Below are 55635 nucleotides of genomic sequence, written 5' to 3'. Positions count from 1 at the left end.
CCAGTGGCATGATCGCTGGCGCATCCGTACGCCCGCCGGCAGACCGCCGGGACGGGCGCGTGTCCGCGAGGGGTTGATCCGCATGATTCTCACGGTGACTCCGAACACCGCCGTCGACCTCACCTACCGCGTGCCCCGCCTGGAGCGGCACGGTTCGCACCGGGTCACCGAGGTGATCGCACGGCCCGGCGGCAAGGGGCTGAACGTCGCGCGCGTACTGGCGGCCCTCGGGCACGACACCGTGGTGACGGGCTTCGCGGGCGGCCGTACGGGCGAGGAGCTGCGCGGGCTGCTGGCGGACGCCGTCGCCGCCGACGCGCCCGCCCCGGCGGACGCAAACGCCGGGTCGGACCGCGGCACGGTGACGGACGCGCTGATCCCCTCGGGCGCGGCCACCCGCCGCACCGTCGCCGTGGTCGACGAGGAGAGCGGCGACACCACACAGCTCAACGAACCCGGCCCGCTGATCACCCCCGCCGAGTGGGACGGCTTCCTCGCCACCTGCCGCACCCTGCTCGCCGACGCCGACGCGGTCGCCCTGTGCGGCAGCCTGCCGCCCGGCGTGCCGGTGGGCGCGTACGCGACGCTCGTACGGGAGGCGCGTGCCGCCGGAGTGCCGGTGCTGCTGGACACCAGCGGCGAACCGCTGCGCCGAGGCCTCGCCGCGCGGCCCGACCTGGTGAAGCCCAACGCACGGGAACTGGCCGGGATCACCGGCACCAGCGACCCGCTGCGCGCCGCCCACGAGGCACGGCGGCGCGGAGCACACACGGTGGCCGTCTCACTGGGCCCGGACGGCATGCTGCTGGTCGGCCCGGAACACGTCTGGCAGGCGGTACCGCCCACACTCACCGGCAATCCGACCGGCGCGGGCGACTCGGCGGTCGCCGGACTGCTCTCCGGCCTGGTCGAGCAACTGCCCGAACCTCAGCTGCTGAGCCGCGCGGTGGCCCTGTCGGCGGCGACCGTACGCTCCCGGGCGGCGGGCGAGTACGACCAGGCGACGTACGCCGAACTGCTGCCCCTGATCGAGGCGACCGAACGGGCCCCAGTCGGGTAGCGCGCAGCGGAGCGGCCCACGTGGGCTAGCGGGGCTTGAGCCACACCTGGTCGAGGTTCACGTTGCAGGAGTCGCCGCCACCGCAGGAGATCGCGAAGGAGTTGGAGCCCTTCTCTATCTGCACCGTGGAGTAGGTGTACGTCCAGCCCTTCTCCCAGTCACCCTCGGACGCATTAGCGTAGTTCTTCATGTTCAGGCCGGTGGCATGCGGCTTGCCGTTGACCGCGAGTGAGAGCCTCATGTCCTTGCCGGGCACGCTGTAGCGCACGTACAGGTCGTAGGTTCCGCCCTTCTCGAGCTGGGCGTCCCACTTGGCCGCCGAACCGGGCTTGTTCATCCCGGCCACGTAGTTGCCGCCCTTGCCCTTGGCTCCCGGGATGGTGTCCTCGAGGTGGGCGTCGCCGTCGAGCCGCAGCGTGGCCGCGTCCTCCTTGGGGGGCGAGCCCGGCTTCGGCTCCGCGTCCTTGCCGTCGCCCTTGCCCTTGTCCTCGGTCTTGTCCTTGCCCTTGCCCGGCTCCTCGCCGCCGGCCGGCGGCGCGCTCGCCGACTTGTCCGCCTCGGCGCCCTCGGCGGCGTCGCCGCCGTCGTTGAAGATCATTGCCGCGCCGATGCCCACCACGACCGCCGCGACGACCGCGACAGCGCCCACCAGCAGGCCGTTGCGGTTGCCGCCGCCACGGCCCCGGCCACCCCCGGGCGCGCGGCCCTGGCCGCCGGGCTGGCCCAGCGCGGCGCGGGCGCCGGGCATCGTCTCGGGTGCGGCGTAGTGCGCGTTGGGCTGGTGCTGGGGGTGTGCGCCCGGCTGCTGCGCTCCCTGCTGCGGCGGGTAGCCGTAGCCGCCCTGCTGCTGGGGCTGCTGCTGCGCGCCGCCGTACTGCCGCTCACCGACGGCCCGGACCTCGTTGTACGAGCGCCGGGGGACGCCGGGCTGCTGCGCGGGCCGCTGAGCCGCCGCCGTGCCGTCCGAGCCGCCTTCCTGGCGGTACAGATAGGCGAACGGGTCGTCGCCCTCGGGCGTGCCCGTGCCGTTGTTCTCGGCGGTCATCCCCTGTCACTCCCTACTGCGTCAGGTATCCGGCCGAGCTTACCTCCCAGGGGTGACCCGTACGCCAACGGTGAAATGATCTCGGACCGGACGCCCGGTGAATCTTCCCCGCGGGCCGGCGGGAAGGCGGGCCGCCGGACCTGTCCGCGCGGCTGGTGCACCTCCCCGGCCACAGCACTAGCCCGCCCGGCGCTGGCCCTTGGCGCGCGACCGCTTCTCCACGTACATCCGCTGGTCGGCCGATTGGAGCACTTCCTCGGCGGTCATCCCGCAGCCCGCCCAGCCGATGCCGAAGCTCGCCCCGACGCGCACCGACCGGCCGTCGATGCGGATCGGCGGAATGATGGCGTTGCGCAGCCGCACCGCGAGGTCCTGCGCCTCTGCCGGGCCGACGCCGTCCGCGAGGACGACGAACTCGTCGCCGCCGAGCCGCGCGACCGTGTCGTTGTCCCTGACCAGGCTGGACAGGCGCTGGGCGACCGCGACCAGCACCGCGTCCCCGCAGTGGTGCCCGTAGCGGTCGTTGATGGACTTGAAGCCGTCGAGGTCGCAGAAGAGGACGGCGAGACCCTTGTCACCCGCGCCTTCCGGCGGCACGGCGTGCACGTGGTGCGGGTCGGCGGACTGCGGGCGGTAGGACCGCACGTCGTACGGGGAGTCGCCGCACACGCCCCGCACCCCGGACAGCTCCTCAGCCGCGAAGCCGTCGAAGTCCTCGCCCTTGGCGCCCACGTCGGTCAGCGCGGAGGGGGCGGCGCGCGAGACGCCGGAGACGGGGCGGCCGGGGTGCGCGCAGAGCCTGCTGGTCAGCCGGGCGCGCAGCTCCGCGCTGTTGGGCAGGCCGGTGAGCGAGTCATGGCTGGCGCGGTGGGCGAGCTGCAACTCGTGCCGCTTGCGCTCCTCGATGTCCTCGACGTGGGAGAGCAGGAAACGCGGCCCGTCCGCCGCGTCCGCCACCACGGAGTTGCGCAGCGAGACCCAGACGAACGAGCCGTCGCGGCGGCGCAGCCGCAGCTCCGCCCGGCCGCCCTCGGCGGACGTCCGCAGCAGGGTGCCGATGTCCTCGGGGTGCACGAGGTCGGAGAAGGAGTAGCGGCGCATCGCGGAGGCGGGGCGGCCGAGCAGCCGGCACAGCGCGTCGTTCGTACGGACCAGCCTGCCGTGCTCGTCGCCGCCCATCTCGGCCACGGCCATGCCGCTGGGCGCGTACTCGAACGCCTGCCGGAAGCTCTCCTCGCTGGAGCGCAGCGCCTGCTGCTCGCGCTCCAGGCGCACCAGCGCGCGCTGCATGTTGGCGCGCAGCCGGGCGTTGCTCAGCGCGATGGCGGCCTGGGAGGCGTACATCTGGAGGGCCTCGCGGCGCCAGGCGTTGGGGCGGCGGCCGTTGTCCGGGCGGTCGACAGAGATCACGCCGAGCAGCTCGCTGGTCGAGGCGTAGAGCGGGGCGAGGAGGCGGTCGACGGGGTGCCAGGCGTCGGCGGCGGGGGACACCTCGTCCGGCGAGTGCCACGTCGGCACGTCGTCGTCCTCCAGGACCCAGCCCTCGGTGTGCGGGATGAAGCGCAGCTCGCCCCAGCGCTCCCCCATCGTGAGCCGGCGCTCCCAGGACTCGCGGGAGCCGATCAGGCCGGACATCGTCGCCTCGGCCTTCGCGCTGCCGGCGACGGCGGCGACGACGAGGTCGCCGTCGCCCCTTACCAGATTGACGATGCTCAGCTGGAAACCCAGCCCGTCCACCACGCCGTCGGCGATGGCCTGGAGGGTGTCCGCGAGGCTGCGGGCGGTGTTCAGATGTGCCACGACCTGATGCAGTTTCCGCAGGCTGGTGAGGCGGACATAAGGTTCCGACTCGGTTTCCATCGCCTCCCCCAAAGCGTCGTACGGCAGTCCTCGGACCTACGTCGCCGGTCCGTCCTCCGCGTGCACATGCACGTGCAGGCACGCTTAACCCCACTGAATCACAGTCAGCTGTTTCCCCGGTACACAGGGTCAACGCTAAATGCCGTCTGTGACTCAAGTCACAACCATACGCGTACGACTGACTCCGCAGAGTGGGAGCGCTCCCTGGGGCGGGGCTCGCGAGGGTGGCCCGGGAGGCACGACCTAGGACCCGTCTGGTTCCGCAGCCCGATGTCTTGGGACGGGCGGAGCTATAGCGTTCTTGACGTGTCCTACGCAGCATACGAGCAGACCGTGTCCCCGATCCCCCATTCTGGAGGAGTGAGCGAGGACGAGTTCAAGGCCGCCATGTCCCGGCTGACCGCGGGCGTGGTGCTGGTGACCGCGCACGACGAGGAGGAGGGGGTCGGCGGCGAGGACGTCGGCATGACCGCGACGGCCTTCATGTCGGTGTCGCTGGACCCGCCGCTGGTGCTGGTCAGCCTGCGGGACGGCTCCCGGATGGACGAGCTGCTCGAACGCCAGCCGCTCTGGGCCGCCGCCCTCCTCACCGAGAACCAGCGCCAGCTGGCCGCCCGCTTCGCGATGAAGGGGCGGCTGAGCGACCGGCTGCTCTTCCGCGACGTCCCGCACAGCCGGGGCGCGACCTCCGGCGCACCGCTGCCCGAGGGGGCGCTCGCACTCGTGGAATGCCGTACGGAGCAGCGCGTACGGGCCGGGGACCACAACCTCGTCATCGCGCGGGTGCTGACCGCGTCGCTGCCGCACACGCCCGACGCGGGGCCGCTCACCTACTACCGGGGCGGCTACCGCGCCTTCTCCCGCGGCCATTGACATCCTCCTCGGCCCAAAGGCCGGGGATTCCCACCTGCTCCCACCGGACGGGTGAGGGCTTCGGGTGGGTTCCTGGCCCGAGACCGAGATCGACGCCCACCTCGGGCGTGACCTCGGGGAGGACTTCCTCGGGGCCGGTCTCGACCACGAAGCTCGCGAAGTACCGGCCCGCACTGTCCTTGACCACCGTCACCGTCGACGGCACGGAGGGCAGCGTCCGCGACCACTTCACCTTCAGGTCGCCGATCTTTGGCAGGCGCAGCTTCTCGCCGGTCGTGATCGACCAGCGGGCGTTCGCGGTGAACCGGACCGACTGCCGGGTGTCCCGCTTCGACTTGAACCGCGGTGCCCCCATGCGCGGGCGCTTGCCCGTCAGGCCGTCGAAGAAGTTCCGGTACGCGGTGTCCAGGTCGCGAAGCGACTGCTGGAGGATCACCGCCGAGACCTCGCCGAGCCAGGCCCGTTCCGGGGTGTTCTTCGCCTCGGTGATCAGCGCCTTCGACAGGTCGCCGGTCTTGGGGAACGGCATGCCTTCACTGCGGGCGGTCTCCCGAGCCCTGAGGGCGTCGTTGTAGACCACCCGCGCGCACCCGAACGCCCTCGCCAACGCCATGCGCTGACCGGCGCTCGGGTACAAGCGGAAGCTGTACCGAAGCTGCGCGCGGATCATGACACACAGTTGGTTTATGGGTAACGATGAGAACGTTCGTACTGGTCGTCACTGTGTCTTCCGCATGCATGTCCACTTGGTTTTCGTGACGAAGTACCGGCACAAGGTCTTCGCCGACCGGCACCTGACGCGGTGCGAGGAGATCATGCGGGCCGTGTGTGAGGACTTCGAGGCCGAGCTGGTCGAGTTCAATGGCGAGAACAACCACGTGCACCTGCTCGTGAACTTCCCGCCGAAGGTCGCCGTGTCCAAGCTGGTGAACTCCCTCAAAGGCGTGTCCTCCCGCAGGCTCCGCCAGGAGTTCCCTGACCTGGTCCGCCACTACTGGCGGGCACAACGACTCTGGTCCGGCTCGTACTTCGCCGGCTCCGTCGGCGGCGCGCCGCTCAGCATCGTGAAGCAGTACATCGAGCAGCAGAACCGGCCGCTCTGACCTTGGCCGAGGCGGACAGTGCGGATCCGTGCACACAGCTGAAGTCAGAGCAGCTCTCAGATTCGCTTCACCACCGGGCCGAAGCCCGGTGCACTGCGAATAGTCCCGGGAGTAGCCCGCTACGAGGGCGTTCCTCCGCCTTGCGAGCACACGCACCAGGCGCCGCGGGCCTTACCGCCGCTACTTTCGAAACACGCCCAAGGTGCTACCAGTCGCCGGTCACCAGGCCGCCGGCATCAGCACGACCTTGCCGACCGTGCCCCGCTCCGCCAGCGCACGGTGCGCGCGAGCCGCCTCCGCCAGCGGGAACGGCTGCACCAGCGGCACCAGCGTGCCCGCCGCCGCGTGCGCCATCGCCTCCTTCTCCAGCGCCCCCCGGTCGGCGGCCAGCCGCGCCCCGTCGAGCGGCCGTACGGTGACACCGCGCCCGGCCGCCTCCGCCGCCTCGGGCGCGACGGCGCCGTCCGCGTCGAATCCGGTGGAGGCGCTGCCGTACGCGTGGTGCGTGCCGCCGACGGCAACCAGGTCCAGCGCGGTACGGCCCAGCGCGCCGCCGACCGCGTCGAAGACGTGGGTGAAGGGCCGGTCGCCGCCGCCCAGCCGGGCGCGCGCCTGCTCGGCCCAGTCCGGGCGGGTGTAGTCCACGGCCACGTCCGCGCCGAGCTTGGCGACCGTCTCCGTCTTGGCCGCACCGCCCGCCGCGCCGACGACGCGTGCGCCCCGGTCCTTCGCGTACTGGAGCAGCAGCGAGCCCATCCCGCCCGCCGCGGCGAGCACCAGCACGGTGTCCGAGGGGCCCAGATCGGTGCCGCGCAGGACACCGAGCACCGTGCGGCCGGTGCCGATCATCGCGACGGCGTGCGGCTCGTCCAGCCCGTCGGGCAGGACGTGCAGCGCCTCGACGCCGACGACGGCCAGCTCGGCGTAGCCGCCCGGGGCCGTTCCGAGGTACGCGACGACGCGCCGCCCCAGCCAGTCCGGGTCGACGCCCTCCCCCACCGCGTCCACCGTGCCCGCGATCTCGCGGCCGGGGATGGTCGGCAGCTCCGGCAGCGGCAGGGGCCCGAGCCGGAGCCCCTCGCGCAGCGCCGTGTCGACGAGGTGCACCCCGGCCGCGGCGACGGCCACCCGGACCTGCCCGCCGCCCGGCTCGGGGTCCGCCACCTCCTCGTACCGCAGATTCTCGGCGGGGCCGAAGGTGTGCAGGCGGATGGCGTGCATGGCGGAACTCCTGTCCTCGGGGTACGGCACCCGGCGGGTCGCCGCTCGGCATCGGCCGCTGTGTTCCCGAGCCTGCAAGTTCAATGGCCCTTCAAGTCAAGCCCGCGCGCTGCCCCGCGCCGCCGCCCGGCCCGCCGCCGGGACGGACTGTCAGTGGCGGGGTGCACGATGTGACCATGGCGAGGAGCACGGGCGCGGGTACGGGCAGCGGCAGGGACGCGAAGCGCGGGCGGCGGCGCGGGCGCGGGGCGGGCGGCGTGGCCCCGCCGCGGCTCCCGGAGGTCGAGCTGCCGCGCCTGCGGCCGTACGAGGAGAGCGGCCTGCACCCGGACGGGGACTACGACGGGCTGGCCTTCACCGGCCTCGACCTCGGCGGTGCGGACGGCGCGGGCGCCACCTTCCTGGAGTGCGGCCTCTCCGGCTGCTCGCTCGACGAGACGGTGCTGCGGCAGGCGCGGCTGCTGGACACCGTGCTGGACGGCGCCTTCGGCGTCGGGACGAACCTGGCGGGCGCGCAGCTGCGCGACGTGGAGCTGACGGACGCCCGGCTGGGCGGCGTCCAGCTGCACGGCGCCCAGCTGCTCCGCACCCTGGTGCGCGGCGGGAAGATCGACTTCCTCAATCTGCGCCAGTCCACGCTGACGGACGTCACCTTCCAGGACTGCGTCCTGGTCGAGCCGGACTTCGGCGGCGCGCGCCTGGAGCGGGTGAGCTTCGCCGGATGCGCGCTGCGGCAGGCCGACTTCAGCAACGTGACCCTGCGGGACGTCGACCTGCGGGACGTCACGGAGCTGAGCTTCGCGGCCGGGGTCGACCGGCTGGCGGGGGCCGTCATCAGCCCGGCGCAGCTGGTGGACCTGGCCCCGGCGCTGGCGGCCCACCTGGGCCTCCGCATCGAGGACGGCCCGGGGCAGGCGGGTCCCTGAGGGCCCTCCCCGCAGCGGGCTCACAGGGGACGGCTCCGCCGACGCAGCGATCACCGGGCCTCCCCCGGCCCGCCCAGGGCCGCGGAAAGGGGCCGCGCCCGCTCAGACGCGGGGGAAGCGTGCCTGCAACTCCCAGACGACGGGGTTGCCGTCGAGGCCCTCGTGCATGTCGATCAGGTCGGCGAGGAGGTCCTGGAGGAAGTCCCGGGCCTCCCGGCGCAGCGTGTCGTGCCGGACGGTCAGCGGCGGCGCGTCCGCGCGCTGCCAGTCGGCCGTGATGTCCACCCAGCCGAAGCGGCGCTCGAAGACCATGCGGTCGGTGCTCTCGGTGAAGTCCAGCTCCGCGCGCTGAATGCGCGCGGCCCGGCTGCCGAGGGGGTCGGCGTCGATCCGCTCGACGATGTCGCACAGCGCCCAGCCGAAGTCCAGCACGGGCAACCAGCCCCAGGCGGTGGCCAGTTCGCGGTCCGTCTCCAGGTCGGCGAGGTAGACGTCGCCGCAGAAGAGGTCGTGCCGCAGGGTGCGTACGTCCACCGCGTGGTAGTCGGTCTGCGGCGGGTCGGGGAAGCGCCCGGAGAGGGAGTAGCCGATGTCGAGCACGCCCTGATGGTTTCACGCCCCCTTACGGCCGCCGCCCTGGGCATGCCTGCCCGAGCCGCCAAGTCACCCAGGGTGACCGGTTTGCGACAAGACGTCGCCGCGGACTAGCGTTCCCGTACGGACACGCTCGCGCGATGGCGCGTACAGCGGGGTCGCTGTACGGTGGGAATATGTCAAAGCACGTCACGATCCGCCTGGACGAGGAGTTCCACGAGCGCCTCAAGGCTCGCGCGGCGGAGCAGGGCACGACGGTCACCGCGCTGATCACCGAAGCGACGAAGCGCGAACTGGACGAGGACCGGACGAGGTTCCTGGCCGGTATCGACGAGTTCGCCGAGCATTGGGACTACTTCCAGGAGCGATTCGGACTGTGAAGATCACGATGGAGTGGGCGTGGAGCGCGCTGGCGCACCACCTTCCCTCCGACCCGACCGTGTGGGACCCCTCGGGCGTGGTGGCCGCTGTCGCCCGGCATCAGAACGACCTCGTGCTCGTCGCGGACCAGCCCGCGCCGGACATCGCCTGGCGGGCCGCGGCCTTCCTGCACACGCTGGTGGTCTGCCCGCCGCTGGAGTCCCCGATGAACGAGTTCTACGCCGCCGCCGCGACGCGCTCCTACCTGCGCGTCGCGGGCGCGAAGGCGCTGCCCGACGCGGAGACCTTCGCCGACCTCGTCGACGCGGCGAAGCAGGGGCGTGCGGACGTCAGCACGGTGGCCCAGGAGCTGCGCACCCGCCTGGAGTCCTGAGCGAGCACCGCTCCACGCGTACGCGGCGGCCCCCTCCCCGAACTCCGGGAGGGTGCCGCCGCGTACGCGTGGAGCGCGGGAACCTCAGACGTATCAGATGTTGACGCCGAAGTCCTGCGCGATGCCGGTGAGACCGGCGGCGTAGCCCTGGCCGACGGCGCGGAACTTCCACTCCGCGCCGTTGCGGTACAGCTCACCGAAGACCATGGCCGTCTCCGTCGCCGCGTCCTCGCTCAGGTCGTAGCGCGTGATCTCGGCGCCGCCCGCCTGGTTGACCACGCGGATGTAGGCGTTCCGGACCTGGCCGAAGTTCTGGCTGCGGGTGTCGGCGTCGTAGATCGAGACCGGGAAGACGATCTTGTCGATGTCCGCCGGGAGCGCCGCCAGGTTGACGTTGATCGCCTCGTCGTCGCCCTCGCCCTGACCGGTGAGGTTGTCACCGGAGTGCACGATCGACTGGTCCGGGGTGGCCTTGTTGTTGAAGAAGACGAAGTGCTGGTCGGAGTAGACCTTGCCCTGCGCGTTGACGGCGATCGCGCTGGCGTCGAGGTCGAAGTCCGTGCCGGTCGTGCTGCGGACGTCCCAGCCGAGGCCGACCGTGACGGCCGTGAGGCCAGGCGCCTCCTTGGTGAGCGAGACGTTGCCGCCCTTGGACAGGCTTACAGCCATGGAGATGCCCTTCTCTAAGGAAACTCAGCGAACTCTGGGGCCTCCCCGGACCCAGGGCCCAGGGAAGGGTCTGAACCCTCACCCTCTCACCCTTCCCAACGCAGTCGGACGAGGGGCGGGTTCCAGGTTTCTTTACCTTCTTTGCCAGATCTTCCGGCGCGCACCGCCCGTCGGCCGGAAAAACACGGTGACGCGCGGCCCGCGCGGCCCGCATCATGGACACATGTCCGGTCCACACGTCATCCGCGGCTCGGTCTCCCTCCCGGAGGCCGAGCTGAGCTGGCGATTCTCCAGATCCTCCGGGCCGGGCGGCCAGCATGTGAACACCAGCGACAGCGCGGCGGAGCTGCGCTTCGACCTGGCGAGGACGGAGTCGCTGCCCGAGGTGTGGAAGGCGCGCGCCCTGGAGCGGCTGGCGGGCAGGCTGGTGAACGGCGTCCTGGTGGTGCGGGCCAGCGAGCACCGCTCCCAGTGGCGCAACCGCGAGACCGCGGCCGTCCGCATGACGGCGCTGCTGGCGGAGGCGACGGCGCCGCCGCCGCGCCCCCGCCGCAAGAAGAAGATCCCGCGCGGCATCAACGAGCGGCGGCTGCGGGAGAAGAAGCAGCGCGCGGACGTGAAGCGCGGGCGCACCGGCCGCGACTGGGCCTGACGGCCCTCAGGCCCGGCGCTCGCCCGCCGGGTACCGCCGGAACCTGTCGGTCGGCACCGCCAGCTCCAGGTCGCGCCGCGGCCGGACGGCGGCGTCAGCGCATCGCGTGGCGGCCGCGGCGCTTCGACTTCCTGCCGCCGCTACCGCTACCGCCGGGGCCGCCCGGCCCCTGGCCGTCGTCCGCCGAACGCTCCGACGCCTCCGCCTCCGCCTTCTTCGCGGAGCCGCGCCGCGCCCGCAGGTACTCGATGACGATGGGCAGCACGGACAGCAGCACGATGCCGATGAGGATCGTCTCGATGTGCGCGTGCACGAAGTCGATCTGGCCCAGCCCGGCGCCCAGCAGCGTGACGCCGGCGCCCCACAGGATGCCGCCGATGACGTTGAAGATGACGAAGAGGCGGTAGTTCATCCCGCTGACGCCCGCGATGATCGGCGTGAACGTCCGCACGATCGGGACGAAGCGGGCCAGCACCAGGGACTTGGGGCCGTACTTCTCGAAGAACTCGTGCGCCTTCTCGACGTTCTCCTGTTTGAAGACCCGGGAGTCCGGGCGCCGGAAGAGCGCCGGGCCGACCTTGCGGCCGAAGAGGTAGCCGACCTGGTCGCCGACCACCGCCGCGATGACGACGAGCAGGCACACCAGCCACAGCGGCTGGGTCAGGTACTTGCCGGTCGACACCAGCAGCCCCGTCGTGAAGAGCAGCGAGTCGCCCGGCAGGAAGAAGCCGATCAGCAGGCCCGACTCGGCGAAAACAATGATCAGGATGCCCGCCAGGCCGAAGGTCTGGATCAGGTAGTCCGGATCGAGCCAGCTGGGCCCGAGTGCGAGTTCGGTCACCGGGCAGTCTCCTCGTCGTACGAAAGGACCAGGCCACGGTCGGGGATCGAAGGGCGGCCTGATCCTTGTCTCGAGCCGCCTGTCGGATTCGAACCGACGACCTTCTGTTTACAAGACAGATGCTCTAACCAGCTGAGCTAAGGCGGCGTGCCCGTCAGTGTACCTGGCCGCGACGAGCCGCTGACGGGGAGTTTCCCCTGCCTCGCGGGGGCGGGAACGGCTGCCCCCGGGCTACTGACAAAGCCGCGGCCCACGGGTTAACGTCACCCGACGTCCCCATCTGAGGACTAGACCTTTACTACGGATCGTCCGGCACGTACCTGCCGGTGAAGGAGAAGAGAACATGGCTACGGTCACCTATGACGCGGCGACCCGGATCTACCCGGGCCAGACCAAGCCGGCCGTCGACAAGCTCGAGATCGACATCGCGGACGGCGAGTTCCTCGTCCTCGTCGGCCCGTCCGGCTGCGGCAAGTCCACCTCGCTGCGGATGCTCGCCGGCCTGGAGGACGTGGACGGGGGCATCATCCGCATCGGCGACCGTGACGTGACTCACCTCCCGCCGAAGGACCGGGACATCGCGATGGTGTTCCAGAACTACGCGCTGTACCCGCACATGACCGTCGCCGACAACATGGGCTTCGCGCTGAAGATCGCGGGCGTGCCCAAGTCGGAGATCAAGCAGAAGGTCGCGGACGCGGCCAAGATCCTGGACCTCACGGAGTACCTGGGCCGCAAGCCCAAGGCGCTCTCCGGCGGTCAGCGCCAGCGCGTCGCGATGGGCCGGGCCATCGTCCGGGAGCCCCAGGTCTTCCTGATGGACGAGCCGCTCTCCAACCTCGACGCCAAGCTCCGGGTGCAGACCCGTACGCAGATCGCGAGCCTCCAGCGCCGCCTGGGCATCACCACCGTGTACGTCACGCACGACCAGGTCGAGGCCATGACCATGGGCGACCGGGTGGCCGTGCTCAAGGACGGCCTGCTCCAGCAGGTCGACACCCCGCGCAACATGTACGACAAGCCGGAGAACCTCTTCGTCGCGGGCTTCATCGGCTCCCCGGCCATGAACCTCGTCGAGGTGCCGATCACCGACGGCGGCGTGAAGTTCGGCAACAGCATCGTGCCGGTCGAGCGCGAGGCCCTGGCCACCGCGTCGAGCAAGGGCGACACGACGGTCACCGTGGGCTGCCGCCCCGAGCACTTCGACCTCGTCGAGGGCAACGGCAAGGCGCTCTCCAAGGACGAGCCCGCCGGCCTCGCCGTCGACGTGAACGTCGTGGAGGAGCTGGGCGCCGACGCGTACGTCTACGGCAGCGCCAAGCTCGGCGGTAACCACGAGGAGCTGGTCATCCGCGTCAGCGGGCGCGAGGTCCCGGCCAAGGGCTCCGTGATCCACGTGGTGCCGCGCGCCGGTGAGACCCACGTGTTCTCGACCTCGACGGGCGCCCGCCTCAGCGACTGACCGCTTCAGCGACTGACCGCCTCAGCCGCTGACCGCCGGGGCCGCCCTCGGCGGCTGGACAGCGTGCCACGAGTGGGGCCGTACCTCCGCAGTATCAGGAGGTACGGCCCTCTTTCGATTCCCGGCGTCAACACGCAGCGGACGCGGCGAAGTTCCTCGTCCCCCGGAAGAGTGACCAAATGTCGCCAAATCATCACCCGCCGCTACCATCGCCACCGTGAACCACGCAGCCCGCCGCATCGGCCGATCCCTCGCTCTCGTCCTCCCGGTCGTCCTCGTCCTGTCCGGGACGCTCGCGGTCACCCGCGTCCCGTGGGCGACCACCTCGCCCACCGGCACCCAGGTCCTCACCGCCGCCGACCAGGCCTCCTCCCCACGGGGCGCCGACGCCCCCCGCACCCCGCAGGAACTCCTCCGGGACCGCCTGATCGCGGAACTGCGGGAACGGGACCCGGGCGCCGCCCTCACCAGCCTCCAGAAGGAGATGAACCGCAAGCCGTCGCTGGCCCGCCACTGCAAATCGATCGCGCAGGCCCTCGGGCGCGCGGCCGTCCAGAAGTACGGCGCCTCGCACCGCGCCCAGGCGTTCGCCCGCCCCGTCTGCGACACCTCCTTCGCCACGGGCGTCGCCCAGCTGCGCTGAGCCGCCCCCAGGGACAGCACGGGACAGCACGAGAGGACACAAGAGGGCACGGGAGAGCACAGGACAGCGCTTAGGCTGCGCTGCATGACCCGTGAGCAGCCTGACCCGTACGCCCCGCACGCCGCGCACCCCCCGGGGGAGCCCGGGGTCCCGCCCGAGGCGGCGCACCCCACCCAAGCCGTGGTGCTGGCAGGCGGCCAGGGGTCGCGGCTGCGCCCGTACACCGACGACCGGCCCAAACCGATGGTCGAGATCCCCGGCACCGGGGTGCCGATCATCGGCCATCAGCTCGCCTGGCTGGCCGCCGAGGGCGTCACCGACGCCGTGGTCTCCTGCGGCCATCTCGCCGAGGTGCTCCAGGACTGGCTGGCCGGTACCGAACTGCCGCTGCGCGTCAGCACGGTGATCGAGGACGAGCCGCTGGGCCGGGGCGGCGGGCTGAAGTTCGCCGCGGCCTCGCTGCCACGGCCCGCCGAGCCCTGGTACGCCACCAACGGCGACATCTGGACCCGCTTCTCGCTGCGCCGGCTCGCCGACTTCCACGCCGAACGGGACGCGACGGCCACCCTCGCGCTGGCCCGCCCGCACATCCCCTGGGGCGCCGTGGAGACCGACGAGTTCGGGCACGTGCTGGACTTCATCGAGTCGCCGCCGTCCCCGTACCTGATCAACGCGGGCGTCTACGTCTTCTCCGCCGCCTTCGCCGACCTGCTGCCGGAGCGCGGCGACCACGAACGTACGACCTTCCCCCGACTGGCCCGCGAACGCAGGCTGGCGGGCTTCCCGCTGCCGCAGGGGGCCTACTGGCGGGCGATCGACACGGCGAAGGACCTGACCGAGGCCGCGCGGGAGCTGGGCGGCGGCTGACGGGGGCCGGGGGTCTCAGCTGCGGTCGGCCGGGGCGGGGTCGCTGCGCCAGCGTGCCCGCAGTACGCCGTCGGCGTCCGGCAGTACGCCGGTCATCAGCGGACGGCGCCGGGAGACGTACCCGGACAGGACGGCTGCGGCGCGTGCGCCCGCCATCCGCGCCGCGACGTCGGCGAACTGCGACTCGTCGGCGAAGGTGCTGCGTATCCGCCCGTCGTCGTCCTCCCAGACGAACTCGGCCCCGTCGTCGGGGAGATCCGCCAGAACGGCGGCGACGTCGGCCGACAGTGTCGGCCAGACGGCCAGTCGTGCGCGCGGGGTGAGCCGTGCGCGGATCGACTCCAGGTTGCCGGTGGTCAGCCGGTGCCGACGGGAGACGTTGAGGACCGGCTGCTCCTCCAGGATCGCCGCCTCCCCCGTGGAGACGCACCACGCCAGCCGTGCCCAGAACACGTCGTCCGCGGAGCGCTGTTCGCCCGGCTCCTCGTCATAGGTGGCGTCGTGGGGGGAGTCCCGCAGCCGCGTGGCGGTGAACCCGAGCGCGCCCGCCTGCGCCAGGGCCGCCTCGCAGGGTGTGCTGCTGCCGATGTACACGTGGTGGTCGTCTCCGACGTGAACAGCGAGGACGCCGTCCGCCTCCAGGCGGCACCAGGCCCCGGCGTCGCGGAGCATGACCCGCACCAGCCGCAGTGCGACCGGCACGGACACCTGTGCGCCGTCGTGGAAACCGTCCAGGTCGTCGGGGAACAGTCCGCTCAGGCCGTGGCCCGCGACCCTCGGCTCACGGCCGAAGGACTGGGGGCCGGGGACAAGCAGGGGTTCGCGGACGGACAGGTGTGCCGCCCCGCTCTCCTCGGCGAAGGCGGCGACCACCCGGACGTACGCGTCCTCGGCAGGACGGGGGCTGCCGGCACGGGCATCCGGGGTGATCGCGTAGACATGGCGCGGCATGGCGCCATCCTCTCCGAGCCAGGAGACGCACGGCCCACCGGGCCCACCGCACCGGGCCCACCGCACCGGTCCGACAGCACGGCCCACCCGACGCCGGTCGTCCCCGGACTCAGCCGCCCAGCAGGCCGCCCAGCGACCCGCCGCCGCTCCCGCGGTCGCCCGACCCGCCGCTCCCCTCGCGGGCGGCACCGCCGCTCCCGTCCGGCGCGGCGCCGCCGTCGCCGCCGGAGGTGCCCGTCGTGCCGTCCCCGGCGGGCACCTCCACGCCCGAGGTGGCACCCGCGGTCGGCGCGGTGGCGGGGGGCGGCTCGGCGGCCGGGGGCGCCGTCTGCTGCGGCGCCTGTACGGTCTGCTGCTCGGCGGGTGTGCTCGGCCCGCCGGAGGGCGCGCCGGGCGTGCCCGGGCTGGACGCCGACGGGCTCGGCGAACGGACGGCGTCCGGTGACCGCCCGCTCCGCTCGCGCCCGTCCGGGCCGCCGCTCGGGCCCGGCTCCCGGGGCAGCGCGGAGCCCGGCAGCTGGTTCGTCGGCGGCTCGCCCGGACCGGGCACCGTCACCGTCTGGGAGGAGCGCACCGCGCCGCCCAGCAGCGCGCCCACCAGCAGCGCCGCACCGGCCACCACGGCGGCCAGCGTCCCGCCCCGGCGCAGCACCCGGCGCCGCAGGTCCGCCAGCTCCACGCGCGGGCCGAGCCGCCGCCACGCCTCGCCCGCGAGCCGGGCGTCCACCGAGTAGACGGGAGCACCCGCGATGATCAGCGGGCTCCAGGCGGCGAGGTAGATGATGTCGGGCGCGTCGTACGCGGGCACCGTACGCCAGCTCACGGTCATGATCAGGGCGGCCGAGAGCAGTACGCCGACGCCGGCGGAGAGCCGCTGCCAGAGCCCGCACACCGTCAGCACACCGACGATGACCTGGAGGAAGGCGATGGTGAGCCCGGCGCCGACCGGGTGCGCGAGCGCGAACTCGTGCAGCGGCGTGGCGATCCCCCACGGCTCCAGCGAACGGAGCCAGGTCACCATCGAGCCGCGCTCGCCGCCGTCGAAGTAGACCGGGTCGCAGAGCTTGCCCATCCCGGCGTAGATCGAGATGAAGCCGAGGAAGATCCGCAGCGGCAGCAGTACCACGCCGAGGTTCATCCGGCGGCCCGGATAGTACGCGTGCCGCACGGAGTTGACCCGGCGCGCGGACGCCGGCGTGCCCGGCTTCGGCAGGTCCGGGGCGTGCGGCTCCGCGGCGCCGTACTGCGCCGTGTGCTCCGCCGCGCCGTACTCCGCGGCCTCGCCGCCCGCCTCCGGTGTGCCGTACGGCCCGGGGGCGCCCGGCTCGTCGTACGCGCTGCTGACCGGACGGACCCCGGTCAGCAGCGGCTGCGTCGTCTCGGAGGGCTGGGGGCCGCGCGGACCGACGATCCGGGGGATGGACTGGGTGTCGGCGTCCAGCGGCTGCTCGCCCGCGTACCCGGCGCCGTACCCGCCCGGGTGCGACTGGTGGCCAGGGTTCCCCGGGTGCCCGTGGTGGCCCGGGTACTGCGGATGGCCCGGGTGCTCCGGGCGGGGTGCGACGACGGTGCCCAGCCCGGCGGCCGGGACCCGTACGGCCTGGAGGAGGCGCGTCGCCCCCGTGTCGCCCGGCCCGGTGCGACCGCTCCACACGAGGGGCGGGCGCCGCCGCCGGGCGCTCAGCGCACCGGCAGCACCCGCACCGGCCGTGCCCGTGCGCCCCGCCGCCGCCAGGACGCCGCGCTCCCAGGCGGCCCGCTCGCGCGCGATGTCGAAAGCGGAGTTCCGCGGCGCGGGCCCGGCCAGCCGCACCCGGAAGCTCGCGTGGTTCACGACGACCTGCGCGGGGTCGCACGGGACCTTGACCGTGCTCAGCACGTACTCGTCGTCGACGAATCCGCGCGCTGCGCCCTTTTCGGCCCCCTCGTTCCGACGGCCCGGCGGGACGCTCTTGCGGGGTGTTCTGGTGTCCACACTCATCTAACCGAGTGACGGACGCTTAAGACACTGCCTTGACCGCCCCGAGTGTCCGAGACCCGTCAAGCCCCGCCGAGCCGCTGGTCAGGCGCGCCTGCGGGACGCCTCGTAGAGCACCACGCCCGCCGCGACGCCCGCGTTCAGCGACTCCGCGCCGCCCGGCATGGGAATCCGCACCCGCAGGTCGCAGGTCTCGCCGACCAGCCGGGAGAGCCCCTTGCCCTCGGAGCCGATCACGATCACCACCGGCCCGTCCAGCACGTTCAGCTCGTGCAGCTCCGTGTCGCCGTCCGCGGCCAGCCCGACGACCGTCACGCCCGCCTTCTGGTACGCCTCCAGGGCGCGGGTCAGATTGGCCGCCCGCGCGACGGGGATACGCGCCGCGGCACCCGCCGAGGTCTTCCAGGCGCCCGCCGTCATGCCCGCGGCCCGCCGCTCCGGGACGACCACGCCGTGCCCGCCGAACGCGGCGGCGGAGCGCACCACGGCCCCCAGGTTGCGCGGGTCGGTCACCCCGTCGAGCGCGACGATCAGCGGCTCCTCGCCGTCGTCGTAGGCGGCGGCGGTCAGGTCCTCCGGGTGCGCGTACTCGTACGCCGGCACCTGGAGCACCATGCCCTGGTGGTTGAGCCCGTTGGTCATCCGGTCCAGCTCGGGCCGGGGCGCCTCCATCAGGTGGATGCCGCCCCGCTCCCCGGCCACCCGCAGCGCCTCGCGCACCCGCTCGTCGTTGTCGATGAACTGCTGCACGTGGAGGATGCTCGCGGGCACGCCCTCGCGCAGCGCCTCCAGCACCGAGTTGCGCCCCACGACCATCTCGGAGGTGCCCTTCGACCCGCCGCGCCGCGGGCCGCCGCCGCCGCTGGGCCTGCCCTGCGCCCGGCGCGCCTTGGCCTGCGCGGCACGCTGCTTGGCGTGGCCCTTGCGCATCTCGGCGGGCGGCGTCGGGCCCTTGCCCTCCAGCCCCCGACGGCGCTGACCGCCACTGCCGACCTGCGGGCCCTTCTTCTTGGACGTACGCCGGTTGTGCTGGCTGTTCCCGGCCATGAGGCCACCTACTTCTCTGCTTGCTGCCGTCGAATCCGCTTGCCGCCGTCGGTCGAACGGCCGGGCCGGACGTGCCCCGACGGGCTGCCGAGGTGCTGCTCACGGGTGTCCGGAAGTCTCCAGGGTACGGGGCCCGGCCCCGCCCCTACCGCCCGCCGCCGCCCAGCTCCCAGCGCGGGCCCGCCGGAGTGTCCTCGATGGCCAGCCCGGAGCGCTGGAGCTGGTCGCGGATGGCGTCCGCCGCGGCGTAGTCCTTGCGCTGCCGCGCCGCCTGCCGCTGTTCGAGCACCAGGGAGACCAGCGAGTCCACCACCTGGTGCAGGTCGGCCTGGGTGCCGCCCGCCTCGCCGCCGCCGTCCGCCGCCCGCCACACCGGGTCCAGCGGGTCGAGGCCCAGTACGCCCAGCATGGCCCGCAGCTCGGAGCAGCGGGCCGCGGCGCTCTCCTTGTCGTCGGCGGTCAGCGCGGAGTTGCCCTGCCGGAGGGTGGTGTGCACGACGGCGAGCGCCTGCGGCACGCCCAGGTCGTCGTTCATCGCCTCGGCGAAGGCGGTGGGCACCTCGGCGGCGGGCTCGATGTCCCCCACCAGATCCACCACCCGGTGCAGGAAGCCCTCGATCCGGGCGAACGCCGTCTCGGCCTCGCGCAGCGAGTCGTCGCTGTACTCGATGGTGGAGCGGTAGTGCGGGGTGCCCAGGTAGTAGCGCAGGACGATGGGGCGCCAGTGCTTGACCATCTCGCCCACCAGCACCGAGTTGCCGAGCGACTTGCTCATCTTCTCGCCGCTCATCGTCACCCAGGCGTTGTGCACCCAGTAGCGGGCGAACTCGTCGCCGTACGCGCGGGACTGGGCGATCTCGTTCTCGTGGTGCGGGAAGACGAGGTCGACGCCGCCGCCGTGGATGTCGAAGGCGCGGCCCAGGTACTTGTGCACCATCGCCGAGCACTCCAGGTGCCAGCCCGGCCGCCCCTCGCCCCACGGCGCCGTCCAGCTGGGCTCGCCGGGCTTGACGGCCTTCCACAGGGCGAAGTCGCGCGGGTCGCGCTTGCCGGTCTCGCCCTCGCCCGCGGGCTGGCGGAGGTTGTCCAGCTCCTGGTTGGACAGGGCGAGGTAGTCGCCGTAGGAGTGCACGTCGAAGTAGACGTTGCCGTCCGCCGCGTACGCGTGCCCGCGGTCGATGAGCGTGCTCATCATCTCGATCATCTCGGGGATGTGACCGGTGGCCCGCGGCTCGTGGGTGGGCGGCAGGCAGCCCAGCGCGTCGTACGCGGCGTTGAAGGCGCGCTCGTTCTCGTGCCCGATCGCCCACCAGGGGCGGCCCTGGTCGGCGGACTTCGCGATGATCTTGTCGTCGATGTCGGTGACGTTGCGGACGAAGGTCACCGCGAGGCCCTGGTACTCGAACCAGCGCCGCATGATGTCGAAGTTGAGGCCGGAGCGGATGTGCCCGATGTGCGGGGCCGCCTGCACCGTGGCACCGCACAGGTAGATCGAGACGCAGCCCGGCTGGAGCGGGACGAAGTCGCGGGTCTTCCGGGCGCTGGTGTCGTACAGGCGAAGAGTCACGCGTCAAGGGTAGACGGACCTCGGCCCGCCCCGTGCCTGGTTCCCCGACGCGCTCAGAGTCGGCCGACGACTTTCCGGGGAGTGACGCGCACGACGACGCGCTCCGCGTCCTCGGCCGCGCGCGGGTTGAACTCGGCGTAGCTCTTGCCGACGTACTTGCGCGCCAGTTCGTCGATCAGCTCCTGGCCGCCCTCGGTCGTCAGCTCCACGGTGCCGCGGATCTCCGCGTACGTGTACGGCTCGTCGGCCGGCTGCACGACGACGGTCACCCGCGGGTCGCGCCGCAGGTTCCGCGTCTTGCGGCGGTCGGCCGTCGTGGAGATCAGCAGTTCCTCGCCGTCCCGTTTCACCCACACCGGTGAGAGCTGCGGGCTGCCGTCGGGCTGGATGGTGGCGATGGTGACGAAGACGGGGGTGTCGAGGGTCGTCTTGAGATCCTGCGAGAGGGTGGCGGTCACGGGAGTCCTTCCCTGCGGGCGGGTGCTGCGGGCTGGTGCTTGTGGCGGGTGCTGCGAAAGGGGTACCTCGCAGGCCGGGGGCGCATGCGGAGCCCCCCGGATTGCCACCCGGTTCCCGCACTCCGCACCGCGCCCCACTCCGCACCGCACGCCGTGCCCCGCCGGTCAGCCCGGAGGCGCGTCCGCCGCCCGCACCACCAGCGCCGTCGCGACGGCCGCCAGGCCCTCGGCCCGGCCGGTCAGCCCGAGACCGTCCGTGGTGGTGCCGGAGACGGAGACCGGCGCGCCGACCGCCGCCGAGAGCGCCGCCTGGGCCTCCTGCCGCCGCTTTCCGATCTTCGGCCGCACCCCGATGACCTGGATCGCCACGTTGCCGATCTCGAAACCGGCCGCCCGTACGATCCGCGCCGCCTCGCTGAGCAGGGCGACGCCGGAGGCGCCGGACCACTCGGGCCGGTCGGTGCCGAAGTGGGCGCCGAGGTCGCCGAGGGCGGCGGCGGAGAAGAGCGCGTCGCAGGCGGCGTGCGCCGCGACGTCGCCGTCGGAGTGCCCGGCGAGCCCGAAACCGCCCGACTCCGCGTCTTCCCACAGCAGTCCGCCGCACCACAGGGGACGGCCGCGCTCGAAGGCGTGCACGTCCGTGCCGACGCCCACCAGCGGCAGCGCGGGCAGCCGCGGGGACGCAACCGCGGCGGGAGGCGCGGACGGGTCCTCAGAAGCCATCGGTGGCCCTCCTGCGCGCGAGCACGGCCTCGGCCAGTACGAGATCCAGCGGGCGCGTCACCTTGAACGCCTCCTCGTGGCCCGGCACCACCACGACCTGGACGCCCATCCGCTCGACCATCCCGGCGTCATCCGTGGCACCGTCGCCCTCCGCGGCGATCCGCGCGTGCGCCTCGGCCAGCGTCTTGTACGCGAAGCCCTGCGGCGTCTGCACGGCCCGCAGCAGCGCCCGCTCCGGAGTGCCGACCACGGGCTCGGGCTCGCCGGGCCGCCCGGCGGGCTCGACCTGCTTGACGGTGTCCGCCACGGGCAGCGCCGGCACGACGGCGGGCGCGCCCTCCCGTACGGCCGCCGCCACCGCGTCCACGGTGTCGACCGGGACCAGGGGGCGCGCGGCGTCGTGCACGAGCACGATGCCGGTGTCGGCGGGGAGCGCGGCGAGGCCGAGGCGTACGGAGTCCTGGCGGGTCTCGCCGCCGGGGACGACGACCACCTCCACGTCCTCGGCCGAACGGTGGCTCAGGTGCTCGTCCAGCAGATGGCGCACCTCTGCGGCGCCGTCCGGTGGAGCCACGACGACCACCAGCGAGACGGCCCGCGCACGGGCCATCGCCCGGACGGCGTGGACCAGCATCGGGGTGCCGTTCAGCGCGCGGAGGGCCTTGGGCGTGCCGGGGCCCAGCCGCACCCCGCGGCCGGCCGCGGGGATCACCGCGGCGGTGACGGGACCGGCGGGCTCGGATGACTTCGGTTGCGCGTTCAGGTTTGTTTCCTCAGCCGGGATGGGTATGGCCACAGCGTGCCGGGCGCGACGCTCGATCGGCCCCTTCCGTGACGACCGGTCGAGTCCACTGCCCGGGCCCGGCACACCAGAGCAGAGCACGGCACGGCAGGCGTACGACCCGCGGGGGGCGCACGACGCACGGTACGTACACGCAGGGCAGGCAGCAGAGAATACCGGTGGGAGATTACCGCCGAGAGATCACCGGTGAAAGACGTGCCGATGACAGACATGCCGCAGCGCCCGGATAGGAAGAATCCCGGGCACCACGGCATGTGTGAAGCGAGGCGGGCCGCCGCTGGCAGGCCACGTCTCCTTCTCGGGGTCGGTCAGGACGCGAGGACCTCGTCGAGCAGAGCCTCGGCCTTGTCTTCGTTCGTCTTCTCCGCCAGAGCCAGCTCGCTCACCAGGATCTGGCGGGCCTTGGCGAGCATTCTCTTCTCACCGGCGGACAGACCGCGCTCGCGCTCGCGGCGCCACAGGTCGCGGACGACCTCGGCCACCTTGATCACATCGCCGGAGGCGAGCTTCTCGAGATTCGCCTTGTAACGCCGGGACCAGTTCGTCGGCTCCTCGGCGTACGGAGCGCGCAGCACCTCGAAGACCTTGTCCAGCCCCTCCGAGCCGACAACATCCCGCACACCCACGAACTCCGCATTGTCCGCCGGGACACGCACCGTCAGATCGCCCTGCGCGACCTTCAGAACCAAGTAGGTCATGTCCACGCCTTTGATCTGGCGAGTTTCGATTGCCTCGATCAGCGCGGCCCCGTGATGGGGATAGACCACGGTGTCGCCAACCTTGAACGTCATGTGTCAGGTACCCCTTCCGTGACTATCCATGCTAACACGGGAACCGACCGTTCTGAATGACGTTTTCGCAGGTCAGGGCATATTTCAGGGCTTGACAAGGGCACCCGGATCGTGCTGCGGAAGCCCGTTCGGGGCGGGTATCCGCAGGTCGGGGCACGTCTGCGCGCGGCACGAAACACGCGTCTTCCCGGTCCGAAACATGCGCCCCGCGCGGAGTTTTGCACCTTTTGTCCGTGTCAAAGGCTTGGGCCGTTCGGCCGTTCCCCGGAATTGACCCGAGCCTGAGTTGATCTCCGGCGAGCCGAGTTGATCAATTCCACCGGCCTCTCACATTCCCTCCGGGATTCGCCCGTACGGTGAATCACCCGCGCGGCCAATCGCCCGGACGGCCAATCCCCGCTCGCGGATGTACGGCAGATATTCCAGGCTCGGGCACACGGGGCATCCGCCGTGCGGCCCTACCCCGGAGGGGCGGGTGCGGAACCCGTGAAGGGGGTCGGTAACCTGAGCCCTCAGCAGATCACCACCGTCCGCGACCGGGCACGCCGTTCGGCCGCCAGAGCCTGTCCTAGGAGATGCCGCCGCCGTGAGCAGCAGCCTTCGACGCGGCACCCTCGCCGCCACCGCCCTCGTGCTCTCCGCAGCCACGCTCACCGCCTGCGCGGCCGGGAACGACGCCGAAACCCTCCAGATCCAGCCGGACAACGCCGCGGCCAGCGTCGGTGACATCAAGATCCAGGCCGTCAACGTCATCACCACCGGCAAGGACGGCGACGGCCCCGCGGCCGTCACCGCGAAGCTCTTCAACACCAGCGACAAGGCCGAGACCCTCCAGGGGATCAGCATCGACGTCGCCGGCGTCCGGGTGGAGCTGGCCCCGGCCAAGGGCGAGACCCTCAAGGTGCCCGCCCACGGAGCGCTGGCGCTCGGCGGCAAAGGCAACGCCTCCGCCCTCATCCTGACCGGCACCTCCGCCCTGGAGAACGGCTCGGCCCCGCGGCTCAGCTTCGACCTCAGCCGCACCGGCTCCGTCAAGCTGCGGGCCACCGTGATGCCCGAGGAGCACGGCACCTACGAGGACTTCGGGCCGACCGTCAAGCCCACCGAGCCGTCGCCGTCCCAGACGCCCGGCGGCGAGTCCACCGACACCCCCGAGGGGACGGAGGGCGCGGAAGGCACCGAGGGGACCGAGGGCGGGGAGCAGCCCGCGCCGGACGCCTCCGCCGAGGGCGAGCAGGGCACGCAGGAGGAGCCGGGCGCGCAGGAAGAGCCCGCGCCCGGCGCGAGCGCCCCGGCCGAGGAGGCCGCGGGCACCGACGCCGGGCACTGACCCCGGCGCCCGGGCACTGCGCCCGGCACCAGCGAGGAGCGCCACCACGTGCGAGGGCCCCGGCACCGCGGAAGCGGCCGGGGCCCTCGTCACGCAGGCGCCGCCGGACCTCCGTACGGCCTGCGCGCGGCGCGCGGTCTACGGCTCGAACTTGTACCCCAGCCCCCGCACCGTGACCAGGTAGCGCGGCGCGCCCGGATCGGGCTCGATCTTCGCCCGCAGCCGCTTCACGTGCACGTCCAGCGTCTTGGTGTCCCCGACGTAGTCGGCGCCCCAGACGCGGTCGATCAGCTGCATCCGGGTCAGCACCCGCCCGGCGTTCCGCAGCAGCATCTCCAGCAGGTCGAACTCCTTCAGCGGCAGGTCGACCTTGCCTCCGGAGACGGTGACCACGTGCCGGTCGACGTCCATCCGGACCGGACCGGCCTCCAGAGCCGCCGGGGTGACCTCCTCCGGCTCGCCGCGGCGCCGCAGCACGGCGCGCACCCGGGCGACCAGCTCACGCGAGGAGAAGGGCTTGGTCACATAGTCGTCGGCTCCTATTTCCAGGCCGACGACCTTGTCGATCTCGCTGTCCTTGGCGGTCACCATGATGACCGGGACGTTGGAGCGGCCACGCAGCTGACGGCACACCTCGGTGCCCGGCAGACCCGGCAGCATGAGGTCGAGCAGCACCAGGTCGGCGCCGTTGCGTTCGAACTCGTCGAGCCCTTCCGGCCCCGTGGACGCCACGGCGACCTCGAAGCCTTCCTTGCGCAGCATGTAGGACAGTGCGTCGCTGAACGATTCCTCGTCCTCGACGACGAGCACTCTGGTCACGGGAGGACCTCCGGGGCAGAAAGGTGTTGATCTGAAGTGAAGGTCTCTTCGCCGTCTTCGTCCTCGAAGTCGGCGGGATCTTGCAGTGCGCCGCTCAGGCTGGTCCGGCTGCGCCGGACCGCCTCGGCACGCTCACGCGCGCTGCCTGCTTCCGGCAGTCTCAGGGTGAACGTCGAGCCCTGACCCTCGGCACTCCACACGGTGACCTCCCCGCCGTGCGAAGCGGCCACATGCTTGACGATCGCGAGACCGAGTCCGGTACCGCCCGTCGCGCGGGAACGGGCCGGATCGACGCGGTAGAACCGCTCGAAGATCCGCTCCTTGTCCATCGACGAGATCCCGATGCCCTGATCGGTCACGGCGATCTCGATCAGGTCTCCGCCGGGCGCCGCGATCCGGCGTCCGGCGATGCCGACCCGGGTGCGGGCCGGTGAGTAGTTGACGGCGTTCTCGACGAGGTTGCCGAGCGCCGCGGCGAGCTGGCCCCTGTTGCCCCACACGTGCAGCCCGGCCGTACCGCCCGAGACCAGGGTGATCTGCTTGTTCCCCGCGGTCTGGCTGCACCGGTCGATGGCCTCGCCCACCAGCCCCTCGACGCCGATCGGCTCGGAGTCCTCCAGCGGGTCGTCGTTCTGCACCCGGGAGAGGTCGATCAGCTCCTGCACCAGGTTGGTCAGCCGGGTCGCCTCGTTCTGCATCCGGCCGGCGAAGCGCAGCACCGCCTCCGGGTCCTCCGCCGCGTCCGAGACGGCCTCGGAGAGCAGCGAGAGCGCGCCGACCGGGGTCTTCAGCTCATGGCTGACGTTCGCCACGAAGTCGCGCCGGACGGCCTCGATGCGGCGGGCCTCGGTGAGGTCCTCGACCAGCAGCAGGACGAGCCGGGAGCCCAGCGGCGCCACCCGCGCGGAGACCGCCAGCGCCTCGCCGCGCCCCGTGCCCCGCCGGGGCAGGTCCAGCTCGACCTGGCGTATCTCTCCGTCGCGGCGGGTGTCGCGGGCCATCTGGAGCATGGGCTCGACGGCCAGCTTGCCGCCGCGCACCAGCCCCAGGGCGTAGGCGGCGGAGCTGGCCTTGACCACGTTGTCCGCCTCGTCCAGGACGACGGCGGAGGAGCGCAGTACGGACAGGACGGTGTCGACGCCGGGCGGCAGCACCGCCTCGGAGTGCAGCGAACTCCGCGTGGGACGCGTCTGCTCGCGCTCGCTCCAGCGGAACGCCAGCATGGCGATCACGCCGGTGCACACCCCGGCGATCGCTGCCACTGCGGCGACTGCCGCGTTCACGTCCATGTGTCCAGGTTATGCGGCATCCGGGAGCGTGCCCCAGCCCCTTCGGGGCGGACTCGAACACTCGTCCCCCAGAGTTCACCTCGGTGTCGGAGCTGATTCACTTGGGAGGTCGGAGGCGGACGCATTTCGGGCGGAGCGTGAGCGTGTGAGACCGTCCGGCACACGGTAGGCGACGGATGACACCGCCGGGTGACCGCGCGGGCGCCGTACGCCACGCCCCCGCGCCGGACGGTCGAACGATCTGGTGCGCCAGATCACCAGGGGGGCCCGGCTCCCATGAATAGGCCATGCGAGGGAAGGACCATCATGCGGGACGCGTACCACGAGGAGCTCGACTCCATCAGCGACAGCCTGGTCGAGATGGCGCGGCTCGTCGGCTCAGCCATCGGGCGCGCCACGACGGCGATGCTGGACGCGGATCTGAAGCTCGCCGAGAGCGTGATCGCGGCGGACGAGAAGGTGGACGACCTCCAGCGCGACCTGGAGACCCGGGCCATCCAGCTGCTCGCGCGGCAGCAGCCCGTCGCCACCGATCTGCGGATCGTGGTCACCTCGCTGCGCATGAGCGCCGACCTGGAGCGCTCGGGCGACCTCGCCCAGCACGTCGCCAAGGTCGCGCGGCTGCGCTTCCCCAACTCACCGGTGCCGCGCGACCTCCAGGCCACGCTGCTCGAGATGGGGCAGCTGGCGCAGCGGCTGATGGCCAAGGCGGGCGAGGTGATCATCACCAAGGACGTCGACCTGGCGCTCCAGCTGGAGCAGGACGACGACAAGATGGACGACCTGCACCGCACCCTCTTCCAGCACCTGATGGACGACCGCTGGAAGCACGGCATCGAGACGGCCGTCGACGTCACCCTCCTCGGCCGCTACTACGAGCGCTTCGCGGACCACGGGGTCTCGGTGGCGCGCCGCGTCGTCTACCTGGTGACGGGCGACTACGCGGACGAGCTGGACCCGAACGCGGTGCCCACCGACGGGACGGCCCCGGTCGAGAACGCGTAACCGCGCCCAGCGCGTGACCGGGTGGGCGCGCCCGGCGGGGTGACGTACGAGGGGCGTGCGGAGCGCTCCCGTACGGGGCGGATGCGCGGGGCATGCGCCCTTGCCCCGGCGTCGCGGCCGGGCGTGCAATGGCGGGAACCCTTGCCGAGGAGGTACTCATGTCCGAGTCTCCACACCAGCACGCGCCCACGTCCCCCGACCGCTCCGCGGAGCGCACGCCGCTGCCCCTGCTGGGCGCCTGCGGCTGCGGTCCCGGCTGCGGCTGCGGCTGCCAGTCCGGCGGCAGCTGCCAGTGCGGCGGCTGCTGCGGCTGACCCCCGGCCGGCACCGGCCGACCACGCAGGGCCTGGGCCCGGCGCCACCCCGGCACCGGCCCAGGCCCTGCGCGTGGCGGCTGCTTGCGTTTCGCTGGTCCGGGAGCGGAGGGGCGCCCGGCCGCCAGCCGCCACCATCGGCCGGCGCGATCGCCCTCGGACGGCCCGCGAGCGAGGCGGCACGGCGGGGAACACGCCACGGACCGGAACGCTGCCCCGGGTCAGAGGAGGCTCCGGAGCATTCCGTCCCAGTAATCCCCGGATTGAGCGGGTGCCTGTGGGTCGATAACCGCCAGGGACCGCAGGACGCGGTCGATGAGTTCGTCGTATGTCCCACCGGGCAGTCCCTCGGCTTCCTCCAGTTCGTTGATCTTTTCCTGGATTCCGCAGATGAACTCGAGGAAGAGCTGAAGGTGGGTGTTTATCAGGGTGGTCTGCTCGTTGCTCCACGACAGGACTTCCCCGGTACGCCCGTTGAGCAGCAGGACTCCGGCACGCACCCCGGCTCCGAGATACAGCAGGTCGTCCACCTCGGTTGGCGTGGCGCCTCCGACCTCCCGAAGCTGCTCCCCCATCGTGATGCAACTGCTCACGATGTCATGGAAGAAAACGTCGTCCCCGAGTTGCTGCGGCAGGCCGAATTCGGTCAGCAGGCGTGCGGCTTTCTGGTCGGGGACTTTTCCTGTCAGCTGTGCGGGTTGGGCCCTGTTGATCTCGATTCCCTCGTAGGAGAATGCGCTCAGATAACCCGCCGAGTTGATCACGGCTGCTCCAGGTGGTCCGGTTCGCGAAAGTGCAACGAGCCCCCTGCCGGCGGAGAGACCGCAGGCAGGGGGCTTGTGCGCGGCGGGCTACTTCTTCTTGCCCTGGTTCTTGACGGCCTCGATGGCCGCCGCCGCGGCGGCCGGGTCGAGGTAGGTGCCGCCGGGGTTGAGCGGGCGGAAGTCGGCGTCCAGCTCGTAGGAGAGCGGGATGCCGGTCGGGATGTTGAGCCCGGCGATCTCCCCGTCGGAGACGCCGTCCAGGTGCTTGACCAGCGCGCGCAGCGAGTTGCCGTGCGCGGCGACCAGGACCGTGCGGCCGGTGAGCAGGTCCGGCACGATGCCGTCGTACCAGTACGGCAGCATCCTGGTGACGACGTCCTTGAGGCACTCGGTGCGCGGGCGCAGCTCGCTCGGGATGTCGGCGTAGCGCGGGTCACCGCTCTGCGACCATTCGGCGCCGTCCGCCAGTTCCGGCGGCGGGGTGTCGTAGGAGCGGCGCCAGAGCATGAACTGCTCCTCGCCGAACTCCGCGAGGGTCTGCGCCTTGTCCTTGCCCTGGAGGGCGCCGTAGTGCCGCTCGTTCAGCCGCCAGCTGCGGTGGACGGGAATCCAGTGCCGGTCGGCGGCGACGAGGGCGAGGTTCGCGGTGCGGATGGCGCGCTTCTGGAGGGAAGTGTGCACGACGTCGGGGAGAAGCCCGGCGTCCTTGAGCAGCTCGCCGCCCCGGACCGCCTCCTTCTCGCCCTTCTCGTTCAGGTTGACGTCCACCCAGCCGGTGAACAGGTTCTTGGCGTTCCACTCGCTCTCGCCGTGGCGGAGGAGGATCAGCTTGTACGGTGCGTCGGCCATGCTCCGAGACTAATCGACCCCGTTCGGCGGTCGCGTCCGGCCGTCGTTTGACGCGGTCCGTCAATCCGATGGCCTCGCGCGCGCTGGCGTGCGTAACGTGCGGGTAACGCCAGGGGTACTTACCTCCGGGCCGCGCCGCCCGGCGGCGCACCGCACGCGCACCCGCACCTCCCGTCCACGTGAAGGGGTCACCCATGTCTCCGTCCGGCATGCGCCGAGCCCTCACCGAGAGCGTCTCCGGGCTGCCCCGCCAGTTCTGGTGGCTGTGGACCACCACGCTCATCAACCGGCTGGGTGCCTTCGTCGCCACCTTCCTGGCGCTCTACCTGACGGTCGAGCGCGGCTACTCCGCCTCGTACGCCGGACTGGTCGGCGCCCTGTACGGGCTGGGCGGCGTCGTCTCCTCCCTCGGCGCCGGGGTGCTGGCGGACCGGCTGGGCCGGCGGCCGACGCTGCTGATCGCCCAGGTCTCGACGTCCCTGTCGGTGGCGGCGCTCGGCTTCGTGGAGCATCCGGTGGCGATCGCGGTGCTGGCGTGCGCGGTCGGCATGGCGACCAACGGGTCCCGGCCCGCCGTCCAGGCGATGATGGCGGACATCGTGGCCCCGCAGGACCGGGTGCGCGCCTTCGCGCTCAACTACTGGGCACTGAACATGGGGTTCGCCGTCGCGTCGGCCTCCGCCGGGCTGATCGCCCAGTACAGCTACCGCTTCCTGTTCGTCGGCGAGGCCGTGATGGTGCTGGCGTGCGCGCTGCTCGTCTTCGCGAAGCTGCCGGAGTCGAGGCCGGAGGCGGAGGGGAAGGGGACGGGGACGGGGACGGGGACGGGCGCGCCGGGGGCGGGGACCGGTGCCGGTGCCGGCCCGGCCGGGGGTGCGGGAAGCGCCGCCGTCTCGATGGGCACGGTGGTGCGCGACGGCCGCTTCATGGCCGTCGTCGGCCTCAACCTGGCGCTCGCGCTCCTCTTCCAGCAGGGGTACGTCGCCCTGCCGGTGTCGATGGGCCTGGACGGCTTCTCCAGCACCGACTTCGGGCTCGTCATCGCGGCGAACGGCCTGCTGATCGTGGTGCTGCAGATCCCGGTCACCCGCCTCATCGAACACCGCGACCCCGGCAGGCTGCTCGTCGTCTCCGCGCTGCTGACCGGCTACGGCTTCGGGCTGCACGCGTTCGCCGGTTCGGTGGCGTTCTACGTGCTCGCGGTGGCTGTGTGGACGCTCGGCGAGATCATCAACTCGCCCACCCAGATGGGCCTGGTGGTGCGCCTCTCGCCGACCCACGGCCGTGGCCGGTACCAGGGGATGTACGTCATGTCCTGGTCGGTCGCCTCGCTGACCGCACCGCTGCTGGGCGGCCTGGTCATCGACCGGTTCGGGGCGGACACGCTGTGGGCGGCCAGCGCGGTGATCGGCACCGTGACGGCGGTGGGGTACGGGCTGCTGCTGCGCCGGGTCCCGGCCGACGAGGCGCCGGCCCCGGCCCCGGCGCCGCGGCGGGGACCGGCGGAAGCCGCAGCCGCAGCGACCGCAGGCGAGGGCCCCACTGGGGGTCCCGCCGAAGGGACCCGGGCCTGACCGGCCGGCGGTTCAGAGGTGCGCGTCGAGGAATTCGCGCAGCTGGCCCTCGCTGTGGGCACCGACCTTCCGCGCCACCACTTCGCCGCCCCGGAAGAGCAGCAGCGTCGGAATCCCCTGGACGTCGTACAGGGGCGCCGTCCTCGGCTGCTGGTCGATGTTGTGCCGGGCCAGGACGAACCGCCCGCCGTACTCCTCGGCGAGTGCGTCGAGGTGCGGCGCGATCATCTTGCACGGTCCGGCCCATTCCGCCCAGAAGTGCACCAGGGCCGGACCGGGGGCCGCCACGACGTCCGCGGAGAACGACGCGTCGGTGACATCGAAGCTGTGTTCGCTCATGAGCCCTCCCTGTGCGGACTGTCGGGGCCTCCTGGATCGCTACCCGGGCGCGGGCCACCGGAACCGTCACTCGGTGCGGCGGGGTTCCTCGTCTGCCGCGCCGGTGTCCGAGGGCCGCGTCAGCCGGGTGAACGCCGCCAGGTTGCGGGTGGGTTCGCCGCGCGAGACGCGCCACTCGTACTCCTTGCGGATCGCGCTCGCGAAGCCCATCTCCAGCAGGGTGTTGAAGGAGCCGTCGGCGTTCTCCAGGACGGTGCCCAGCAGTTGGTCCAGCCCCTCGGGGGTGACCACGCTCAGCGGGAGCCGCCCCACGAGGTAGATGTCGCCGAGCCGGTCGATCGCGTAACTCACCCCGTACAGGCGGGTGTTGCGCTCCAGCAGCCAGCGGTGCACCTCGGCGTGGTTCTCGTCGGGGTGGCGCACGACGAACGCGTTGACCGAGAGGGAGTGCCGCCCCACGATCAGCGAGCAGGTCGTCGACAGCTTCCGGGTGCCTGGCAGCGTGACGACGTAGCTGCCCTCGGCCGGGTTCTCCCACTCCAGCCCGGACTCCCCCAGCACCCGCTCGATCACCGCGACCGGCTCCGGTGGTGCCGGGGACTGCTGTCGTGCCAGGGGCTCCTGTCGTGCCGCCGCGCCGGACTTCCCCGCCTGTGCTTCCGCCTCCGCCTCAGCCATGCAGGGATCGTAGGTGACCGCGCCGCGCCTGCCGCGCATCGGTGTAGACGTCCACCGTCGTGGCGGCGGTCGCGTCCCAGCCGAAGCGCTGGGCGTGCCGGGCCGCCGCCGCGCCCATCCGTTCCGTACGGGTCCCGTCGTCCACGAAGCGGCGCAGCGCACGCGCGTACTCCGCCGGGTCGTGTCCGGCGATCAGGAAACCGCTCTCGCCGTCCCGCACCGCAACCGGCAGCCCGCCCACCGCCGCCGCGACCACCGGGGTGCCGCACGCCTGCGCCTCCGCCGCGACCAGCCCGAAGGACTCGCTGTACGAGGGCATGACCAGCACACTCGCCGCGCGGTACCAGTCCGCCAGCTCCCGCTGGCCGACCGGCGGCCGGAAGCGCACGAGGTCGGTGATGCCCAGCCGCGCGGCCAGCTTCTGCAGCCCCTCCGGCTTCGCCAGCCCGCTGCCGCTGGGCCCGCCGACCACCGGGACCAGCAGCCTGCCGCGCAGCGCCGGGTCGTCCCGTACGAGCATCGCGACGGCGCGGAGCAGGATGTCCGGCGCCTTCAGCGGCTGGATACGGCCCGCGAAGAGCGGGATCAGCGCGTGCTGCGGCAGGCCGAGCCGGTCGCGCGCGGCGGCGCGGCCGTCGGCGGGGCGGAAACGGTGGAGGTTCACGCCGGGGTGGACGACGGCCGTGCCGGAGGGGGCGGCGTCGTAGTGGTGGACCAGCTCCTCGGCCTCCTCGGCGGTGTTCGCGATCAGCCGGTCGGCGGCCCGTACGATCTGCGTCTCCCCGATGACGCGCGCGGGCGGCTCGGGGGTGTCGCCCTCGGCCAGGGCGGCGTTCTTGACCTTCGCCATGGTGTGCATGGTGTGCACCAGGGGCACGCCCCAGCGCTCCGAGGCCAGCCAGCCGACCTGGCCGGAGAGCCAGTAGTGCGAGTGGACCAGGTCGAAGTGGTCGGGCCGGTGGCCCGCCCACACCTGCATCACGCCATGCGTGAAGGCGCACAGCTGGGCGGGCAGTTCCTCCTTGGCCAGGCCCTCGTACGGGCCCGCGTCGATGTGCCGCACGAGCACGCCGGGGGTCAGTTCGACGGTGGGGGCCAGGCCGCCGGTCGTCGCCCGGGTGAAGATCTCCACCTCGACGCCGCGGGCGGCGAGCTGCCGGGCCAGCTCCACGATGTAGACGTTCATCCCGCCGGCGTCGCCGGTGCCCGGCTGGTGCAGCGGGGAGGTGTGCACGCTCAGCATCGCCACCCGGCGCGGGGCCCGCGCGGCGCGGCGCAGCCGGGAGCGTGCGGCGAGGACGCCACCTGGACCACTGAACCTCGATACCTGCTGGCTCACGGGCCCGGTGCCTCCTCCACGACGGAAACAACCCGCACAACACCGGGAGGGTTGCCCCGCATTTCGTCTTTGCCGAAGCTTGACTCTATTCGTTCGCGCGGGCCTCCGGGACAGGCGGGTCGTACGGGCGGGCGCGGCCCCCGTAGGCTCGCCGTATGTCCGGCCGCGCCCCCAGCCGCCCCGTCGGGTCGGCCACCCGCGGGACCACCCACCCCAACCGCCTGCGCCGCATGGACCGCTGGATCGCCCACACCCACGCCCCCGCGCTGCGTCGTGCGGACGAACCGCCACTGGCCGTCGACCTCGGCTACGGCGCCGCGCCCTGGACGGCCGTCGAACTCCTGCTGCGGCTGCGCCGGACCCGGCCGGACACCGAGGTCCTCGGCGTCGAGATCGACCCGGCCCGGGTCGCCGCCGCGCAGCCCTGGGAGCGGCCCGGACTCCGCTTCCGCCGCGGCGGCTTCGAGGTCGCGGCGGAACGGGCGCCCCTGCTCATCCGGGCCGCGAACGTGCTGCGCCAGTACCCGGAGGGCCAGGTGGAGCCCGTGTGGGCGCGGCTGTGCGGGCGGCTGGCGCCGGGCGGGCTGCTGGTGGAGGGGACCTGCGACGAGATCGGGCGGCGGCACGTATGGGTCGCGCTCGGCCCGGACGGGCCCCGTACCGTCACCTTCGCCGCCCGGCTCGCGTCGCTGGCCCGGCCGTCCGACCTGGCCGAGCGGCTGCCCAAGGCGCTCATCCACCGCAACGTGCCGGGCGAGCGGGTGCACGCGTTCCTGCGCGACTTCGACCGCGCGTGGGCGAGCGCCGCACCGTACGGGGCCCTGGGCGCGCGGCAGCGCTGGGTGCGCGCCGCCCAGGCGCTCGGCGGCCACTGGCCGCTCGCGGACGACGCCCGCCGCTGGCGCCAGGGGGAGCTGACCGTCCGCTGGGACGCGCTCGCACCGCTCGCCTGAACCGGACGGGCCGGGCCGCGCGCAGGGGCCGGGGCCGACCGGGGCAACACCAGGGGCCAAGGCCGGGGCCGGAGTCAGGCCGCGTGCAGGACCGACAGCAGCGCGTCGACCAGCAGCCGGTCCCGTTCGTGCGTCAGCCGGTGCCGGGCCTCGGCCGGGGGCAGCCAGACCAGCCGGTCCACCTCGTCGTTGGGGGCGAAGGAGCCGCCGGTCGCCTCGGCCGCCCAGTAGCGGACCCGCTTGGGCCGCCCGTCCTCGGTGGCGTAGCGGGTGCTCGGCAGCGCGGCGCCGGGCGCGCACGCCATGCCGGTCTCCTCGCGCACCTCCCGCACCGCGGCCTCCAGCGCTTCCTCGCCGCGCTTGAGCTTGCCCTTGGGATGCGACCAGTCGTCGTAGCGGGGCCGGTGTACGAGGCCGATCTCGATCCCCGCCCCGTACGGAGGGCGCCGCCGCCACAGCACGCAGCCCGCCGCCTGTACGGGGCGCGGAGCGTCCGGGCCGTCCGGCGCCGACGCGGGCTCCCCCGCCCGTGTCACGGCGCGGCCCTCGTAGGCGCCGGCGATCTCGGCGTCCACAGGCGGCCGAACGCGAACCGGGCCGCCTCGACCTCGTGCCGCTGGTCGGCATGCAGCACGCCCAGCGCGTACGCGGTGGCCGGGGCGATGCGCGGCGTACGGGCTGCGGCGGCAGCCGCGGCGGCGGCCTCCGCGGCGTCGCGGTGCCGGTCGAGCGCGCGGCTGGCCGGGCCGAGCCGGTGGTCGGCGTCCCACAGGTCCCGCTGGTCCGCCAGCACCGCCCCGGGCGCCCCGTCACGGGCCCCGGCTCCGTCCCGGGCCCCGGCCGCGTCGGCGCCGCGCAGCACCTCGCGCGCGTACCGGTGCAGCCGCAGCAGCAGCCGTACCTGGTGCCAGGAGGTGTCCCCCTGCGTCTCGACCGCCAGTGAACGAGTGAGCGCCTCCGCGTTGTACGGGTGCTCCGCGCGGGCCAGCGGCAGCAGGTCGAGCGCCTCGGCCAGCCGCCGCTGCGCCTGCTCGGCGAGCGGCACCAGCGAGTCGCCCACCGGGAGGCCGTCCGCCTCGGGCACCAGCGGCGTCTCGGAGGCGAGCACGGCCACCGCGTCGGCGACGGCGTGGAACCGCGAGGAGCCCAGCGCCTGGAGCGCGGCCGAGTGCGCCCGCGTGCGGGAGAGGGTCAGCTGCCGCTCCAGCAGCGCGCCCGCGCGGGCGGCGCCCACCGGCAGCGCGCCGCCGCCCGGCGATCCGCCGCCCGCGGCACCGGCACGGCCGCCGTGTGCCGGGCCGCCCGTACCGCCGTCGCTCGCGAGCCGGTGCAGCGCGCCGAGCAGCCGGTCCAGCCGGGCGGCGTAGGCGTACTCGCGGGCCAGGGTGCCGGAGAGCCAGCTCAGTTCGGCGCGCAGTTCGTCGGCCCAGCCGGTGTCGACCAGGGCGCGGTAAGTGTGCAGCGCGCCGCCGAGGCGCCGGGCGGTGCGGCGCAGCTGGCGTACGGCGGCGGTGGCCTCCGCGGCGGCCTCGACGCTGCCCGCGCTCTCGCCGTGCACGCGCAGGCTGCGCAGGAACTCGGTGGCCTGCGCGCGCAGATACGTGGCGAGCACCTCACCGGCGCTGTCCTGGGCGCCGTGCGCGGGTGGTGCGCCGGGTACGGGTGGTGCGCCGGGTACGGCCGGTGCGTCTGGCGCCACCGATGCGCCGGGCGCCCCCGGTACCCCTGCCCCGTTCGGCGCGTGGCACGTCTGCCCGCCGGAGGCCGCGCTGACCAGCTCGCCCCGCTCGTCCGCCCCCGGCGGCCCCACGCCCGAGCCCTCCGCGACCGAATCCCGCTGCCGCCCCATCACAGCCCCTCCCCGGCGTCGCCCGCGGCGCCCGCGCCACCCCTCGCTCGCACAGGACGCCCGGCGTACGCCGAGGGCGGTTCATGTAGCTGGGCCACGTCGGCGCCTCCGGGCGTCGATCAGCATTTCCTGGATGTTCCGCAGCGGCTGGCCGTCGGCGTCGTGTGCGACCCGCGTCCAGTCGCCGTCCGGGCCGAGGTGCCAGGACGCGGTGGTGTCCGAAGTCCCCTTCTCCAGCAGCCCGTTCAGTGAGGCGCGGTGCCCGGGGTCGGTGACCCGGACGAGCGCCTCGATCCGGCGGTCGAGATTGCGGTGCATCATGTCCGCGCTCCCGAACCACACCTCCGGCTCACCTCCGTTGCCGAAGATGAAGACCCTGGAGTGTTCGAGGAAGCGCCCGAGTATGCTCCGCACCCGGATGTTCTCGCTCAGCCCGGCGACGCCCGGCCGCAGCGCACAGATGCCGCGCACCCACACGTCCACCCGCACCCCCGCCTGCGAGGCGCGGTAGAGCGCGTCGATGACCGCCTCGTCGACCATCGAGTTGACCTTGATCCGGATGTACGCCGGGTGCCCCGCCTCGTGCTGGGTGACCTCCCGCTGGATACGCGAGACCAGCCCGTCGCGCAGCGAGCGGGGCGCCACCAGCAGCCGCCGGTAGGTGGCCCGCCGGGAGTAGCCGCTGAGCCGGTTGAAGAGGTCCGACAGGTCGGCGCCCACCTGCGCGTCGGCCGTCAGCAGACCGAGGTCCTCGTACAGCCGGGCCGTCTTGGGGTGGTAGTTGCCGGTGCCGACGTGCGCGTAGCGGCGCAGGGTGTCGCCCTCCTGGCGCACCACGAGCGACAGCTTGCAGTGCGTCTTCAGCCCGACCAGCCCGTAGACCACGTGGCAGCCGGCCTCCTCCAGCTTGCGCGCCCACTTGATGTTGGCCTGCTCGTCGAAGCGGGCCTTCAGCTCGACGAGCACCAGCACCTGCTTGCCGGACTCGGCCGCGTCGATCAGCGCGTCGACGATCGGGGAGTCGCCGGAGGTGCGGTAGAGCGTCTGCTTGATCGCCAGCACGTCCGGGTCGGCCGCCGCCTGCTCCATGAACGCCTGGACGGAGGTGGAGAAGCTGTCGTACGGGTGGTGCAGCATCACGTCGCGTTCGCGAAGGGCTGCGAAGATGTCGGGGGCGGACGCCGACTCGACCTCCGACAGGTCGCGGTGCGTGCCCGCGATGAACTTCCGGTACTTCAGGTCCGGCCGGTCCAGCCGGGAGGCGATCCCGGACAGGCCCGTCAGGTCCAGCGGGCCGGGCAGCGGGTAGACCTCCGCGTCGCCGACCTTCAGCTCGCGCACCAGCAGGTCCAGCACGTACGGGTCGATCGACTCCTCGACCTCCAGCCGCACGGGCGGCCCGAAGCGGCGGCGCATCAGCTCCTTCTCCAGCGCCTGGAGCAGGTTCTCGGTGTCGTCCTCCTCGACCTCGAGGTCCTCGTTCCGGGTGACGCGGAACATGTGGTGCCCCAGCACCTCCATGCCCGGGAACAGCTCCTCCAGGTGCGCCGCGATGACGTCCTCCAGCGGCACGTACCGCTGCGGCGACGCCTCCAGGAACCGGGCGAGCAGCGGCGGAACCTTCACCCGAGCGAAGTGATTGTGCCCGCTCAGCGGGTTCCGCACGACCACGGCCAGATTCAGCGACAGCCCCGAGATGTACGGGAACGGGTGCGCCGGGTCCACCGCGAGCGGCGTCAGCACCGGGTAGATCTGCTGCCGGAAGAGCGTGAAGAGCCGGGCCTGCTCCTTCTCGGTCAGCTCGGGCCAGCGGATCAGATGCAGGCCCTCCTCCGCGAGCGCGGGCGCGACGTCCTGCTGGAAGCAGGCGGCGTGCCGCGCCATCAGCTCCCGCGAACGGTTCCAGATCAGCTCCAGCACCTCGCGCGGCTGGAGCCCGGAGGCCGAGCGGGTGGCGACCCCGGTCGCGATCCGGCGTTTGAGCCCGGCCACCCGGACCATGAAGAACTCGTCCAGGTTGCTCGCGAAGATCGCCAGGAAGTTCGCCCGCTCCACGAGCGGCGTCTCGGGGTCCTCGGCCAGCTCCAGCACCCGTTCGTTGAACGCGAGCCAGCTTCGCTCCCGGTCCAGGAAGCGGCCCTGCGGCAGGTCCCCGGGCCCGCCGTCCGGTCCCGGACCCTCCTCGTAGTTGTCCGGGTCGGAGTCGAGATCGGGCTCCAGCGCGGGGCCGGAGCCCACCACGGTGTGCGGCCGGTGCGCGGCGATGGCCCCGACAGACGGCTGTGCGGTCGGCTGGGCGGCGTGCGGTGCGGCTGGCTGGCTCATGACCCCATTGTTCCGCGCACCGGGGTCACCGGGCGCGGCGAGCGGGGAGCGAGCGGCTGGCTGCATTCCGCGATGCTCGCAAGCGAGTTTGAATCCATGGTTAAGCGAACATGGCGGCCAGGGGATCACCGCGTTTCCGCGCGAAGCGCGGGGTGTGGAGGTGGGTGCGCCGCGGGTGGGTGGTGGTGGGCGGGGCCGGTCCGGCGGTGGTGCTTCCGGAACGGCATGATGTACGAGCCGCAAGCGGCCGCACATCACGCTTGAGTGTTCCGGAAGCACCACCCCCTCCCCGGCCCCTCACGCACCGGCTCCGCGCGCCCGGGGGAGAGCGTCCGCAGTGTCCGGCAGACCCTGGGCTCAGGTCTCCGTGCGGTACATCAGGTCCGTCTCGTGGGTGCGGAACCCGAGGCGCTCGTAGACCGCCACCGCCGGGGCGTTGTCGGCGTCGACGTACAGCATCGCCGTCGGCAGATCCCGGTCCCGCTCCAGGTGGCGCAGCCCGATCGTCGTCAGGGCCTTGCCCAGGCCGCCGCCCTGCTCGTCCGGCGACACTCCCAGGACGTAGACCTCGCCCAGCCGCTCCTCGTCGTGCACCTTGGTCCAGTGGAAGCCGACCAGCCGCCCGCCGCGTACCGCCAGGAAGAAGCCCGCCGGGTCGAACCAGGGCTGGGCCTTGCGGTCGTCCAGGTCACGCTGGGTGAGGGCGCCCTGCTCGGGGTGGTGGGCGAAGGCGAGGGCGTTGAGCGCGAGCCAGGCCGTGTCGTCCTGCCCGGGGACGAAGGCGCGGACGGACACGTCTGCGGGCAGGGCCGGTGCGGGCAGTTCCAGCCCGGCGAGCGGACGGCGCAGCTGGCGCAGCTCGCGGAAGAGGGTCAGCCCCAGGAGCTGCGCGAGGTGCCGGGCCGCCGGGTGGCCGCCGTGCGCCCAGACGCGCAGCCGCTTCCCGGAGGTGTCCAGCAGCGCCTGCCCGAGCCGGCGGCCGTGGCCGCGCCCCCGGTGCGCCGGGTGGACGACCAGCTCGCCCGCCGGGGCCTCGACGGGGTCCGTGTCCTCCAGCTGCGCGTAGCCGACCAGCCGCCCGCCCTCCCGCAGCAGCAGGTGCCGCACGCCCGCGCGCCGTCCGCCGCGCAGCTGGAGGCGCCCCTGCTCGGATACGGCGGGCTGCCCGTCGGTACGGGCCGCCGCGTCGATCAGGTCCTGTGCCTCCCGTACTGCCTCGGGCGACACCTCGTCCATCACCACCACGTCACTCATGGGGGCGAGCCTAGGCCCTGTCGTCAAAATGACGGCGTCCGGCCGGAGGCCGGGCTGTGCGGCGTTTGGTGCGTGCGCTCGCAAGGCGGAGGATGGCCCTCGTACCGGGCCCGTACCTGAGCGATTCCGACAACGCGGCGAGCATGGGGCCTCCCCAGGCCCGAAGGGCCGAGGCATGGGGCCTCCCCAGGCCCGAAGGGCCGAGGCATGGGGCCTCCCCAGGCCCGAAGGGCCGAGGGGACGCGTGCCAGACGCCGCACAGCAAGCGACATTGTGACGACAGGGCCTGGAGGAGTGGGTCCGGAGCAGCGCCGTCCGGTGCCGCCGCCGTCGCCATGAGCGCGGCGATCCGGTCGGCGTCGTCGGCGACAACTCGCCCGAGTTCGCCCCGCCACGCCCGTACACCGCACCGGCCACAGCCGTACGCGCACCCGCCGGATGCCCGGTCTTCACCGTCACCCCCCTGCCGCGCTACGCGCGTTGACTGTAGGTTGCCGTCGGCCTCCTCCGCATCCGACCCAGAGAGGGACCCAGGACTGATGACCGCGACACCCCAACGCAGACGCCGTACGGGCCGTTTGACGGCCACCGCCGCGACGCTGGTCACCGCCGCCGCACTGCTCGGCGCGGCGGTCCCGGCGGGCGCCGAGAGCGGCGCCGCCGACAGCCGCGCCGCCGCGCCGGCGCACGGCAAGGGCCACGGCCACGGCCGTACGGTCGACGTGCAGATGCTGTCGTTCAACGACTTCCACGGAAACCTGGAGCCCCCGCAGGGCTCCTCCGGCAAGGTGACCGAACTCCAGCCGGACGGCACCACGAAGCAGGTGGACGCGGGCGGCGCCGAGTACCTCGCCTCCAGCCTGCGCGACGCCCGCGCGGGCGAGCGCTACTCCGTCACGGCGGCGGCGGGCGATCTGGTGGGCGCCAGCCCGCTGCTGTCGGGGCTCTTCCACGACGAGCCGACCGTCGAGGCGATGAACAGGCTGGGCCTGGACGTCACCTCCGTCGGCAACCACGAGTTCGACGAAGGGCGCGCGGAGCTGGAGCGCCTCCAGAACGGCGGCTGCCACCCCGAGGACGGCTGCTACACCGAGGGCCGGAAGTTCGCGGGCGCCGACTACCCCTATCTCGCCGCGAACGTCACCGACGAGAAGACCGGCGAACCGGTCCTGGAGCCTTACCACATCTGGCAGCACCGGGGCGTGAAGATCGGCTTCGTCGGCGTCACCCTGGAGGGCACGCCGGACATCGTCTCCGCCGACGGCGTCAAGGGCCTGGAGTTCCACGACGAGGTCGAGACGCTCGACAAGTACGCCGAGGTCCTCAAGCGCAAGGGCGTGCACGCGGTCGTCGCGCTCGTCCACGAGGGCGGCTCCCCGGCGAGCCCGGCGTACAACTACGACTGCGACAGCCCCGGCCCGGGTGACGGCATCTCCGGCCCGGTGGCCGAGATCGCGAAGGCCACCACGTCCAAGGTGGACGCGCTGGTGACCGGGCACACCCACCAGGCGTACGCGTGCAGCATCCCGGACCCCTCCGGCACCCCGCGCACCGTGACCTCGGCCGCCTCCTTCGGCAAGCTCTTCACCGAGACGACGCTCACCTACGACCGTGCCACCAAGGACATCGTGCGCACGAAGGTGGCCGCCGCCCACCACGTGGTGCGCCGCGACCAGCCCAGGGCCGCGGACCTGACCCGGCTCATCGACCGCTGGAACAAGCTGGCCGCCCCGGTCGCGGGCAAGGCCATCGGCTGGATCAGCGAGGACATCGGCGGGCGCGGCGCGGGCACGCCCGAGACGCCGCTCGGCGACCTGATCGCGGACGCGCAGCTGGCACACGCCAGAGAGCAGGACCCGAGCGCCGACCTGGCGCTGATGAACCCCGGCGGCATCCGCGCCGACCTGGTGCACGCCGCGTCCGGGGACGAGGGCGACGGGGTGGTGACGTACGCGGAGGGCTTCACGGTCCAGCCGTTCTCGAACACCGTCAACCTCGTCGGCCTGACCGGCGCCCAGCTGCTCCAGGCGCTGCGCGAGCAGGTCAGCGGGGCGAACGAGGCGTCGCCGAAGATCCTTCAGGTGTCCGACGGCTTCACCTACACGCTCGACCTCACCAAGTCCGGCGCGGACCGGATCGACGCCGGGTCGGTACGCCTGAACGGCGAGCCGCTGGACCCGGACGCCACCTACCGGGTCGCGATGAACAGCTTCCTGGCGGGCGGCGGCGACGGCCTCCCGACGCTGGGCAAGGGCACCGACCCGCTCGTCGGCGGGGACGACCTCGGGGCGCTGGAGTCGTACCTGACCGCCAACTCCTCGGCGGCCAAGCCGCTGGACGCTCCGGCCGCCGACCGGATCACGGTCGTCGGCTGACGGGAGGGGCGGGGAGGGGACGGGCGGGGCGTACGGTGTGCCCGGCCCGGCCCCGCCCGGCCCCGCCCGGCCCGGCCCCGCCCCGGTCAGGCGGCGAACGCGCCGTACGGGCTGCGCGCGCGGGCCGTGCGCAGCGCGTCGGCCCACCACTCCAGCTGGTTGAGCATCTCCTTGGTGGCCGCGCCGGTGCCCTCCGCGTCCGCAGGGAGGCCGTCCGCGCCGAAGAGATCCCCCGCGTTGGGGAAGGTGAGCCCGTTGCGGATGCTCACCGCGTGCAGTTCGGCGAAGACGTGCCGCAGGTGCTCGACGGCCCGCAGACCGCCGCTCATCGCCCCGTACGACACGAAACCCACCGGTTTGGCCTGCCACTCCTCGTGGAACCAGTCGATCGCGTTCTTCAGGGACGCGGGGTAGCTGTGGTTGTACTCGGGGGTGACGACGACGAAGGCGTCGGCAGCGGCCAGGCGTGCGGAGAGACCGTCCGCCACCCGGGCGGTCGACGCGGGCGGTTCGGCGCCGAAGGCGGGGAAGGCCAGGGGGAGTGGATGGTCGGCGAGGTCGATGACGTCGACCTCGTCGAAGGCTCCGTGCTGCCTGGCGACGCCGGTGAACCAGTCACCGACGATCGTTCCGAAACGGCCCTCCCGGACGCTGCCGTAGATGACGGCGAGCCGGGTGGCGGGGCGGGCGTCGGCGGTGCTGGTCATGGGGACTCTCCTCGGGTGCGTACGCGCTCGTGTCGAGCGGTGCTTGCGCGATGCCCCGAGAATGCAACTTAAAGTAGAGTTCAAGTCAACCGGACGCGCCCCGGGCCCCACCCGGCGCCGGCCTAGACCAACCGCGCTTCAGAGGCTGTCGAAGTCGTTCACGACCTGCCGCGTCGCGTCGGCGAACATCGCGTAGGCCATCGACACCTCCCGCCACACCTCCTCCCACTCCGGCCTCGCGTGCGCCGAACGGGCCACGTCGGCCGCCCGCTTGAGCGCCATGCAGGTCGCGTTCGCCAGGTCCACCACGACCACCGGCCCGCAGGAGCGCACGTCGTACGTGCCCGCCAGCGCGACGTTGAGCGCGGCGTGCGCGGACGCCGCACCCGCCTCCAGCTGCTCGCCCTGCGCTCCCCCGCCGGCCGCCCGGGCCACCCGCTCCAGCTCCTCGACGGCGAGCAGCGCGGCGGCCAGCTGCCCCCGGAAGGCGGCGTAGATCTCCCGCCGGTGCTCCTCCACCCGGCGGGCCCGCTCCAGCCTGCCCCCCTCGACCACCGGCACGCGCACGGCGCGGGCCGTGTACCACGCCCCCAGCGAGGCCCCCAGCGCGCCGGTGATCCCGGCCACGCTCGCGGCCCATATCGCGGCAACCCCCTGGTCCATACCCCCGATCCTGCCCTGCAACGGCCGGGCCCGACAGCCCCGTCCGGGCACCGGCCAGGAGACGATTTGCTCGCCAACTCCGCCTAGACGGAGGGATCTTGGCGCTCCTCCCCCGGCGGTGGCGAGGCCGCGCCCGGCAGCCGCAGCAGCGCCTCCGTCCCGCCGCCGCCCTCACCGCCGCCACCCGCAGGCCGCAACTCGACCTGGCCGCCCGCCTCCCGTACCGTCCGCGCCACGATGGACAGCCCCAGCCCCGAACCGGGCAGGCTCCGCGCCGACGGCGAACGCCAGAACCGGTCGAAGACGTACGGGAGTTCCCCGTACGGCACCCCCGGACCCTGGTCGCGGACGCACAGCGTCCCGGCGTCCAGCGACACGCTCACCGTGCCGTCCGGCGGGCTGAACTTCACCGCGTTGTCCAGCAGGTTGAGCACCGCGCGCTCCAGCCCGGACGGCTCCGCCCGTACGTACCAGGGTGCGAGCCGGGTCGTCACAGTGATGCCCGTACGGCGCAACCGGGCGCGCTCCACGGCCCGTTCGGCGATCTCGTGCAGGGCGACCACCGGCACCCGCCCCCGGTCCCCGCCGTCGCCCTCCGCCCTGGACAGCTCCTGGAGGTCGCCGATGAGCGCGCTCAGCTCCGCCATCTGCGCCCGCACCGAGGCCATCAACTCCGCGCGGTCGCCCGGCGGCAGCTCCCGTCCGGTCTCCTCGCTGCGCACCAGCAGGTCTATGTTCGTGCGCATCGAGGTGAGCGGGGTGCGCAGTTCGTGCCCGGCGTCCGCGATGAGCTGCTGCTGCATGGCGCGGGAGGCGGCGAGCGAGGCGGTCATCGAGTTGAACGAGCGGGACAGCCGGGCGATCTCGTCGTCGCCGTCCGCCGGGATGCGCACGCTGAGGTCCTCGGTACGCGCGACGTGCTCCACGACCCCGGCCAGCCGGTCCACCGGCCGCAGCCCCGCGCGCGCCAGCGCGACGCCCGCCCCGGCGGCACCCAGCACACCGGCCGCCGCGACCAGGCCCAGCACCAGCGCGAGGGTGTCCAGCGAGCGGTCCACCTCGTGCAGCGGGCGGGCGACGGTCACCGCTGCGCCGGTACCGCGCAGCGGCCGGGTCAGCACCCGGTACTCGGCCCCGTCCGACGCCCGTACGCTGTGGATCGCCTCCGCCCGCTCGCCCCGCGCCACGGACACGTCGGCGCCGGCGACGGGCAGCGGCTGCTCGCCGAAGGCCATGCAGCTGGTGCCGTTGCGGTCCACGAGCTGCACCGTCGAGTCGAACGGATTCGGTACGGCCCGCCGCGTCTCGGCGGGCACGGAGGTGCACTGGCCCGTCTCCACCTGCCGGATGAGGACCGCGTCGGGCACCTGGTTCTCGCGCAGCGCGTCGTCCAGCGAGGAGACCAGCTGTGCCCGCACCAGGAACCAGGCCGCCATGGCGCACGCGGCCACCGCCACCGCCACGGCCGCCGCCACCAGCAGCGCCAGCCGCGAGCGCAGGGGCAGCGCGTTGAGGCGGCGGAACACTACTCGGCCTCGCGCAGCACGAAGCCGACGCCGCGCACCGTCTGGAGCAGTCGCGGCGCACCGCCCGCCTCGGTCTTGCGGCGCAGATACATCACGTACACGTCCAGCGAGTTGGAGGAGGGCTCGAAGTCGAAGCCCCACACGGCCTTGAGGATCTGCTCGCGGGTGAGCACCTGCCGGGGGTGCGTCAGGAACATCTCCAGCAGGGTGAACTCGGTGCGCGTCAGCTCCACCGCGCGGTCTCCGCGCGTCACCTCGCGCGTGACCAGGTCCATCCGCAGGTCGGCGAAGGCCAGCGCCTCGCCCGGCCCGCCGACCGCGCCCGTGCCCGTACCCGTGCCCGTCGCGGCACCGACCGCCTCGGCGGCGTACGAGCTGCGGCGCAGCAGCGCGCGGATGCGGGCGAGCAGCTCGTCCAGCTCGAAGGGCTTGACGAGGTAGTCGTCGGCGCCGGCGTCCAGGCCGGTCACCCGGTCGCCGACGGTGTCGCGCGCGGTCAGCATGAGGATTGGCACCCGTACGCCCGCCGCGCGCAGCCGCCGGGCGGCGGTGAGGCCGTCCATCCGGGGCATCAGCACGTCGAGAATGATCAGCTCGGGCTCGTACGCCGCCGCCTGGTCGAGGGCGTCGAGGCCGTCCACGGCGAGGACGGTCTCGTATCCCTCGAAGGCGAGGCTGCGGCGCAGCGCCTCCCGTACCGCGGGCTCGTCGTCGACGATCAGCACAGTCATGCGCCCCAGCATGCCCGCTGAGGCCGCCTCAGCCGCGCTACTGCCCGGCACCGGCGCGCAGGTCGCCCAGGAGCTGCTTCACGTCGTTGACCGGGACGGCGAAGCCGAGCCCGACGCTGCCGCCGCCACCGGCGCTGCTGCCCTGACCGCCGCCGCTGCCGCCGTTGGCCGAGTTGATGCCGATCACCTGGCCGCGCATGTCGACCAGCGGGCCGCCGGAGTTTCCGGGGTTGAGGGAGGCGTCGGTCTGGAGGGCCTTGTAGGTGGTGGTGTCCGAGCCGACGTCGCCGTTGTACTCGCCGCCGTCGAACTGGAACGGCCAGTTCTCCGGCGCGTCCCCTCCGGCGTCCCCCGGCTGGGAGCCCTCCTCGCGCTGCACGGTCACGTCGCGGCCCTTGGAGGAGATGATGCCGCTGGTCACGGTGCCGGTCAGGCCCTCCGGGGAGCCGAAGGCGACGACCTCGTCGCCGACCCCCACCTGGTCGGAGTCGCCGAGCGTGGCGGGGGTCAGGCCGCTCACGCCCTCGGCCTTGATCAGCGCCATGTCGTGATCGGCGTCGGTGCCGACGATCTCGGCCTCGGCGGTCTTGCCGTTCTTGAAGGTGACCTCGATCTTCTGGGCGCCGGAGACCACGTGGTTGTTGGTGAGGATCTCGCCGTCCTCGGTGATCACCACGCCGGAGCCGGTGGCCTCACCCTCGCCCGAGCCCGCGCGGATCTCCACCACGCTGGGGCCGACCTTCTCGGCCACCGCGCTGACGCTGCCGCCCCCGGCGGAGGTCTGCGTCCCGGGCACGGCACTGCTGGCCGCGCCGCCGGAACCGCCGGAGCCGCCGTCGTAGGCCTCACTGATCAGCGCGCCCGCGCCACCGCCGATCACGGCCGCAGCGACCGCCACGGCGGCGACCAGCGCACGGGGCCCGCGTACGCGCCGCCGCTGCGCGGCGGACGGCGCGGCAGGCGCCGCGGGGAGCGGCGGCCAGCCGGGAGCGGCGGGGGGCGGGGTCGGCGGTCCCTGGGGGGCGTGCGGCCCCTGGTCCGGGTACGGGCGATTCGCGTCGTATTCACTCATGCGTCCAGGCTGGGCCCGCTCTATGAGAATCCTCTGAACGCCTTCTGAGAGCCCTCGATGAATCCGGCCGGCCGACGGGACGGCGGCACGCACCCGCCCCGTCGGCCGGCCCCGCGCTCAGCAGTCGACGACGAGCAACCGGCAACCGGGCGGCATCAGCCCCGGACGATCCCCCGGTAGGGCAGGAAGCGGCGGAGTCCCTGCGGGCTCACACCCTTGATCGACCCGATCATCTCCATGACCTCGCTCCGCTCCCCCAGCTTCGCCCGCGACATCTCCTCGTGCGCCTCGGGTGTCGTCCACTCGCTGTAGTTGACCACCCGCGTGCCGTCCTTGTGGATGTGGAAGTGCGAGGCGATGCCGCCGTCGTCGCGCCCCGGCTGTTCCTCGCCGAAGTGGTCGACCAGGGTGTCCACGAGCTTGCGGGCCGTCTCCGGCCCGTCGGTGTCGAAGACGACGGTCACGATGCAACCGGGCAGGGGCGCGCCCGCCGCCCCCCGCATGCTGCGGTAGAGCTGGTAGCTGCCCGGCGTCCCGATATGCCCCGCCACGGCGACGATCTGCGGGGTGAGGCCTTCCTGGTTCGCCGGGTTCTGCGCGAACTCGCGGTGCGCCTCGACCGAGGTCCACTGGGCGTAATTGAAGATCGTCTTCCCGTCGGTGCCCGCGTAGGCCAGCCGGGAGAGGAATCCCTCGGGCAGCGGGTGCTGCTCCCACGCGCGAATGGTCCCGTCCATCACCTTCCGCTGCCGCTGGGCACCGTCCGGCACGTCCCAGTGGCTCATCAGCACGTGCCCGGCGTCGGGCCGGGTCACGTCCGGCAGGGAGTTCGGTATGAGTCCTTCGGTAACGATCACGGCAAACCCTCCAATGGTCCGCGCCACGTCTTCCCGCGACGCATACCAGCAGACAACTACAACCATTGTTGAAGTCAACGGAGGATGCGCGAGCCCTGAGCCTTCCGGCCAAGGATTTGACACACGCCCGGCGGGAACGACGGCACAGCACCCCGCCGTTGTCGAGCGTCAGGCCCCGGCCTGCATCGCGCTCCGCCTGAGGTGTCCGGTGACGTCGGCGACGGAGAGCGCCCCCGAGACGGCCCGCCGCCCGTTGAAGGAGAAGCTGGGCACACCGGTGACGCCGAGCCGGACGGCACGCCGCTGGTCGGCGCGGACGTCGCCCCCGAACTCGTCGCCGTCCAGCAGCGCGTCCACCTCCCCGGCGTCCAGCGCGGCCTCGGCACCGAGCCGGACGAGCGTGCGCCGGTCGCCGAGGTAGGCGCCCTCGGCGGTGTACGCACGCAGGAGCCTCTCGCGCACCGGCTCGCCCAGCGAGCAGTGCTCGCCGAAGTGGATGAGGCGGTGCACGTCGAAGGTGTTGACCGGTACGGCGTTCTCCAGCCGGTAGTCCAGCCCCAGTTCGGAGGCGAGCCGAGTGACCATCGCGAGGCCTGCGGATGCCTGCGCGGCCGTCATGCCGAGATCGCGCTGCATGCATTGAGGCACCGTCAGTTCTCCCTCGCGGGGCCCAGCAGGGTCCAGTTCGAAGCTCCGCCAGACGACCGTCACGGAATCGCGGTGCTCGAACCGGGCCAGGGCGGCCTCGAAGCGGCGCTTGCCGATGTAGCACCACGGGCAGACGACGTCGGACCAGATCTCCACAGTGATCGCGTGCATGGGCACCACCGTAAACGCGGGGCTATCTTTTCGTAAGGCCATACCTTGACGTAAGCTCCAGGCATGAACGTAAAACCTGTGGTCAAGGAGGGCGATGCCCCCGCAATGAGCGACGCGTTCACGGCGGACTGCCCGGCCCGGACGGTGCTGAATCACGTCAGCAGCCGCTGGGGAGTCCTGATCCTCGCCTCCTTGCAGGAGGGGCCGATGCGCTTCTACGTGCTGCGGGACCGGATCGGCGGCATCAGCGAGAAGATGCTGTCCCAGAATCTCCGGCTGTTCGTGCGGGACGGCTTGATCGCGCGCGAAGTCGAGCCCACCGTGCCGCCCCAGGTGACGTACTCACTCACCCCCCTCGGGCGCGAACTGTCGACGACGCTGGGCGGCCTGGTGGAGTGGATCAGTCACCGGATCGGCGACATCGTCGCGGCCCGTGAGCGCCACGACGAGGGCGCGTAAAGCCTCCGCCGCCATCGGACTGACAGCCGTTCACGATCCTGAAGAGGCCCCACCTGCGAGCTATCACCCGGGCCCGGGGCTAACCGCTGGGTAAGCCCTTACCAATCGAAAGCTCAGAACCTACGGTAAGTCTCCACGGAGCCGTGTGGCCCGGAAAGGAGACCTCGGTGGAGACGGAAATCGCCCCGCGCGCTGGAGTGCGTGAGTGGATCGGGCTGGCGGCGCTGGCGCTGCCCGCGATGCTCGTGATCATGGACATGAGCGTGCTTCATCTGGCGCTGCCGACTCTGAGCAAGGACCTGAATCCTTCCGGAGCGGAGCTGCTGTGGATCACCGACGTCTACGGCTTCGTCATCGCCGGTGCCATGATCACCATGGGCACGCTCGGCGACCGCATCGGCCGGCGCCGGATGCTGATGATCGGCGCCGTGGCCTTCGGGCTCGCCTCGGTTCTGGCCGCCTACGCACCCACCCCGGAGACACTGATCGCGGCCCGGGCGCTCCTCGGCCTCGCGGGCGCCGTACTCGGCCCCTCGACCCTCTCCCTGATCAGCGCCATGTTCCGCGACGCGAAGCAGCGCAGCTTCGCCATCACCGTGTGGATGACGAGCTTCATGCTGGGCGGAGCGATCGGCCCGCTCGTCGGGGGTCTGCTGCTCGAAGTCTTCTGGTGGGGCTCGGTATTTCTGGTGGCGGTACCCGTCATGGTGTTCCTGCTGGTGGCAGGGCCACTGGTGCTGCCGGAGGTCCGCAACCCCGAAGCCGGCCGCCTGGACCTGTCCAGCGCCGCGATGTCACTGGCGGCGATCCTGCTGGTCGTCATCGGGGTGAAGGAGTTCGCCAAGGACGGCTTCGCGTGGACGCCGTCCTTGTCCCTCGCGGTCGGCCTGCTGATCGGTGCCCTCTTCGTCGTGCGGCAGCGCCGCCTCAGCGACCCGCTGCTGGACGTGAAGCTCTTCGCGAACCGGGGCTTCAGCGTCTCGCTCGGCACGCTGACGCTGACGGTGGTGTTCATGCTGGGCAGCCAGTTCCTCATCGCTCAGTACATCCAGATGGTGGTGGGCCTCGACCCCCTGGAATCGGCGGTGTGGAGCCTGCCGATGGTCATCAGCGGGACTCTCGCGATGTTCGTGGCCCAGGGAGTGGCGGCTCAGGTGGGTAAGGCCCACGTCTTCGGGGCGGGTCTCGTGATCGCCGCCGTCGGCTTCGCCGTACTCAGCCAGGTGGACGCGGACTCCGGCATCGGGACGGTCGTCACGGCCTCGTCGCTGCTCTTCGCCGGTCTGATGCCGGTGTCGTCGCTCGGCATCGGGATGATCGTCGATGCCGCGCCGCCCGAGCAGGCGGGGTCGGCCGCGGCGGTCGGGGAAACCACCCAGGAGTTGGGTGGCGCCCTTGGCATCGCGGTACTCGGCAGCGTGCTCAACCTGGTGTACCAGAGCCGGATGACCGACTCGGTGCCGGATGCGGTGCTGACTTCCGCCGGCGAATCCGTCACCGACAACCTGCCCGCCGCCCTTGAGGCCGCCGGGCGGCTGCCGGCGGAGACCGGTGCACAACTCACGGACGCGGCACGGGAATCCTTCGCGCAGGGCCTCGCCTGGATAGCGATGGGCGCTGTTCCCCTCATGCTCGCACTGGCCGTGACGGCCACCGTGCTGCTCAGGAAAGTGGGCGGCCCCGCCGACCCCGCGGCGTCCGGCGAAGCACCTGTTCCAGAGGCTGCTGACCGATGAGACTCCCGTCTCGGTCCGGGCCGTTGGACGGCCCGGACCAGGGCCGCCGCGCGCCCACCGGGGATTGCGGACAGCCCTACCGGGAGGTCGGAGGAGGTACGTACGGAAGGGGCCGTTCGTCAACGGAGAGTCACCGGACGATCGCGGGCATACCTCGCGCGGTGTGAGACTCGGCGCGGCGATACGATCATGACTCGTCCGCGTGTGTGACACCCCCTGTGGGCCCGCGAGCGCACCCGCAACCAGCCGCACCACCTGTTGGCGTTGTTGGTGATGTTGAAGTCCTGTGCCCGTCTGGGGTGGCTCCCGCGGCTGGAGGAGGTACCGACCGTCGTGGTCGAGCACGTTCGGGACTGCGAACGCCAGGACGCGCATCCGACGATGACAAGATCGACCCCGGACAATTCCCCCTACCCATCACACGCGAGGCGACGAACAATGGATCTTGAGTACAGTTCAGAATTTATCGAATCCTACCTGGACGCAGAATACGCGGAAAGATTGGCGTCACGCACAGAGTTCGACGAAGTACTGGACGAGCGACGAAGGACCAGCGAGAGCTTCTTTCATTCAACACCTGATTCTCCCATGTTCTCCGTCATCGGACGCAGGATTGGATACTCTGCCGAGGAGTTGGCAGAGTACGCACAGACCGCAGGTCAGATAGCCCGCCGAGTCCTGTTTATTGTTGCCGAATTCGAGCATCCCGAATGGGGAAATCTCTTCGCCGGATACGTGAGTGGAGCAAGCGTCACAACTACTGGCGCCTACGATTCGAAACTCTTCGTGAAGGAAATCAAAGGGCGACCGAAAATCATCGCACAGTACGCCTCGGAAATCCTCAAACCGGCACCACCTGTGCAGTGGATTCATGTGATGGGTGAGCATATCGCTGACGTGAGCGGTCCGTCGGCTGTCAAAGCCTTGCGCGAACCGACATTCGAAGCGCACCGCCTCGATTGGGCGGCGACCTGCACATCGGCCGGCTGATCGAAATCATTCGCCCGCGCCACCAAAGACGGCGGGATCGGAGGCGTCCCGAAGGCGTCAATTCGTGACCGGGCCCTCCCAGCGCGAGACGATCCGCCGGGACCGCTGGTGTGAGCCGTTCCCGGTTTGATGGAGTCCCGGATTTATCCCCTGGACATACCGCCACTCGAAACAGCACCATCCCGAGCTCGCACACGTGAACTCCGACGCCACACCCTGCACCTGGCTTTCGTCCCCAGCCTCCGCGTCCTACCCGGACCCGACATCACGCCCGACGTCGTCGAGGCCCTCCTCGCTGCGGGAGCCGGCCCCCCAACGCGGCCGACGAGCACGGCCGCACACCGCTCGCCGACGCGGTCGTCCGCGTCGGCGAGAGCACACTCGAAGCCTGCGAATGCTTGTCAAAGCGGGCGGAAACCCCCACGCGCACATGGAAGACCCCGGGCAACTGCCCCGCAGGCCCACATCACACACACCCCTGACCATCGCCCAGGAACTCGGGCCATCCTCGACATCGACCGCCCCCAGGGTCGACGTCACGACAGTACGGAAGAGCCGCGCCCTGGGGGTTACGAGGTGTTACGCCCGAAGGGCGCCCCGGGCGTAACACCTCGTAACCCCTACCGGCAGTGCGCCCTGATCGCGCCGAAGAGTTCCGTCAGCGGGGCCGCGACCACCGGAACCTCGCCGGTCGCGGCAGGGGCCTCGTCGTCCGGGAAACTGGTGAACCGGTCGGATACCTCCCGCACCTGATCCGGCGTCAGCACCCCCGACCGGGTCCAGGCGTCCCGCAGCAGCCCGCGCAACTCGTCCTCCTCGTCGGGCTGCCAGGTCACCATGGGGATGAGCAGCGGCAGGACGAAGCACGTCGGCACAGGCGCGGGCTGCGGCCCCTCGAACGGGTGGAGGATCAGGGGGCGGATCTCGTGCCACGGCAGATCCGGGAGCCTCGGGTGGGGGTCGTCCCAACCGAGGCACACCGGCTGGGGCAACTCCGGGTGGTCAAGGTGGTGATGCACCACAGGCCAGCCCTTGAACTGGAGACGCCAGGTGAATCCGCCCGGCATCGGAAGATCCAGGGCGCTGCCCAGCGCTCCGTCGCCCCGCCCCAGGCCAGGGCCCAGCAACCGGACCAGATCGCCCGGCTCCTCCTCACCGAAGAGCTCCCGCAGCGTTTCGACGGGGTCTTCACCGACGTCCTCTTCGTCGACGTAGATGTGGTTGGCGTAGTACCAAACCCAGAACCCGCCTCCACGCAGGAAGGCGGGCCAGTCCCGAATGGGTTCCCAAGTCGAAAGCACGGTCAACAGGCTAGGTACAACCGCCAGTTCATCGCGCACGGCCTTGGGTGCGTGAGCCCGAGTCCTCGGACGCCAGGCGGTACGAGCCCTGGGTTTGGACGGAGGACCGATTCGAGCACCTCGGCCCAGCCGGTGTTCCGGGACGCGACGACCTCGGAGGCGACGCCGCCAGGCACGACCACGGACCGGCCGTGACCGGGCGACAAGCGACGGTGCGGTGGCAGGTGCGCATGGCTGCTACCTGGGAGACATGACCTCATAGAGGTTTCCGGCGTCATCGGTGAAGTACAGGCCGCGAGGGCACAGCGGGTGGTCGATCCGACCGTTGTCGGGCTCGCTGGGATCGTTGCCGTAGGGCACTTCGGCTGCGCGGAGCCGAGCGAGGATTCCGTCGAAGGACGACGGGTCCACGTCGAAGGCCAGGTGATGGCCGACCGGATTCTCGACGGACATGAAGTCCAGCGTCAGCGAATCGTTGACCCGCACCGGCGCGAAATGGCGATCTGCACCTCGATAGTCCAGGCCCATGACCGAGGCGAAGAAGCGCGCTGCCGCCCCGTTGTCGATGGCGGGAACGATGGTGTGGTTCAGCGTGATGGACATGCTTCGCCTCTCAGATCTCTGCTGGCCGGGACAGGACGCCGTGCAGGAAGACATCAACGAGGTCGCGCATTCCCAAGGGCGGCGGATCAGTCGGCTCGCCTCCTGCCGGCTGCTCGCCGGCCCCGACGAACAGGAGCCCGAGGAAGATCATTGCTGCCTGCTCGGGAGCCAACCGCAGCGACTCCCGCTCAGGCTCGAAGAGTTCGGTCAGCGCCTCCCGCACCGGCAGGGAACCAGCCGCGCGATCAGGCGGAGGCCCGGAACCGCCGGAACGGCCACTTCGTCCCCGCCCGCCCGTCGCGTGCAGCGCGCCGACCACCGCGCCGACCCGTTCCAAGTGGGCGCGCAGTGCCGAGGCAGCCTCGGTCAGCCGGACGGCGAGCGGCTGATCCATGGTCACCAGGGCAAGTTCTTCGAGGGCGTTGGCCGGGCTGAGCGCCTCGGCCACGCACGCGTCGAGGAGTTCCTCCTTGTCCGCGAAGACGCGGAAGATGGTGCCCTCCCCGATACCTGCGGCCCGGGCGATCTGACGTGTCGTCACCGCGATGCCGTGGTCGATCACGAGAGGGAGTGCAGCACGAACGATCATCTCTCGACGGCTGTCGGGATCCATCGCCGACGCTCTTCGCCGACCGGGTGTTGTCGCCATGGACACAAGTATCGGAGTGCGTGCTCACTCCGGTCAAGTGATCGCCGACGCGAAGTGTGAACTCCCGTTGCCGAGGCCCCCATACGCCCGGCGCGCGGCGGCTCGCGGCTACGGCCACGCGAGTGGACCGTGACCTACGCCACTATGGCCATCAAGCCTCACGGTACGCATTTGGACGATTACCCGCGATGCGCCATTGTGAGCGGCCTACCCACCGAAGGCAGGCACCCATGAAGCAGCTCCTCGCCCGCGTCTGGCGGGCTCTGGCAGGCTCCCTCCAGTGGCGCATCCTCTGGGTGGCGCACGCCAAGTTCATGATCGGCGTCACCGGTGTCGTCCGCGACGACGAAGGCCGCGTGCTCCTCCTGCGGCACCGCATGTGGCCGCAGGACCGGCCCTGGGGCCTCCCCACCGGATACGCGGTCAAAGGCGAGGAGTTCCCGCTGACCATCGTCCGCGAGGTCAAGGAAGAGACCGGCTTGGACGTCAAGCCCGGAAGGCTCGTGCACGTCAAGAGCGGCTACAAGCTCCGCGTGGAGATCGCCTACGAAGCGCTCTGCACCGGAGGCACCCTCAAGATCGACCCGCTGGAAATCCTGGAGGCATCATGGCACTCCCCCGACTCCCTACCCGACGGCCTACAGCCCTCACACCGCACGCTGATCCTCGGACAGCCGACGGACTGACCCCCGAAGTCCTCGCCCCGACCGCATGGGCGAGCCGGAGGCGGAGGGACTTCACTCGGTGCTCTTGACCGCGATACTCGGCGGCGACCTGCCCGCACTGCGCCTGTGGCTGGACCAGAGATCCGGTCCCGGCACGTTCGGCGCGACGTTCATGGCCCCCGGCTACCTCGGCCGCACCGATGTGGACCTGGCGAGCTGACCTATGGCCCTACGCAGACACCGACCGACCTCGGACACGACGAAACCCCCGCCGCTGGCCGTCAGTTCATGAGGCCAGCGGGCGAGCAGCGTGACAACGGGTTGGGTCATCCCCGCGTGCGCGGGGAGCAGTCGTGCGCCTCAAGGGTCCGGCGCGGCGGTGAGGGCCCATCCCCGCGTACGCGGGGAGCAGCGCGTCCGTGTCCGGGGTGGTGGAGGAGTCGTGGGTCCATCCCCGCGTACGCGGGGAGCAGATCCTGACCTCGTGATCGAACTACTCACCCAAGGGTCCATCCCCGCGTGCGCGGGGAGCAGTGCCTTCGCGGCGGCGGACGTGCGGAACCCCGGGGTCCATCCCCGCGTGCGCGGGGAGCAGTTTCCGTCGATGATTCGTCGCCGAACCGATCGGGGTCCATCCCCGCGTGCGCGGGGAGCAGGGAATGCGTGTCCAGCGGGTACAGCGGCCACCAGGTCCATCCCCGCGTGCGCGGGGAGCAGGGCTGATATGGCTTGCCGTCGGCACCGACGTGGGGTCCATCCCCGCGTGCGCGGGGAGCAGTTTCCGTCGATGATTCGTCGCCGAACCGATCGGGGTCCATCCCCGCGTGCGCGGGGAGCAGGGAATGCGTGTCCAGCGGGTACAGCGGCCACCAGGTCCATCCCCGCGTGCGCGGGGAGCAGGGCTGATATGGCTT

The 55635-nt window shown here is 72.1% G+C and carries 56 protein-coding genes, 1 tRNA gene and 1 pseudogene; 21 read left to right on the top strand and 37 right to left on the bottom strand.

Annotated features, from left to right (window positions below):
- Positions 1-82: 82 nt before the first annotated feature.
- A complete protein-coding gene (locus tag H299_RS0125350; protein ID WP_027750698.1) occupies positions 83-1060 on the top strand; it encodes a 1-phosphofructokinase in 978 nt (325 codons plus the stop codon).
- Positions 1061-1085: 25 nt separating this feature from the next.
- On the opposite strand, the gene H299_RS0125345 is transcribed toward H299_RS0125350, so the two are convergent.
- Positions 1086-2105 carry a carbohydrate-binding protein gene (locus H299_RS0125345; protein ID WP_027750697.1) on the bottom strand — a complete coding sequence of 340 codons (1020 nt, stop codon included), beginning with the start codon at positions 2103-2105 and terminating at the stop codon, positions 1086-1088.
- Between the two features lie 177 nt (positions 2106-2282).
- On the bottom strand, positions 2283-3965 hold the full coding sequence (gene cdgB, locus H299_RS0125340; protein WP_027750696.1) for a diguanylate cyclase CdgB: 1683 nt from the start codon (positions 3963-3965) through the stop codon (positions 2283-2285).
- A gap of 306 nt (positions 3966-4271) precedes the next feature.
- Between cdgB and H299_RS0125335 the strand changes: the two genes are divergently transcribed.
- Positions 4272-4838, top strand: a complete 567-nt coding sequence (locus H299_RS0125335; protein WP_486587416.1) for a flavin reductase family protein — start codon at positions 4272-4274, stop codon at positions 4836-4838.
- Positions 4839-4917: 79 nt separating this feature from the next.
- Here H299_RS0125335 and H299_RS36200 read toward each other — a convergent pair.
- Positions 4918-5508: pseudogene (locus H299_RS36200) on the bottom strand (RNA-guided endonuclease InsQ/TnpB family protein); the annotation flags it as partial.
- A 16-nt stretch (positions 5509-5524) separates the two neighbouring features.
- On the opposite strand from H299_RS36200, the gene tnpA reads away from it, so the two are divergent.
- Positions 5525-5941, top strand: coding sequence for an IS200/IS605 family transposase (gene tnpA, locus H299_RS0125325; protein WP_027750694.1), 417 nt, complete (start codon positions 5525-5527; stop codon positions 5939-5941).
- A gap of 219 nt (positions 5942-6160) precedes the next feature.
- On the opposite strand, the gene H299_RS0125320 is transcribed toward tnpA, so the two are convergent.
- Positions 6161-7162 (bottom strand): zinc-binding dehydrogenase, encoded by a 1002-nt coding sequence (locus H299_RS0125320; RefSeq protein WP_027750693.1) that lies wholly within the window; start codon positions 7160-7162, stop codon positions 6161-6163.
- Positions 7163-7338: 176 nt separating this feature from the next.
- On the opposite strand from H299_RS0125320, the gene H299_RS36195 reads away from it, so the two are divergent.
- Positions 7339-8088 (top strand): pentapeptide repeat-containing protein, encoded by a 750-nt coding sequence (locus tag H299_RS36195; RefSeq protein ID WP_037760539.1) that lies wholly within the window; start codon positions 7339-7341, stop codon positions 8086-8088.
- Between the two features lie 102 nt (positions 8089-8190).
- Here H299_RS36195 and H299_RS0125310 read toward each other — a convergent pair whose 3' ends face one another.
- The gene (locus H299_RS0125310) at positions 8191-8688 is read right to left on the bottom strand and encodes a hypothetical protein (protein ID WP_027750692.1); all 498 of its coding nucleotides are present in this window, start codon (positions 8686-8688) and stop codon (positions 8191-8193) included.
- Positions 8689-8858: 170 nt separating this feature from the next.
- Here H299_RS0125310 and H299_RS0125305 point away from each other — a divergent pair, with 170 nt between their 5' ends.
- Together H299_RS0125305 and H299_RS36190 are read left to right on the top strand one after the other, a co-directional pair.
- Positions 8859-9062, top strand: coding sequence for a plasmid partition protein ParG (locus tag H299_RS0125305; RefSeq protein ID WP_027750691.1), 204 nt, complete (start codon positions 8859-8861; stop codon positions 9060-9062).
- Positions 9059-9436, top strand: coding sequence for a hypothetical protein (locus tag H299_RS36190; protein WP_486587415.1), 378 nt, complete (start codon positions 9059-9061; stop codon positions 9434-9436). The genes H299_RS0125305 and H299_RS36190 overlap by 4 nt, the downstream gene beginning before the upstream one ends.
- A 93-nt stretch (positions 9437-9529) precedes the next feature.
- Here H299_RS36190 and H299_RS0125295 read toward each other — a convergent pair whose 3' ends face one another.
- Positions 9530-10105, bottom strand: a complete 576-nt coding sequence (locus H299_RS0125295; protein ID WP_027750690.1) for a TerD family protein — start codon at positions 10103-10105, stop codon at positions 9530-9532.
- A 223-nt stretch (positions 10106-10328) separates the two neighbouring features.
- Here H299_RS0125295 and arfB point away from each other — a divergent pair, with 223 nt between their 5' ends.
- On the top strand, positions 10329-10757 hold the full coding sequence (arfB, locus tag H299_RS0125290) for an alternative ribosome rescue aminoacyl-tRNA hydrolase ArfB (protein ID WP_027750689.1): 429 nt from the start codon (positions 10329-10331) through the stop codon (positions 10755-10757).
- Between the two features lie 94 nt (positions 10758-10851).
- On the opposite strand, the gene H299_RS0125285 is transcribed toward arfB, so the two are convergent.
- The gene (locus tag H299_RS0125285) at positions 10852-11598 is read right to left on the bottom strand and encodes a VTT domain-containing protein (protein ID WP_027750688.1); all 747 of its coding nucleotides are present in this window, start codon (positions 11596-11598) and stop codon (positions 10852-10854) included.
- 73 nt (positions 11599-11671) lie between these two features.
- A tRNA-Thr gene (locus tag H299_RS0125280) sits at positions 11672-11745 on the bottom strand.
- Between the two features lie 196 nt (positions 11746-11941).
- Here H299_RS0125280 and H299_RS0125275 point away from each other — a divergent pair.
- From H299_RS0125275 to H299_RS0125265, 3 genes are all read left to right on the top strand, one after another.
- Positions 11942-13060 carry a sn-glycerol-3-phosphate ABC transporter ATP-binding protein UgpC gene (locus H299_RS0125275; RefSeq protein ID WP_027750687.1) on the top strand — a complete coding sequence of 373 codons (1119 nt, stop codon included), beginning with the start codon at positions 11942-11944 and terminating at the stop codon, positions 13058-13060.
- A 217-nt stretch (positions 13061-13277) separates the two neighbouring features.
- Positions 13278-13703, top strand: a complete 426-nt coding sequence (locus tag H299_RS0125270) for a hypothetical protein (RefSeq protein WP_027750686.1) — start codon at positions 13278-13280, stop codon at positions 13701-13703.
- 84 nt (positions 13704-13787) lie between these two features.
- Positions 13788-14570, top strand: a complete 783-nt coding sequence (locus H299_RS0125265) for a nucleotidyltransferase family protein (protein WP_078513030.1) — start codon at positions 13788-13790, stop codon at positions 14568-14570.
- A gap of 15 nt (positions 14571-14585) precedes the next feature.
- On the opposite strand, the gene H299_RS36185 is transcribed toward H299_RS0125265, so the two are convergent.
- The 8 genes from H299_RS36185 to H299_RS0125225 form a co-directional block, all read right to left on the bottom strand.
- On the bottom strand, positions 14586-15521 hold the full coding sequence (locus H299_RS36185; protein WP_051262822.1) for a hypothetical protein: 936 nt from the start codon (positions 15519-15521) through the stop codon (positions 14586-14588).
- A 109-nt stretch (positions 15522-15630) separates the two neighbouring features.
- Positions 15631-17502 carry a DoxX family protein gene (locus H299_RS0125255; RefSeq protein WP_027750684.1) on the bottom strand — a complete coding sequence of 624 codons (1872 nt, stop codon included), beginning with the start codon at positions 17500-17502 and terminating at the stop codon, positions 15631-15633.
- A gap of 81 nt (positions 17503-17583) precedes the next feature.
- Entirely contained in the window at positions 17584-18546 is a 963-nt protein-coding gene (rlmB, locus tag H299_RS0125250) for a 23S rRNA (guanosine(2251)-2'-O)-methyltransferase RlmB (protein ID WP_027750683.1), read from the bottom strand.
- A gap of 145 nt (positions 18547-18691) precedes the next feature.
- Positions 18692-20113, bottom strand: a complete 1422-nt coding sequence (gene cysS, locus H299_RS0125245) for a cysteine--tRNA ligase (protein WP_027750682.1) — start codon at positions 20111-20113, stop codon at positions 18692-18694.
- A 53-nt stretch (positions 20114-20166) separates the two neighbouring features.
- The gene (locus H299_RS0125240; protein ID WP_027750681.1) at positions 20167-20571 is read right to left on the bottom strand and encodes a PPOX class F420-dependent oxidoreductase; all 405 of its coding nucleotides are present in this window, start codon (positions 20569-20571) and stop codon (positions 20167-20169) included.
- 165 nt (positions 20572-20736) lie between these two features.
- Positions 20737-21294 (bottom strand): 2-C-methyl-D-erythritol 2,4-cyclodiphosphate synthase, encoded by a 558-nt coding sequence (gene ispF, locus H299_RS0125235; protein ID WP_051262821.1) that lies wholly within the window; start codon positions 21292-21294, stop codon positions 20737-20739.
- Positions 21284-22057 carry a 2-C-methyl-D-erythritol 4-phosphate cytidylyltransferase gene (gene ispD / locus H299_RS0125230; protein ID WP_051262902.1) on the bottom strand — a complete coding sequence of 258 codons (774 nt, stop codon included), beginning with the start codon at positions 22055-22057 and terminating at the stop codon, positions 21284-21286. The genes ispF and ispD overlap by 11 nt, the downstream gene beginning before the upstream one ends.
- Before the next feature lie 347 nt (positions 22058-22404).
- A complete protein-coding gene (locus H299_RS0125225) occupies positions 22405-22887 on the bottom strand; it encodes a CarD family transcriptional regulator (RefSeq protein ID WP_027750678.1) in 483 nt (160 codons plus the stop codon).
- A gap of 586 nt (positions 22888-23473) precedes the next feature.
- Between H299_RS0125225 and H299_RS0125220 the strand changes: the two genes are divergently transcribed.
- A complete protein-coding gene (locus H299_RS0125220; RefSeq protein ID WP_027750677.1) occupies positions 23474-24217 on the top strand; it encodes a copper chaperone PCu(A)C domain-containing protein in 744 nt (247 codons plus the stop codon).
- A 138-nt stretch (positions 24218-24355) separates the two neighbouring features.
- On the opposite strand, the gene phoP is transcribed toward H299_RS0125220, so the two are convergent.
- Together phoP and phoR are read right to left on the bottom strand one after the other, a co-directional pair.
- On the bottom strand, positions 24356-25027 hold the full coding sequence (gene phoP / locus H299_RS0125215; protein WP_486587451.1) for a two-component system response regulator PhoP: 672 nt from the start codon (positions 25025-25027) through the stop codon (positions 24356-24358).
- Positions 25028-25032: 5 nt separating this feature from the next.
- A complete protein-coding gene (gene phoR, locus H299_RS0125210) occupies positions 25033-26325 on the bottom strand; it encodes a two-component system sensor histidine kinase PhoR (RefSeq protein ID WP_027750675.1) in 1293 nt (430 codons plus the stop codon).
- Between the two features lie 306 nt (positions 26326-26631).
- Here phoR and phoU point away from each other — a divergent pair, with 306 nt between their 5' ends.
- Both phoU and H299_RS40020 read left to right on the top strand, forming a co-directional pair.
- Positions 26632-27330, top strand: coding sequence for a phosphate signaling complex protein PhoU (phoU, locus tag H299_RS0125205; RefSeq protein ID WP_027750674.1), 699 nt, complete (start codon positions 26632-26634; stop codon positions 27328-27330).
- 158 nt (positions 27331-27488) lie between these two features.
- A complete protein-coding gene (locus tag H299_RS40020) occupies positions 27489-27644 on the top strand; it encodes a hypothetical protein (RefSeq protein WP_199782501.1) in 156 nt (51 codons plus the stop codon).
- A gap of 221 nt (positions 27645-27865) precedes the next feature.
- Here H299_RS40020 and H299_RS0125195 read toward each other — a convergent pair whose 3' ends face one another.
- Both H299_RS0125195 and H299_RS0125190 read right to left on the bottom strand, forming a co-directional pair.
- Positions 27866-28408, bottom strand: coding sequence for an SUKH-4 family immunity protein (locus H299_RS0125195; RefSeq protein ID WP_027750673.1), 543 nt, complete (start codon positions 28406-28408; stop codon positions 27866-27868).
- Positions 28409-28495: 87 nt separating this feature from the next.
- On the bottom strand, positions 28496-29257 hold the full coding sequence (locus H299_RS0125190; protein WP_027750672.1) for a phosphoglyceromutase: 762 nt from the start codon (positions 29255-29257) through the stop codon (positions 28496-28498).
- A gap of 194 nt (positions 29258-29451) precedes the next feature.
- Here H299_RS0125190 and H299_RS36180 point away from each other — a divergent pair, with 194 nt between their 5' ends.
- Entirely contained in the window at positions 29452-30831 is a 1380-nt protein-coding gene (locus H299_RS36180; protein WP_051262820.1) for an MDR family MFS transporter, read from the top strand.
- A 12-nt stretch (positions 30832-30843) separates the two neighbouring features.
- On the opposite strand, the gene trxA is transcribed toward H299_RS36180, so the two are convergent.
- The 3 genes from trxA to mshA form a co-directional block, all read right to left on the bottom strand.
- On the bottom strand, positions 30844-31170 hold the full coding sequence (trxA, locus tag H299_RS0125180) for a thioredoxin TrxA (protein ID WP_027750671.1): 327 nt from the start codon (positions 31168-31170) through the stop codon (positions 30844-30846).
- A 66-nt stretch (positions 31171-31236) separates the two neighbouring features.
- The gene (locus tag H299_RS36175) at positions 31237-31848 is read right to left on the bottom strand and encodes a type III secretion system chaperone family protein (RefSeq protein ID WP_078513084.1); all 612 of its coding nucleotides are present in this window, start codon (positions 31846-31848) and stop codon (positions 31237-31239) included.
- The gene (mshA, locus tag H299_RS0125170; protein WP_027750670.1) at positions 31841-33187 is read right to left on the bottom strand and encodes a D-inositol-3-phosphate glycosyltransferase; all 1347 of its coding nucleotides are present in this window, start codon (positions 33185-33187) and stop codon (positions 31841-31843) included. The genes H299_RS36175 and mshA overlap by 8 nt, the downstream gene beginning before the upstream one ends.
- 155 nt (positions 33188-33342) lie before the next feature.
- On the opposite strand from mshA, the gene H299_RS0125165 reads away from it, so the two are divergent.
- Positions 33343-34140: a hypothetical protein gene (locus tag H299_RS0125165; protein ID WP_027750669.1), complete on the top strand. Its 798-nt coding sequence runs from the start codon at positions 33343-33345 to the stop codon at positions 34138-34140.
- A 74-nt stretch (positions 34141-34214) separates the two neighbouring features.
- Here H299_RS0125165 and H299_RS0125160 read toward each other — a convergent pair whose 3' ends face one another.
- The 4 genes from H299_RS0125160 to mshD form a co-directional block, all read right to left on the bottom strand.
- Positions 34215-34676, bottom strand: a complete 462-nt coding sequence (locus H299_RS0125160) for an NUDIX hydrolase (RefSeq protein WP_051262900.1) — start codon at positions 34674-34676, stop codon at positions 34215-34217.
- Positions 34673-35989 carry a CHAD domain-containing protein gene (locus H299_RS36170; RefSeq protein ID WP_078513028.1) on the bottom strand — a complete coding sequence of 439 codons (1317 nt, stop codon included), beginning with the start codon at positions 35987-35989 and terminating at the stop codon, positions 34673-34675. Before H299_RS36170 ends, H299_RS0125160 begins: the two co-directional genes overlap by 4 nt.
- Positions 35990-36070: 81 nt before the next feature.
- Complete coding sequence (locus H299_RS0125150; protein WP_027750667.1) at positions 36071-38314, bottom strand: RNA degradosome polyphosphate kinase; 2244 nt, start codon at positions 38312-38314, stop codon at positions 36071-36073.
- A gap of 357 nt (positions 38315-38671) precedes the next feature.
- Positions 38672-39550 carry a mycothiol synthase gene (gene mshD / locus H299_RS0125145; protein WP_486587450.1) on the bottom strand — a complete coding sequence of 293 codons (879 nt, stop codon included), beginning with the start codon at positions 39548-39550 and terminating at the stop codon, positions 38672-38674.
- A 557-nt stretch (positions 39551-40107) separates the two neighbouring features.
- On the opposite strand from mshD, the gene H299_RS0125140 reads away from it, so the two are divergent.
- A complete protein-coding gene (locus H299_RS0125140; RefSeq protein WP_027750665.1) occupies positions 40108-41943 on the top strand; it encodes a bifunctional metallophosphatase/5'-nucleotidase in 1836 nt (611 codons plus the stop codon).
- A gap of 86 nt (positions 41944-42029) precedes the next feature.
- On the opposite strand, the gene H299_RS0125135 is transcribed toward H299_RS0125140, so the two are convergent.
- From H299_RS0125135 to H299_RS0125105, 7 genes are all read right to left on the bottom strand, one after another.
- Positions 42030-42650 (bottom strand): NAD(P)H-dependent oxidoreductase, encoded by a 621-nt coding sequence (locus tag H299_RS0125135; protein WP_027750664.1) that lies wholly within the window; start codon positions 42648-42650, stop codon positions 42030-42032.
- 138 nt (positions 42651-42788) lie between these two features.
- Positions 42789-43313: a hypothetical protein gene (locus H299_RS0125130; RefSeq protein ID WP_027750663.1), complete on the bottom strand. Its 525-nt coding sequence runs from the start codon at positions 43311-43313 to the stop codon at positions 42789-42791.
- Between the two features lie 83 nt (positions 43314-43396).
- Positions 43397-44839 carry a sensor histidine kinase gene (locus H299_RS0125125; RefSeq protein WP_027750662.1) on the bottom strand — a complete coding sequence of 481 codons (1443 nt, stop codon included), beginning with the start codon at positions 44837-44839 and terminating at the stop codon, positions 43397-43399.
- On the bottom strand, positions 44839-45570 hold the full coding sequence (locus H299_RS0125120; protein WP_027750661.1) for a response regulator transcription factor: 732 nt from the start codon (positions 45568-45570) through the stop codon (positions 44839-44841). Before H299_RS0125120 ends, H299_RS0125125 begins: the two co-directional genes overlap by 1 nt.
- 37 nt (positions 45571-45607) lie before the next feature.
- The gene (locus H299_RS0125115) at positions 45608-46642 is read right to left on the bottom strand and encodes a trypsin-like peptidase domain-containing protein (RefSeq protein ID WP_027750660.1); all 1035 of its coding nucleotides are present in this window, start codon (positions 46640-46642) and stop codon (positions 45608-45610) included.
- Positions 46643-46797: 155 nt separating this feature from the next.
- Positions 46798-47499: a hypothetical protein gene (locus tag H299_RS36165; RefSeq protein ID WP_051262819.1), complete on the bottom strand. Its 702-nt coding sequence runs from the start codon at positions 47497-47499 to the stop codon at positions 46798-46800.
- 168 nt (positions 47500-47667) lie between these two features.
- Positions 47668-48318, bottom strand: a complete 651-nt coding sequence (locus H299_RS0125105; protein ID WP_027750659.1) for a DsbA family oxidoreductase — start codon at positions 48316-48318, stop codon at positions 47668-47670.
- Between the two features lie 63 nt (positions 48319-48381).
- On the opposite strand from H299_RS0125105, the gene H299_RS0125100 reads away from it, so the two are divergent.
- The 3 genes from H299_RS0125100 (at position 48382) to H299_RS39730 (ending at position 51503) form a co-directional block, all read left to right on the top strand.
- Positions 48382-48777, top strand: coding sequence for a winged helix-turn-helix transcriptional regulator (locus H299_RS0125100; RefSeq protein WP_027750658.1), 396 nt, complete (start codon positions 48382-48384; stop codon positions 48775-48777).
- A 167-nt stretch (positions 48778-48944) separates the two neighbouring features.
- Entirely contained in the window at positions 48945-50513 is a 1569-nt protein-coding gene (locus H299_RS36160; RefSeq protein WP_037760530.1) for an MFS transporter, read from the top strand.
- A 438-nt stretch (positions 50514-50951) separates the two neighbouring features.
- On the top strand, positions 50952-51503 hold the full coding sequence (locus tag H299_RS39730; protein ID WP_158692385.1) for a hypothetical protein: 552 nt from the start codon (positions 50952-50954) through the stop codon (positions 51501-51503).
- A gap of 620 nt (positions 51504-52123) precedes the next feature.
- Here the strand turns inward: H299_RS39730 and H299_RS0125090 are convergent.
- From H299_RS0125090 to H299_RS0125080, 3 genes are all read right to left on the bottom strand, one after another.
- Complete coding sequence (locus H299_RS0125090; RefSeq protein ID WP_158692384.1) at positions 52124-52804, bottom strand: hypothetical protein; 681 nt, start codon at positions 52802-52804, stop codon at positions 52124-52126.
- A 237-nt stretch (positions 52805-53041) separates the two neighbouring features.
- A complete protein-coding gene (locus H299_RS0125085; RefSeq protein WP_027750656.1) occupies positions 53042-53407 on the bottom strand; it encodes a VOC family protein in 366 nt (121 codons plus the stop codon).
- Positions 53408-53417: 10 nt separating this feature from the next.
- On the bottom strand, positions 53418-54020 hold the full coding sequence (locus tag H299_RS0125080; protein WP_078513026.1) for a TetR/AcrR family transcriptional regulator: 603 nt from the start codon (positions 54018-54020) through the stop codon (positions 53418-53420).
- A 266-nt stretch (positions 54021-54286) separates the two neighbouring features.
- Here H299_RS0125080 and H299_RS0125075 point away from each other — a divergent pair, with 266 nt between their 5' ends.
- Positions 54287-54742 carry an NUDIX domain-containing protein gene (locus tag H299_RS0125075; RefSeq protein WP_027750654.1) on the top strand — a complete coding sequence of 152 codons (456 nt, stop codon included), beginning with the start codon at positions 54287-54289 and terminating at the stop codon, positions 54740-54742.
- A 64-nt stretch (positions 54743-54806) separates the two neighbouring features.
- Positions 54807-54941, top strand: a complete 135-nt coding sequence (locus H299_RS40665) for a hypothetical protein (RefSeq protein WP_486587414.1) — start codon at positions 54807-54809, stop codon at positions 54939-54941.
- The last annotated feature ends 694 nt before the right edge of the window (positions 54942-55635 follow it).

Source organism: Streptomyces sp. CNH287 (assembly GCF_000424825.1).
The sequence above is the reverse complement of the archived record's forward strand: the minus strand, read 5'-3'. Positions and strand labels throughout refer to the sequence as shown.

Bases quoted from the DNA above. Each gene is read 5' to 3' on its own strand.
- H299_RS0125105 (WP_027750659.1), bottom strand. From the start codon at position 48,318: ATGCACGCGATCACTGTGGAGATCTGGTCCGACGTCGTCTGCCCGTGG.
- H299_RS0125265 (WP_078513030.1), top strand. From the start codon at position 13,788: ATGACCCGTGAGCAGCCTGACCCGTACGCCCCGCACGCCGCGCACCCC.
- phoR (WP_027750675.1), bottom strand. From the start codon at position 26,325: ATGGACGTGAACGCGGCAGTCGCCGCAGTGGCAGCGATCGCCGGGGTG.
- tnpA (WP_027750694.1), top strand. From the start codon at position 5,525: ATGGGTAACGATGAGAACGTTCGTACTGGTCGTCACTGTGTCTTCCGC.
- H299_RS0125305 (WP_027750691.1), top strand. From the start codon at position 8,859: ATGTCAAAGCACGTCACGATCCGCCTGGACGAGGAGTTCCACGAGCGC.
- H299_RS0125165 (WP_027750669.1), top strand. From the start codon at position 33,343: ATGTCCGGCCGCGCCCCCAGCCGCCCCGTCGGGTCGGCCACCCGCGGG.
- phoU (WP_027750674.1), top strand. From the start codon at position 26,632: ATGCGGGACGCGTACCACGAGGAGCTCGACTCCATCAGCGACAGCCTG.
- H299_RS0125075 (WP_027750654.1), top strand. From the start codon at position 54,287: ATGAAGCAGCTCCTCGCCCGCGTCTGGCGGGCTCTGGCAGGCTCCCTC.
- H299_RS0125295 (WP_027750690.1), bottom strand. From the start codon at position 10,105: ATGGCTGTAAGCCTGTCCAAGGGCGGCAACGTCTCGCTCACCAAGGAG.
- H299_RS0125275 (WP_027750687.1), top strand. From the start codon at position 11,942: ATGGCTACGGTCACCTATGACGCGGCGACCCGGATCTACCCGGGCCAG.
- H299_RS36195 (WP_037760539.1), top strand. From the start codon at position 7,339: ATGGCGAGGAGCACGGGCGCGGGTACGGGCAGCGGCAGGGACGCGAAG.
- H299_RS0125130 (WP_027750663.1), bottom strand. From the start codon at position 43,313: ATGGACCAGGGGGTTGCCGCGATATGGGCCGCGAGCGTGGCCGGGATC.
- H299_RS0125120 (WP_027750661.1), bottom strand. From the start codon at position 45,570: ATGACTGTGCTGATCGTCGACGACGAGCCCGCGGTACGGGAGGCGCTG.
- H299_RS39730 (WP_158692385.1), top strand. From the start codon at position 50,952: ATGGATCTTGAGTACAGTTCAGAATTTATCGAATCCTACCTGGACGCA.
- H299_RS0125345 (WP_027750697.1), bottom strand. From the start codon at position 2,105: ATGACCGCCGAGAACAACGGCACGGGCACGCCCGAGGGCGACGACCCG.
- H299_RS0125150 (WP_027750667.1), bottom strand. From the start codon at position 38,314: ATGAGCCAGCCAGCCGCACCGCACGCCGCCCAGCCGACCGCACAGCCG.
- H299_RS0125135 (WP_027750664.1), bottom strand. From the start codon at position 42,650: ATGACCAGCACCGCCGACGCCCGCCCCGCCACCCGGCTCGCCGTCATC.
- cdgB (WP_027750696.1), bottom strand. From the start codon at position 3,965: ATGGAAACCGAGTCGGAACCTTATGTCCGCCTCACCAGCCTGCGGAAA.
- H299_RS0125255 (WP_027750684.1), bottom strand. From the start codon at position 17,502: ATGAGTGTGGACACCAGAACACCCCGCAAGAGCGTCCCGCCGGGCCGT.
- H299_RS36175 (WP_078513084.1), bottom strand. From the start codon at position 31,848: ATGGCTGAGGCGGAGGCGGAAGCACAGGCGGGGAAGTCCGGCGCGGCG.
- trxA (WP_027750671.1), bottom strand. From the start codon at position 31,170: ATGAGCGAACACAGCTTCGATGTCACCGACGCGTCGTTCTCCGCGGAC.
- H299_RS0125100 (WP_027750658.1), top strand. From the start codon at position 48,382: ATGAACGTAAAACCTGTGGTCAAGGAGGGCGATGCCCCCGCAATGAGC.
- H299_RS0125085 (WP_027750656.1), bottom strand. From the start codon at position 53,407: ATGTCCATCACGCTGAACCACACCATCGTTCCCGCCATCGACAACGGG.
- H299_RS0125190 (WP_027750672.1), bottom strand. From the start codon at position 29,257: ATGGCCGACGCACCGTACAAGCTGATCCTCCTCCGCCACGGCGAGAGC.
- ispF (WP_051262821.1), bottom strand. From the start codon at position 21,294: ATGGCTTCTGAGGACCCGTCCGCGCCTCCCGCCGCGGTTGCGTCCCCG.
- mshD (WP_486587450.1), bottom strand. From the start codon at position 39,550: ATGGACGAGGTGTCGCCCGAGGCAGTACGGGAGGCACAGGACCTGATC.
- H299_RS0125115 (WP_027750660.1), bottom strand. From the start codon at position 46,642: ATGAGTGAATACGACGCGAATCGCCCGTACCCGGACCAGGGGCCGCAC.
- H299_RS36185 (WP_051262822.1), bottom strand. From the start codon at position 15,521: ATGCCGCGCCATGTCTACGCGATCACCCCGGATGCCCGTGCCGGCAGC.
- rlmB (WP_027750683.1), bottom strand. From the start codon at position 18,546: ATGGCCGGGAACAGCCAGCACAACCGGCGTACGTCCAAGAAGAAGGGC.
- arfB (WP_027750689.1), top strand. From the start codon at position 10,329: ATGTCCGGTCCACACGTCATCCGCGGCTCGGTCTCCCTCCCGGAGGCC.
- H299_RS0125320 (WP_027750693.1), bottom strand. From the start codon at position 7,162: ATGCACGCCATCCGCCTGCACACCTTCGGCCCCGCCGAGAATCTGCGG.
- H299_RS0125140 (WP_027750665.1), top strand. From the start codon at position 40,108: ATGACCGCGACACCCCAACGCAGACGCCGTACGGGCCGTTTGACGGCC.
- H299_RS40020 (WP_199782501.1), top strand. From the start codon at position 27,489: ATGTCCGAGTCTCCACACCAGCACGCGCCCACGTCCCCCGACCGCTCC.
- H299_RS0125350 (WP_027750698.1), top strand. From the start codon at position 83: ATGATTCTCACGGTGACTCCGAACACCGCCGTCGACCTCACCTACCGC.
- H299_RS36180 (WP_051262820.1), top strand. From the start codon at position 29,452: ATGTCTCCGTCCGGCATGCGCCGAGCCCTCACCGAGAGCGTCTCCGGG.
- H299_RS36170 (WP_078513028.1), bottom strand. From the start codon at position 35,989: ATGGGGCGGCAGCGGGATTCGGTCGCGGAGGGCTCGGGCGTGGGGCCG.
- H299_RS0125225 (WP_027750678.1), bottom strand. From the start codon at position 22,887: ATGACGTTCAAGGTTGGCGACACCGTGGTCTATCCCCATCACGGGGCC.
- H299_RS0125080 (WP_078513026.1), bottom strand. From the start codon at position 54,020: ATGGATCCCGACAGCCGTCGAGAGATGATCGTTCGTGCTGCACTCCCT.